Origin of the sequence: Mucilaginibacter agri (assembly GCF_009928685.1) — a bacterium.
In the GTDB taxonomy this organism is placed as follows: Bacteria; Bacteroidota; Bacteroidia; order Sphingobacteriales; family Sphingobacteriaceae; genus Mucilaginibacter; species Mucilaginibacter agri.
Window position 1 is genome coordinate 173,015 of record NZ_WWEO01000038.1, and the last position, 57,671, is coordinate 230,685.

56 protein-coding genes (2 of these 56 running past the window's edge) are annotated in these 57,671 nt (G+C 43.4%); 26 read left to right on the forward strand and 30 right to left on the reverse strand.

Annotated features, from left to right (window positions below; genetic code table 11):
- The 3 genes from GSY63_RS04060 to GSY63_RS04070 form a co-directional block, all read right to left on the reverse strand.
- Positions 1 to 323: the 5' portion of a hypothetical protein gene (locus GSY63_RS04060; protein ID WP_166584547.1), read on the reverse strand. Its footprint begins 166 nt before the window's first position; only the first 323 of its 489 coding nucleotides appear in the window; its start codon is at positions 321 to 323; the stop codon falls past the left edge of the window.
- A gap of 55 nt (positions 324 to 378) precedes the next feature.
- Positions 379 to 1,902, reverse strand: a complete 1,524-nt coding sequence (gene gpmI / locus GSY63_RS04065; protein ID WP_166584548.1) for a 2,3-bisphosphoglycerate-independent phosphoglycerate mutase — start codon at positions 1,900 to 1,902, stop codon at positions 379 to 381.
- A 71-nt stretch (positions 1,903 to 1,973) separates the two neighbouring features.
- Positions 1,974 to 2,405: a DUF1801 domain-containing protein gene (locus GSY63_RS04070; protein WP_166584549.1), complete on the reverse strand. Its 432-nt coding sequence runs from the start codon at positions 2,403 to 2,405 to the stop codon at positions 1,974 to 1,976.
- 152 nt (positions 2,406 to 2,557) lie between these two features.
- Between GSY63_RS04070 and nadC the strand changes: the two genes are divergently transcribed.
- From nadC to GSY63_RS04090, 4 genes are read left to right on the forward strand one after another with little or no spacing between them, the layout of a single operon-like run.
- Positions 2,558 to 3,406: a carboxylating nicotinate-nucleotide diphosphorylase gene (nadC, locus tag GSY63_RS04075; RefSeq protein ID WP_166584550.1), complete on the forward strand. Its 849-nt coding sequence runs from the start codon at positions 2,558 to 2,560 to the stop codon at positions 3,404 to 3,406.
- A gap of 43 nt (positions 3,407 to 3,449) precedes the next feature.
- Complete coding sequence (plsY, locus tag GSY63_RS04080; protein WP_166584551.1) at positions 3,450 to 4,097, forward strand: glycerol-3-phosphate 1-O-acyltransferase PlsY; 648 nt, start codon at positions 3,450 to 3,452, stop codon at positions 4,095 to 4,097.
- A 5-nt stretch (positions 4,098 to 4,102) separates the two neighbouring features.
- Positions 4,103 to 4,903, forward strand: a complete 801-nt coding sequence (locus tag GSY63_RS04085; RefSeq protein ID WP_166584552.1) for a M48 family metallopeptidase — start codon at positions 4,103 to 4,105, stop codon at positions 4,901 to 4,903.
- A complete protein-coding gene (locus tag GSY63_RS04090) occupies positions 4,903 to 5,646 on the forward strand; it encodes a YqjF family protein (RefSeq protein ID WP_166584553.1) in 744 nt (247 codons plus the stop codon). Before GSY63_RS04085 ends, GSY63_RS04090 begins: the two co-directional genes overlap by 1 nt.
- Here the strand turns inward: GSY63_RS04090 and GSY63_RS04095 are convergent.
- From GSY63_RS04095 to GSY63_RS04110, 4 genes are all read right to left on the reverse strand, one after another.
- Complete coding sequence (locus GSY63_RS04095; RefSeq protein WP_317168538.1) at positions 5,600 to 6,883, reverse strand: anthranilate synthase component I family protein; 1,284 nt, start codon at positions 6,881 to 6,883, stop codon at positions 5,600 to 5,602. The two genes, GSY63_RS04090 and GSY63_RS04095, sit on opposite strands and share 47 nt — an antisense overlap.
- Before the next feature lie 161 nt (positions 6,884 to 7,044).
- Complete coding sequence (locus GSY63_RS04100; protein WP_166584554.1) at positions 7,045 to 8,322, reverse strand: adenylosuccinate synthase; 1,278 nt, start codon at positions 8,320 to 8,322, stop codon at positions 7,045 to 7,047.
- Between the two features lie 228 nt (positions 8,323 to 8,550).
- Positions 8,551 to 9,021, reverse strand: a complete 471-nt coding sequence (locus GSY63_RS04105; protein ID WP_166584555.1) for a Fur family transcriptional regulator — start codon at positions 9,019 to 9,021, stop codon at positions 8,551 to 8,553.
- Between the two features lie 141 nt (positions 9,022 to 9,162).
- Complete coding sequence (locus tag GSY63_RS04110; RefSeq protein ID WP_166584556.1) at positions 9,163 to 11,391, reverse strand: RelA/SpoT family protein; 2,229 nt, start codon at positions 11,389 to 11,391, stop codon at positions 9,163 to 9,165.
- Between the two features lie 105 nt (positions 11,392 to 11,496).
- On the opposite strand from GSY63_RS04110, the gene GSY63_RS04115 reads away from it, so the two are divergent.
- Genes GSY63_RS04115 through bshB1 form a run of 3 tightly spaced genes read left to right on the forward strand, consistent with a single transcriptional unit; the run spans position 11,497 to position 13,340 of the window.
- Positions 11,497 to 12,108 carry a DUF4294 domain-containing protein gene (locus GSY63_RS04115; RefSeq protein WP_166584557.1) on the forward strand — a complete coding sequence of 204 codons (612 nt, stop codon included), beginning with the start codon at positions 11,497 to 11,499 and terminating at the stop codon, positions 12,106 to 12,108.
- Positions 12,108 to 12,602, forward strand: coding sequence for a glutathione peroxidase (locus GSY63_RS04120; RefSeq protein WP_166584558.1), 495 nt, complete (start codon positions 12,108 to 12,110; stop codon positions 12,600 to 12,602). Before GSY63_RS04115 ends, GSY63_RS04120 begins: the two co-directional genes overlap by 1 nt.
- 15 nt (positions 12,603 to 12,617) lie before the next feature.
- Entirely contained in the window at positions 12,618 to 13,340 is a 723-nt protein-coding gene (bshB1, locus tag GSY63_RS04125) for a bacillithiol biosynthesis deacetylase BshB1 (protein WP_166584559.1), read from the forward strand.
- A 15-nt stretch (positions 13,341 to 13,355) separates the two neighbouring features.
- On the opposite strand, the gene GSY63_RS04130 is transcribed toward bshB1, so the two are convergent.
- The 5 genes from GSY63_RS04130 to GSY63_RS04150 form a co-directional block, all read right to left on the reverse strand.
- Positions 13,356 to 13,952, reverse strand: a complete 597-nt coding sequence (locus tag GSY63_RS04130; protein WP_166584560.1) for an HD domain-containing protein — start codon at positions 13,950 to 13,952, stop codon at positions 13,356 to 13,358.
- A gap of 168 nt (positions 13,953 to 14,120) precedes the next feature.
- Entirely contained in the window at positions 14,121 to 14,549 is a 429-nt protein-coding gene (locus GSY63_RS04135) for a hypothetical protein (RefSeq protein WP_166584561.1), read from the reverse strand.
- Between the two features lie 182 nt (positions 14,550 to 14,731).
- The gene (lat, locus tag GSY63_RS04140; RefSeq protein WP_166584562.1) at positions 14,732 to 16,069 is read right to left on the reverse strand and encodes an L-lysine 6-transaminase; all 1,338 of its coding nucleotides are present in this window, start codon (positions 16,067 to 16,069) and stop codon (positions 14,732 to 14,734) included.
- A gap of 301 nt (positions 16,070 to 16,370) precedes the next feature.
- Positions 16,371 to 17,258, reverse strand: coding sequence for a 1-aminocyclopropane-1-carboxylate deaminase/D-cysteine desulfhydrase (locus GSY63_RS04145; protein ID WP_166584563.1), 888 nt, complete (start codon positions 17,256 to 17,258; stop codon positions 16,371 to 16,373).
- Between the two features lie 4 nt (positions 17,259 to 17,262).
- Positions 17,263 to 18,336 (reverse strand): DUF6588 family protein, encoded by a 1,074-nt coding sequence (locus GSY63_RS04150; protein ID WP_166584564.1) that lies wholly within the window; start codon positions 18,334 to 18,336, stop codon positions 17,263 to 17,265.
- 142 nt (positions 18,337 to 18,478) lie between these two features.
- On the opposite strand from GSY63_RS04150, the gene GSY63_RS04155 reads away from it, so the two are divergent.
- Positions 18,479 to 19,522: an RluA family pseudouridine synthase gene (locus tag GSY63_RS04155; RefSeq protein WP_166584565.1), complete on the forward strand. Its 1,044-nt coding sequence runs from the start codon at positions 18,479 to 18,481 to the stop codon at positions 19,520 to 19,522.
- Positions 19,523 to 19,543: 21 nt separating this feature from the next.
- Positions 19,544 to 20,377, forward strand: coding sequence for an aminotransferase class IV (locus tag GSY63_RS04160; protein ID WP_166584566.1), 834 nt, complete (start codon positions 19,544 to 19,546; stop codon positions 20,375 to 20,377).
- A 162-nt stretch (positions 20,378 to 20,539) separates the two neighbouring features.
- On the opposite strand, the gene GSY63_RS04165 is transcribed toward GSY63_RS04160, so the two are convergent.
- The 5 genes from GSY63_RS04165 to GSY63_RS04185 all read right to left on the reverse strand — a co-directional run bounded on the left by GSY63_RS04165 (position 20,540) and on the right by GSY63_RS04185 (position 27,287).
- The gene (locus GSY63_RS04165) at positions 20,540 to 21,109 is read right to left on the reverse strand and encodes a MarC family protein (RefSeq protein ID WP_317168539.1); all 570 of its coding nucleotides are present in this window, start codon (positions 21,107 to 21,109) and stop codon (positions 20,540 to 20,542) included.
- A complete protein-coding gene (locus GSY63_RS04170; protein WP_166584568.1) occupies positions 21,106 to 22,284 on the reverse strand; it encodes an MFS transporter in 1,179 nt (392 codons plus the stop codon). Before GSY63_RS04170 ends, GSY63_RS04165 begins: the two co-directional genes overlap by 4 nt.
- A 6-nt stretch (positions 22,285 to 22,290) precedes the next feature.
- Complete coding sequence (locus GSY63_RS04175; RefSeq protein ID WP_166584569.1) at positions 22,291 to 23,082, reverse strand: carbon-nitrogen hydrolase family protein; 792 nt, start codon at positions 23,080 to 23,082, stop codon at positions 22,291 to 22,293.
- A gap of 70 nt (positions 23,083 to 23,152) precedes the next feature.
- Entirely contained in the window at positions 23,153 to 24,685 is a 1,533-nt protein-coding gene (locus GSY63_RS04180) for an amino acid permease (protein WP_166584570.1), read from the reverse strand.
- Between the two features lie 364 nt (positions 24,686 to 25,049).
- Positions 25,050 to 27,287, reverse strand: a complete 2,238-nt coding sequence (locus GSY63_RS04185) for a sodium-translocating pyrophosphatase (protein WP_166584571.1) — start codon at positions 27,285 to 27,287, stop codon at positions 25,050 to 25,052.
- 145 nt (positions 27,288 to 27,432) lie between these two features.
- On the opposite strand from GSY63_RS04185, the gene GSY63_RS04190 reads away from it, so the two are divergent.
- The 3 genes from GSY63_RS04190 to GSY63_RS04200 all read left to right on the forward strand — a co-directional run bounded on the left by GSY63_RS04190 (position 27,433) and on the right by GSY63_RS04200 (position 32,216).
- Positions 27,433 to 28,905, forward strand: coding sequence for an APC family permease (locus GSY63_RS04190; protein WP_166584572.1), 1,473 nt, complete (start codon positions 27,433 to 27,435; stop codon positions 28,903 to 28,905).
- Positions 28,906 to 28,930: 25 nt separating this feature from the next.
- Positions 28,931 to 30,409 carry a D-alanyl-D-alanine carboxypeptidase/D-alanyl-D-alanine endopeptidase gene (gene dacB, locus GSY63_RS04195; RefSeq protein WP_243749151.1) on the forward strand — a complete coding sequence of 493 codons (1,479 nt, stop codon included), beginning with the start codon at positions 28,931 to 28,933 and terminating at the stop codon, positions 30,407 to 30,409.
- A gap of 160 nt (positions 30,410 to 30,569) precedes the next feature.
- Positions 30,570 to 32,216 (forward strand): L,D-transpeptidase family protein, encoded by a 1,647-nt coding sequence (locus tag GSY63_RS04200; RefSeq protein ID WP_166584573.1) that lies wholly within the window; start codon positions 30,570 to 30,572, stop codon positions 32,214 to 32,216.
- A 57-nt stretch (positions 32,217 to 32,273) separates the two neighbouring features.
- On the opposite strand, the gene GSY63_RS04205 is transcribed toward GSY63_RS04200, so the two are convergent.
- Complete coding sequence (locus tag GSY63_RS04205; protein ID WP_166584574.1) at positions 32,274 to 33,209, reverse strand: DUF5996 family protein; 936 nt, start codon at positions 33,207 to 33,209, stop codon at positions 32,274 to 32,276.
- Positions 33,210 to 33,431: 222 nt separating this feature from the next.
- On the opposite strand from GSY63_RS04205, the gene GSY63_RS04210 reads away from it, so the two are divergent.
- The 5 genes from GSY63_RS04210 (at position 33,432) to GSY63_RS04230 (ending at position 40,238) form a co-directional block, all read left to right on the forward strand.
- Positions 33,432 to 34,064, forward strand: coding sequence for a response regulator transcription factor (locus GSY63_RS04210; protein WP_166584575.1), 633 nt, complete (start codon positions 33,432 to 33,434; stop codon positions 34,062 to 34,064).
- A gap of 95 nt (positions 34,065 to 34,159) precedes the next feature.
- Positions 34,160 to 35,254: a DUF4856 domain-containing protein gene (locus GSY63_RS04215; protein WP_166584576.1), complete on the forward strand. Its 1,095-nt coding sequence runs from the start codon at positions 34,160 to 34,162 to the stop codon at positions 35,252 to 35,254.
- 77 nt (positions 35,255 to 35,331) lie between these two features.
- Positions 35,332 to 36,444 (forward strand): imelysin family protein, encoded by a 1,113-nt coding sequence (locus GSY63_RS04220; protein WP_166584577.1) that lies wholly within the window; start codon positions 35,332 to 35,334, stop codon positions 36,442 to 36,444.
- A gap of 12 nt (positions 36,445 to 36,456) precedes the next feature.
- Entirely contained in the window at positions 36,457 to 37,821 is a 1,365-nt protein-coding gene (locus GSY63_RS04225) for an HTTM domain-containing protein (protein ID WP_317168540.1), read from the forward strand.
- Entirely contained in the window at positions 37,821 to 40,238 is a 2,418-nt protein-coding gene (locus tag GSY63_RS04230; RefSeq protein WP_166584579.1) for a TonB-dependent receptor, read from the forward strand. Before GSY63_RS04225 ends, GSY63_RS04230 begins: the two co-directional genes overlap by 1 nt.
- Positions 40,239 to 40,293: 55 nt before the next feature.
- On the opposite strand, the gene GSY63_RS04235 is transcribed toward GSY63_RS04230, so the two are convergent.
- From GSY63_RS04235 to GSY63_RS04265, 7 genes are all read right to left on the reverse strand, one after another.
- The gene (locus tag GSY63_RS04235) at positions 40,294 to 40,728 is read right to left on the reverse strand and encodes a nuclear transport factor 2 family protein (protein ID WP_166584580.1); all 435 of its coding nucleotides are present in this window, start codon (positions 40,726 to 40,728) and stop codon (positions 40,294 to 40,296) included.
- Positions 40,729 to 40,758: 30 nt separating this feature from the next.
- Positions 40,759 to 41,601 (reverse strand): SDR family oxidoreductase, encoded by an 843-nt coding sequence (locus GSY63_RS04240; protein WP_166584581.1) that lies wholly within the window; start codon positions 41,599 to 41,601, stop codon positions 40,759 to 40,761.
- A 144-nt stretch (positions 41,602 to 41,745) separates the two neighbouring features.
- Positions 41,746 to 42,336: a YdeI/OmpD-associated family protein gene (locus tag GSY63_RS04245; protein ID WP_166584582.1), complete on the reverse strand. Its 591-nt coding sequence runs from the start codon at positions 42,334 to 42,336 to the stop codon at positions 41,746 to 41,748.
- A 20-nt stretch (positions 42,337 to 42,356) separates the two neighbouring features.
- Positions 42,357 to 42,905 carry a DUF4256 domain-containing protein gene (locus GSY63_RS04250; protein WP_166584583.1) on the reverse strand — a complete coding sequence of 183 codons (549 nt, stop codon included), beginning with the start codon at positions 42,903 to 42,905 and terminating at the stop codon, positions 42,357 to 42,359.
- Position 42,906: 1 nt separating this feature from the next.
- On the reverse strand, positions 42,907 to 43,296 hold the full coding sequence (locus GSY63_RS04255; RefSeq protein WP_166584584.1) for a DoxX family protein: 390 nt from the start codon (positions 43,294 to 43,296) through the stop codon (positions 42,907 to 42,909).
- Between the two features lie 6 nt (positions 43,297 to 43,302).
- A complete protein-coding gene (locus GSY63_RS04260) occupies positions 43,303 to 43,770 on the reverse strand; it encodes an SRPBCC domain-containing protein (RefSeq protein WP_166584585.1) in 468 nt (155 codons plus the stop codon).
- Complete coding sequence (locus GSY63_RS04265) at positions 43,748 to 44,092, reverse strand: ArsR/SmtB family transcription factor (protein WP_166584586.1); 345 nt, start codon at positions 44,090 to 44,092, stop codon at positions 43,748 to 43,750. The genes GSY63_RS04260 and GSY63_RS04265 overlap by 23 nt, the downstream gene beginning before the upstream one ends.
- A 353-nt stretch (positions 44,093 to 44,445) precedes the next feature.
- Here GSY63_RS04265 and GSY63_RS04270 point away from each other — a divergent pair, with 353 nt between their 5' ends.
- Genes GSY63_RS04270 through prfH form a run of 3 tightly spaced genes read left to right on the forward strand, consistent with a single transcriptional unit; the run spans position 44,446 to position 47,203 of the window.
- Positions 44,446 to 45,177, forward strand: a complete 732-nt coding sequence (locus GSY63_RS04270; RefSeq protein ID WP_166584587.1) for a hypothetical protein — start codon at positions 44,446 to 44,448, stop codon at positions 45,175 to 45,177.
- 5 nt (positions 45,178 to 45,182) lie between these two features.
- Complete coding sequence (locus tag GSY63_RS04275; protein ID WP_166584588.1) at positions 45,183 to 46,583, forward strand: RtcB family protein; 1,401 nt, start codon at positions 45,183 to 45,185, stop codon at positions 46,581 to 46,583.
- Between the two features lie 2 nt (positions 46,584 to 46,585).
- Positions 46,586 to 47,203: a peptide chain release factor H gene (gene prfH, locus GSY63_RS04280; RefSeq protein WP_166584589.1), complete on the forward strand. Its 618-nt coding sequence runs from the start codon at positions 46,586 to 46,588 to the stop codon at positions 47,201 to 47,203.
- A gap of 52 nt (positions 47,204 to 47,255) precedes the next feature.
- Here prfH and GSY63_RS04285 read toward each other — a convergent pair whose 3' ends face one another.
- Together GSY63_RS04285 and GSY63_RS04290 are read right to left on the reverse strand one after the other, a co-directional pair.
- Entirely contained in the window at positions 47,256 to 48,524 is a 1,269-nt protein-coding gene (locus GSY63_RS04285; RefSeq protein ID WP_166584590.1) for a membrane dipeptidase, read from the reverse strand.
- A gap of 10 nt (positions 48,525 to 48,534) precedes the next feature.
- The gene (locus GSY63_RS04290) at positions 48,535 to 49,968 is read right to left on the reverse strand and encodes a metallophosphoesterase family protein (protein ID WP_166584591.1); all 1,434 of its coding nucleotides are present in this window, start codon (positions 49,966 to 49,968) and stop codon (positions 48,535 to 48,537) included.
- Between the two features lie 368 nt (positions 49,969 to 50,336).
- Here GSY63_RS04290 and GSY63_RS24675 point away from each other — a divergent pair, with 368 nt between their 5' ends.
- From GSY63_RS24675 to GSY63_RS04305, 3 genes are read left to right on the forward strand one after another with little or no spacing between them, the layout of a single operon-like run.
- On the forward strand, positions 50,337 to 51,194 hold the full coding sequence (locus GSY63_RS24675; RefSeq protein ID WP_208094453.1) for a hypothetical protein: 858 nt from the start codon (positions 50,337 to 50,339) through the stop codon (positions 51,192 to 51,194).
- A gap of 12 nt (positions 51,195 to 51,206) precedes the next feature.
- Positions 51,207 to 51,620: a hypothetical protein gene (locus GSY63_RS04300; protein WP_166584592.1), complete on the forward strand. Its 414-nt coding sequence runs from the start codon at positions 51,207 to 51,209 to the stop codon at positions 51,618 to 51,620.
- Positions 51,621 to 51,622: 2 nt separating this feature from the next.
- Complete coding sequence (locus GSY63_RS04305; protein WP_166584593.1) at positions 51,623 to 51,835, forward strand: hypothetical protein; 213 nt, start codon at positions 51,623 to 51,625, stop codon at positions 51,833 to 51,835.
- Positions 51,836 to 52,667: 832 nt separating this feature from the next.
- On the opposite strand, the gene GSY63_RS04310 is transcribed toward GSY63_RS04305, so the two are convergent.
- From GSY63_RS04310 to GSY63_RS04320, 3 genes are all read right to left on the reverse strand, one after another.
- The gene (locus GSY63_RS04310) at positions 52,668 to 53,480 is read right to left on the reverse strand and encodes a CPBP family intramembrane glutamic endopeptidase (protein ID WP_166584594.1); all 813 of its coding nucleotides are present in this window, start codon (positions 53,478 to 53,480) and stop codon (positions 52,668 to 52,670) included.
- 96 nt (positions 53,481 to 53,576) lie between these two features.
- Complete coding sequence (locus GSY63_RS04315) at positions 53,577 to 54,281, reverse strand: LytR/AlgR family response regulator transcription factor (protein ID WP_166584595.1); 705 nt, start codon at positions 54,279 to 54,281, stop codon at positions 53,577 to 53,579.
- Positions 54,278 to 55,384: a sensor histidine kinase gene (locus GSY63_RS04320; protein WP_166584596.1), complete on the reverse strand. Its 1,107-nt coding sequence runs from the start codon at positions 55,382 to 55,384 to the stop codon at positions 54,278 to 54,280. Before GSY63_RS04320 ends, GSY63_RS04315 begins: the two co-directional genes overlap by 4 nt.
- Before the next feature lie 195 nt (positions 55,385 to 55,579).
- Here GSY63_RS04320 and GSY63_RS04325 point away from each other — a divergent pair, with 195 nt between their 5' ends.
- The 3 genes in view from GSY63_RS04325 to GSY63_RS04335 are tightly spaced (at most 3 nt apart) and all read left to right on the forward strand, a layout consistent with a single transcriptional unit that may run on beyond the window.
- Positions 55,580 to 56,302 carry an ABC transporter ATP-binding protein gene (locus GSY63_RS04325; RefSeq protein WP_166584597.1) on the forward strand — a complete coding sequence of 241 codons (723 nt, stop codon included), beginning with the start codon at positions 55,580 to 55,582 and terminating at the stop codon, positions 56,300 to 56,302.
- Entirely contained in the window at positions 56,299 to 57,063 is a 765-nt protein-coding gene (locus GSY63_RS04330; RefSeq protein WP_166584598.1) for a hypothetical protein, read from the forward strand. Before GSY63_RS04325 ends, GSY63_RS04330 begins: the two co-directional genes overlap by 4 nt.
- Positions 57,064 to 57,066: 3 nt before the next feature.
- A protein-coding gene (locus GSY63_RS04335) for a hypothetical protein (protein ID WP_166584599.1) crosses the window boundary here: on the forward strand, positions 57,067 to 57,671 show its 5' portion. 76 nt of this gene lie beyond the right edge of the window; the window shows 605 of its 681 coding nt (coding positions 1–605); its start codon is at positions 57,067 to 57,069; the stop codon falls past the right edge of the window.

Consider the following 57,671-nt stretch of genomic DNA (forward strand, 5'->3'; position numbering starts at 1 on the left):
TCGCCGGTTTTAGCTACGGTTAGCTCACGTGTTTTCAGATCGGGGGTAATTGCCTTATAGGTAGTGCTGTCGCCTGCTGTGTTTATCGTGTAACTTTGACGCCATGAAGGTTTATTAATATCTGACGATGCGAACAAACTTAGCTCGTGGCCCCAGTTGGCTATCTTAACGTTTTTGGTTTCGCTCGCGCCGTTATGGTTAACCGTTTTGTTAACCGTTGGGTTGCTACGGTTAAGGCGTGTAGAATCGGCGTTAATGAAACCCTTCAGGTCGAAGTATTTATACTGGCCCGTGGTTTCTTTAACATCGGGCTTACAAGCCACTAAGGCAGTGGATATAAAAAAAGAATAGCAGATGGCTAACCATCTGCTATGTAATTTATACAAGTACATTCCCTGTCATTTCCTCCGGGATATCAACTCCCAGTATGGTGAGTACGGTAGGAGCGATATCACCCAATTTACCGTCTTTCACTTGTTTAACATCATTATCAATTATAATACATGGCACCAGGTTGGTAGTGTGCGCTGTATTTGGCGAGCCATCCTCGTTGATCATGAAATCGGCATTACCATGATCGGCAATGATGATGAATGAATAGCCATTTTTTAAACCGGTTTCAACAACCGCTTTAGTGGTGGCATCAACAGTTTCGGCAGCTTTAACTACAGCTTCAAATACACCAGTATGGCCCACCATGTCGGTATTAGCAAAGTTAAGGCAGATAAAATCGGCCCAACCGCTTTCCAGTTCCGGTAAAATGGCATCGCGGATACCTTCGGCACTCATTTCGGGCTGTAAATCGTAAGTAGCAACCTTTGGTGATGGCACTAAAAGGCGTTTTTCGCCTGTGAACTCTTTTTCGCGGCCTCCCGAGAAAAAGAAAGTTACGTGCGGATATTTCTCAGTTTCGGCAATACGGATTTGGGTTTTACCGGCATCCTGTAAAACTTCGCCTAACGTTTTTACCAGATCGTCTTTTGTGAATACCACATCGACATTTTTAAATGTCTCGTCGTAAGTAGTCATGGTGATGTAACGCAGCTTCAACGGAACCATGTTTTGTTCATGAAACTCTTTTTGCGTTAGCGCAAGGGTAATTTCGCGGCCGCGGTCGGTGCGGAAATTGAAGCACAATACCACGTCGCCATCCTTGATCACTGCAAGCGGCTGGCCGTCTGCGCCTACATTAACAATAGGTTGTACAAATTCATCAGTAACACCATCGGCATACGATTGCTTAATAGCACCTAACAAATCGGTAGTCGCTTTGCCTGTGCCATGTACCATTACGTCGTAAGCCAGTTTAACGCGCTCCCAACGGTTATCGCGGTCCATTGCATAATAGCGGCCAATAGCCGAAGCAATCTTAACTGGCGTATCTTTAATATGGTTTTCCAGATCGGCGATATAGCCTGCACCTGCATTCGGGTCAGTGTCGCGGCCATCTAAAAAGGCATGGATAAATACTTTTTCCAAACCAAATTCGCCGGCTGCATCACACAGTCCTTTTACGTGTTTAATATGCGAGTGTACGCCACCGTCTGATACCAGGCCGATAAAGTGTACATCTTTGTTGTTTTCTTTAGCGTAATCGAAAGCGCTTTTAATTACTGCGTTGGTGGGTAGTTCGTGATCATCAACCGCTTTGTGAATTCGGCCAAGTTCCTGGTAAACCACACGGCCTGCACCCAGGTTCATGTGTCCTACTTCAGAGTTGCCCATTTGTCCGTCGGGCAAACCAACGGCCATGCCAGATGCTTCAAGTTTTGAGTTGGGATAAGTGCTGATCAGATGGTCGAAAAAAGGAGTTTCGGCATTAAATATAGCGTCAGATTTGTCATGACGGCCGTATCCCCAGCCATCCAAAATCAATAGGGCGAGTTTTTTTTGTTGTTCCACAGTGCAAATATAGATTTTATGTTTATTGGTGGGTAGTCATTAGGCTACTATGTTGTTACGTACTATAGAAATTACTTTGTGTTAGTAAACTCAACCCCATAAAGTATCGCTGCTTCGAGTACATTTATGTTTATATCCTTTAGGGTTTTAAATTTGATGCAATAGCCTGTAACACTAGCTTTGCCCAATGTTTTCCCATAGGTCTGGGTTAAATATGTTTTATCGTCGAGTCCAAGAATATAAACAGAGATTCCGGTTGTATTTGCACTCATACCAATTTGATAAAACTCCTTGCTCGTTCCGTTGGCATATTTTATAAAATAGGAACCGTATCCTACGTTAGGGTTAGATACAATCTTACCTTCCTCGTTCTTTCCATCCAGGAACCATAGTTTACATCCAGGTAATGTTTCCAGGATGTGCTTGTGCAAGGTGTTCATGTCACTCCGCTTGGGTTGGGGCTGGCTTTCGATATAAGCCCTGATTTCTTCCTGTATGTCCATAACGCAATATTAAATCAACAATCGTAGACCTTATTATCTCAAAATTCGCTTTATTTCTGGTTATACAATGTAACATTCTCCTAAATCAACTAATTTATCAAACTAAATAATTGTCAATTGTTTTTACTTTTGACGTTTAATACACCACGATTTTGGATAAAGAACTTATAGACCCAATTATAAAAAATGCCCTGTTAGAAGATATTGGCGATGGCGACCATACTTCACTGGCAACTATTTTACCAGGTACTAAGGGTAAAGCCCGTTTAATAGTTAAGGATACAGGTATATTGGCTGGTGTTGAGCTGGCCGAAGAAATATGCCGTATTGTTGATCCTGAACTTAAGATGGATGTGCTGATAAAAGATGGTACTCCTGTTAAACCTGGCGATATAGCCTTTACACTGGAAGGCAGCGTGCATTGCATTTTAAAAGCAGAGCGTGTAGTGTTGAACTGTATGCAACGTATGTCGGGCATTGCAACACGCACCAATCAGATTGTTTCGATGCTTAAAGGTACAGGTACCAAGGTGCTGGATACCCGCAAAACAACTCCTGGAATGCGTTACCTTGAGAAATGGGCGGTAAAAATTGGTGGTGGTGTAAATCACCGTTTTGGTTTGTATGATATGATCCTGATCAAGGATAACCATGTCGACTATTCGGGAGGTATCAGAAATGCTATAACCAACGCCCGGGAGTACCTGAAAACACAGGACAAAGACCTGCAAATAGAGATCGAAGTAAGAAACCTGGAAGAACTGGAAGAGGTTTTGCAGGTCGGCGGAGTTGACCGTATTTTGCTCGATAACTTTAAGCCCGACGTGTTACAGCAAGCCGTGGCTATGAACGAAGGCCGCTATATAACCGAAGCATCTGGCGGCATTACCGCAGATAATATTATGGATTATGCTAACGCTGGTGTTGATTATATATCGATAGGAGCACTTACCCATTCTGTAAACAGTTTAGATCTAAGCCTAAAAGCGATTAAAGAATGATTGAGGTAATTACTAACATATCTTTTAGTAATATTGTGGTAAAATGATTTCTGTTTACTCAATTTCAGCGCTCATTCTGGCTTATTTGTTTGGTTCTATTCCAACTGCTGTTTGGATAGGTCAGGCATTTTATGGCATAGATATAAGGGAGTATGGCAGCGGGAATGCCGGCGCTACCAATACCTTTAGGGTGCTGGGAAAAAAAGCAGGTATACCTGTAATGCTTATTGATATTTTAAAAGGCTGGACGGCTACCAACCTGGCCTATTTTATACCCATTTCTTTGGTTGGGCACCACAATTCTATCGCATTTACCAATTACGAACTCGCCTTAGGTATCACCGCTGTAATGGGCCATTTGTTCCCAATTTTTGCAGGTTTTAGGGGTGGTAAAGGCATTGCCACATTATTTGGAATGGTTTTGGCTGTGCACTTGCAGGCTGCTTTGCTTTGTGTGTTTGTATTTATACTGGTGCTGCTGATAACACGGTATGTTTCCCTTGGTTCAATTTTGGCTGGGTTTATGTATCCGATAGCGGTAATATTTATTTTCCCGGTTTATATTAAATCGGTGGTGATATACGGTATGTGTATGTGCATATTGATATTAGTTACACACCAGAAAAATATCGAACGTTTATTAAAGGGCAAAGAGTCGAAAGTTAATTTGTTTAAGAAGAAAACTGCCTGACATTTATGAGAAGATTCAATTTTTTAGGTGCAATGGCTATCGCCATTGTGCTTTTTTCATGTTCAACCGTACCGTTAACCGGCCGCAAGCAACTTAATGTGGTAAGTGATGCCGAGGTTAACCAATCTGCCGCTACAAGTTATAGCCAGTTATTGAGCGATCCTAAAACCAAAGTGATCAAAGGCACCAGTGATGCCCAGCGTGTACAGCGAGTGGGTAACCAGCTGGCAACTGCCATTCAAAATTATCTGCAGCAAAATGGCTACGCCAATCAATACAATTTTAATTGGCAATTTAACCTCATTCAAAGCAGCGAGGTAAATGCCTGGTGTATGCCCGGGGGTAAAGTAGCTGTTTACAGCGGCATTTTGCCCTATACGCAAGACGATGCCGGTTTGGCTACGGTGTTAGGCCACGAGATAGGTCACGCCATTGCCCGCCACTCTGCGGAGCGTATTTCACAGCAACAGGTTGCACAAGGCGTAGGCTCTGCTATAGGTGTTGCCGCAAACGGATCGAACTCTGCTACCGTTGGAATTATCAATCAATTGTACGGCGTAGGTGGACAGCTGGTACTGTTGAAATACTCCCGCGATCAGGAGTCGGAAGCAGATAGGCTGGGACTAACTTTTATGGCCATGGCGGGATACGATCCTAATAATGCGCTGGCTTTCTGGAAACGTATGGCGGCATCTAACCAGGGAGGCGGTACACCGGAGTTGTTAAGCACTCACCCGGCAGATGCAACACGTATTGCAGCCATCCAGCGCAACATACCAGAGGCCATGAAGTACTATCATAAATAATGGCCAAAAGGCGCTTTCTCACCGCGCAGTGGCGAAACTGGCTAATGCTCAATTATGAAGTTGATCCTGCCATTTTAAAACCACACTTGCCTGCCTTTACCGAACTCGATTTGTGGAATGGTAAAGTCTTGGTGAGTATGGTTGGCTTTATGTTTTTGGATACCCGGGTGATGGGTATAAAATGGCCATTCCATATCAATTTTGAAGAAGTGAACCTGCGTTTCTACGTTCGGTACTTCGACGGGAAAGAATGGAAGCGCGGCGCGGTGTTTATCAGTGAGCTTGTTCCTAAGCATATTATCCCTGTTATTGCCAATAACCTTTATAACGAGCACTATAAAGCGCTACCCATGCGCCATAACATTGTACCTATTGGTAATGACCATACTTATTATGATTACCAATGGAAATTTAAAGGCCGATGGAATAAACTTGGTGCAACGATAAGCAATGTTTTTACAGACATCCAACTAGGAAGTGCCGAAGAGTTTATTTTTGAGCATTATTGGGGCTACAACCGCATGGACGACAGTAAGGCACTCGAGTACGCTGTAGAACATGTATCGTGGCAGGTAGCGGTTGTAAAAGACCCCGTTTTTGAGGGTGATATTGCTGCATTGTATGGTGCCGAGTTCGAGCCTTTCTTAAAGCGCCAGCCTTATTCGGCTTTCTTTGCAAATGGATCTGAAGTGGCTGTTAGGATTGCGGGGAAAATTGAGACTGCCCCAATACCTCCAGTATAGCTTTTACTTTTAGCAAGCACTCTTCGTATTCGAAGACGGCATCTGCTTGGTAGGTAATGGCACTACCAGCCTGAAACGACAGGTATTTCTCCACGGCATTATAGAGAATACTTCTGATCACCACATTGAAATCGAAATCACCGTCGGGACTAAAATAGCCGATAGCACCGGAATATATACCTCGCCTGGTGCGCTCGTATTCCTCCATCAGTTGCATGGCGCGTATCTTAGGAGCGCCTGTCATGCTACCCATCGGGAAAGTGTTTCTGATGGCATCCACAGCCGGGATGTGTGCATCCAATTCACACACCACAGTTGAGATCATCTGATGAACCTGCTTAAAGCTGTAAATGCCAAATAACTCTTCAACCCTAACTGTACCTGCAATTGCGGAGTGCGTTAGGTCATTTCGTACCAAGTCTACAATCATTACATTTTCCTGTTGCTCCTTGGAGTTACTACGAAGATTCTGAATGTTAGCGTTATCATCGGTAGCGTTAGCACCACGCTTTGCAGTCCCCTTAATAGGTTGAGAGATAAGCTTGTTTTCGCGCTTAGCTAAAAACCTTTCGGGCGAAGCGCAAAGGATATATTGTTGATGATACTTAAAAAAGCAGGCAAAAGGGTTAGGAGAAACCCTGTTCAAGTTTTCAAATATATCAACTGGGTTTATTGAAGCAACCTCTGCGTAAAACTCCTGGCAAAAATTGGTAACGTAGATATCACCGCGATTAATATGGGCTTTTACTCGGTTAACAGCGTCGATGTATTCGGCCCTATTGAAACGTGTTTGGATTAGAAGGTCAGATGGGCTTTTGTCAGAGTTTAGTTTGAAAGCGTTAATGGTGTTCCATATATCGTCCGCACCGTCAGCTAGTATTTCCACTTCGTTATTTTTGATAACGATTAAATGTTTGGGCACGAAGAAATAAAGGTCAGGTAAATGCAGATGGTCATCATTAGCCGAATTCACGTCCTCGATTTCATTCTTCAGATCATACCCTAAGAATCCGGTCATCCACTCGTTGTGAGTCGACTTAAAATCGGCGAGGGCCTTAAAGGCATCGCCTGCCTTAGCAGTTACTTCAGCCTTAACATCGACAGCAATTAGTGCGTCGAACTTTGAATAACGGTCTGCGAAATTGTTGGAGTCCAGATAGCATGCCACATCAAAATTTGCCGCCCAATGGAGGACTTTTTGTTTAAATAGCGCAATGTTATCGGAATGGAATATCACAGGGCAAAAATAGTAAAGGCTCCGGGTTGTCGGAGCCTTTAATGCATTATCTTATTAAACTTGTCAATGCGAGGAGCGAAGCAATCTCGTAGCTATGCAAATAGAAGATGCTTGCGACGAGATTGCCACGCTATCGCTCGCAATGACAAAGAGGAAAGTTTTTAGTGCAACACTAAAGTTTGTTTCCTATCCGGACCTACTGAAAGGTACTTAACAGGAACGCCCAATTCAGCCTCTAAAAATTCGATGTAAGAATTTAATTTAGCAGGGATCTCAGACAATTCGGTAATACCGGTTAAGTCTTCGTTCCAGCCATCAATTTCCTTATAAACCGGTTCTGGTTTAATGGTGCAAATATCGTATGGCATGTAATCTATAGTTTCGCCCTGATAATTGTAATGTGTACAAGCATAGATTTTTTCGAAACCACTCAACACGTCAGCTTTGGTCATTACTAGTTCGGTTACGCCGTTAAGCATAATAGCGTATTTCAAAGCCGGAAGATCGATCCAACCTGTACGGCGTGGGCGACCAGTAGTAGCACCAAATTCATGACCGATTTTGCGTAGTTCTTCACCAACTTCGTTATCTAACTCGGTAGGGAAGGGGCCACCGCCAACACGGGTGCAATAAGCTTTGAAGATACCGATCACCTCACCAATTTGGCGAGGAGCTATACCTAAACCGGTACATGCACCGGCAGCAGTAGTATTTGATGAGGTAACAAATGGGTATGAACCGAAGTCGATATCCAGCATGGCACCTTGTGCGCCTTCTGCCAATACTTTTTTACCTTCTTTAATGTAGTTATTAACCAGGTGCTCAGAATCAACTAATGGGAATTGTTTGATTAGCTCAATGGCTTCGAAGAAAGAAGCCTCACGCTCGCTAAAATCTGGCACCTCACCATATAAAGCCTGTAGCATAGAGGTGTGTTTATCAGCCAGTTTCTGGTAACGCTCTTTAAAATCCGGTAAAGTGATATCGCCAATACGTAAACCATTACGACCGGTTTTATCCATATAAGTAGGGCCAATACCTTTTAAGGTAGAACCAATTTTACCTTCGCCCATTTTCTTTTCAGAAGCAGCATCAAGCAACTGGTGTGTTGGGATGATCAAGTGTGCTTTTTTAGCAATCTGCAGGTTCTTTTTAGCCAGTAGGTCGTGGCCTGCGTCTTTCAATTTATCTAATTCCTTTTTCAGGGTGATAGGGTCTATCACTACGCCATTACCAATGAGGTTCATGGTGTTTTCGAAGAAAATGCCCGAAGGTATTGTGTTCAGTACAAATTTTTTACCGTCAAACTCAAGGGTGTGCCCGGCATTTGGTCCGCCTTGGAAGCGGGCAATCAGGTCGTAACCTGCACTTAATACGTCAACAATTTTTCCCTTGCCTTCGTCGCCCCATTGGAGGCCTAATAAAACATCAACAGCCATTACTTATTTAAATAATTCTTCTTTTAATAATCAAAGAACATGTCATTCCGTCCATTAGCCAACAGAGCGGTATCCCACATGCAGGGTTATTATAAATTAAAGAGTTTACGCTTTTGCGAAATGCCAATAAACTGACATGAACTACCCACAGCGCTTTAACAACGCAAAGGTATCATCATCAGCGTATTTATCGCTATAAAATTTCAAATGATTAAGAAACGCGCTCTTCTACGATACCTTTCTGTCGCAGAAACCTTCTTTTAATTTAGTACAGTTTCCGTACAGATTTAACGAGTGGTGTTTGATCTCAAACTTAAGCAACTCGCCCATCATACTTTGTATCTGCTGTATACGTGGGTCGCAAAACTCTACCACCTTACCGCAATCGATGCAAATAATATGATCGTGCTGCTTATAGCCATAAGATTTTTCGAACTGAGCCATATTTTTACCAAACTGATGCTTGGTAACCAAATCGCACGATACCAATAACTCTAGGGTATTATATACCGTTGCGCGGCTTACGCGATACTTTTTGTTTTTCATGTGGATGTATAAAGACTCCACATCAAAGTGATCGCTTCTGGAATAAATTTCTTCTAGTATGGCAAAGCGCTCAGGCGTTTTTCTGAGGCTTTTATTTTCGAGATACGCCTCGAAAATTTTTTTAACCATATCAATGGTTTCCTGCTGAGGCATAGTTAATATTTAGCAGTTCAAAGGTATTAATTATTTTGGTTTGTTTGTAGTGGTTGCTTAAGTTAAGCAGTTGATTTGGTTGGATTAAGTTAAGCAGTTTATAACACAATCAATTTAATCCAACTCGTCAACTAATCAACCTTAAGACGCCTTCTCCACCGTTTGAGCAGAGTCGAAACGGGTTACCGAGGTTATACCTCTTACCGTTTTTAAGCGTTTTATCAGGTTGTCAAGGTGCTCGCGGTCGTTAACGTAAACCATTATTGTACCTTCAAAAATTCCGTTATCGCTATCTACAGTAATAGAACGGATGTTTACCTTAAAGTCGTTTGATATAACAGTGGTTAGCTTATTGATCAAGCCCACATCGTCTATCCCCGTAATACGCAAGCCGGTTAAAAAAGCCAGTTCGTGCTGGTTAGTCCAACGGGCTTTAACCACACGGTACCCATAATTACTCATCAGTTTGGTGGCGTTAGGGCAGTTGGTGCGGTGAATTTTGATACCATCGTTAATGGTAATAAATCCAAACACGTCATCGCCTGGTATTGGGTTGCAGCAATTGGCCAGTTTGTAGTCTATCTTCTGCATGTCCTCGCCAATCAGCAATATGTCGCTGTCTTTGGTTTTGATATTGCGGAGCAGGCTTTGTACCTGGTCATTCTCAATTTTATCCTGAGGCTTATTATCGACAACTTTTTCTGAAGCCTGGTATTCTTTCAAGTCCTTCATGTCTATCAAACCCTTTGCTACATTGTAGAATAGCTCCTGGGTTGATGGTAGCTTGAAGTAATAGCTCAGTTTCTGTATGTTCTCAGAATTGTAAGTGATCTTTAATGATTTCAGCTTACGCTCCAGTATCTCCTTACCGTCTTCGGCAATTTTGCGTTTCTCTTCTTTTAAGGCCGATTTAATTTTGGCTTTAGCCTTAGCTGTAACTACAAAGTTTAACCAGTCTTCCTTAGGGGTTTGCTTGCTCGAGGTGATAATCTCCACCTGGTCGCCGTTTTGCAGCTTATGGCTTAACGGTACCAGCTTGTGATTAACCTTGGCACCGATACAACTTGCACCCACATCAGAGTGGATCTCGAAGGCAAAGTCGAGCGCAGTGGCGTTTAATGGTAGCTGTAGCAGGGCTCCTTTGGGCGTAAAAATGAAGATCTCATCAGAGAAAAGGTTCATTTTAAAATCATCCAAAAAGTCGAGCGCGTTGCTATCCGGGTTGCGCAGCATTTCGCGCACTTTATGTATCCATTGGTCGAGACCGTTGTCTGACGATGATTCTTTGTATTTCCAGTGTGCAGCAAAACCTTTTTCGGCAATCTCGTTCATTCGTTTGGTACGGATTTGCACTTCTACCCACTGGCCACGCGGACCCATTACGGTGGTGTGCAGCGATTCGTAACCGTTTACTTTAGGCGATGATATCCAGTCGCGCAAACGATCGGGGTTAGGGCGATACTCGTCGGTAACAATGGAGTAGGCTTTCCAACACTCCGCTTTTTCGTTTTCGGGCGCACTATCTAAAATAATGCGGATAGCAAACAAGTCGTAAACCTCCTCAAAAGGTATGGCCTTGTTTTTCATCTTATTCCAAATGGAGTGGATAGATTTTGGCCGTCCGAAAACTTCGGCATGTAAGCCTTGTGCTTCTAATGTCTTCTTTATCGGATCAATAAAATCGCGGATAAAGCGCTCGCGCTCCGCCTTCTTTTCGTTGAGCTTATTTTTGATAAACTGGTAGGTTTCGCTTTCCATATATTTCATAGAAAGGTCTTCCAGTTCAGATTTTATGGCATACAAACCCAGGCGGTGGGCGAGTGGGGCATAGAGATAAACCGTTTCGGACGATAGCTTTAATTGCTTATCGCGGGGCATAAACTCCATGGTGCGCATATTGTGCAGACGGTCTGCCAGCTTAATCAATATCACCCTCACATCGTCTGCTAGAGTAAGCAGCATTTTACGGAAGTTTTCGGCCTGTAATGAGCTGTTGGTGTCAAATACACCCGAAATTTTGGTAAGCCCATCGATGATCTTTGCAACCTTTTTACCAAACTCCCGTTCAATATCATCTAAGGTAACATCGGTGTCTTCAACAACATCGTGTAATAAAGCACATACAATGGAGGTAGTACCCAAACCAATTTCTTCGGCAGCTATTTGTGCTACTGCAATAGGGTGGTATATGTATGGCTCGCCCGATTTGCGGCGCATGTTTTTATGGCTTTCTAAGGCCATATCAAAAGCTAAACGAATAAGGCGCTTATCGCCTTTTTGCATAGTAGGCTTACACGCACGCAGCAGGGCCCGGTATCTTTTCAGAATCTCATTCTTCTCCGCTTCCAGGTCAATCACTAATTCTTTCATAATACGGCGTAACTACTAACTAATAAAATAGATAACAAGAAAATTAATTATAGGTTGTAACTTAGAATCACAAAATAAATGCGTTAATTTTGTAATAGTAAATATATGAAATTTTTTACGTTTTTGATGCTGCTGTGTTGTTTTGCGGGCTTTGCCAATGCGCAAACCGACCTGCCGCACCCGAAACTTGGGAAAAATGACACCATAAAAACATATATGACCGTGCTTGACGGGGAGCTGGTACCATGGACAGTTACTCCTGAAGTGAAGATAGTAGACACCCGTATATTTGCCAGCGAGGCAGATCGCCAGGCTTACTACCGTCTTAAATATAATGTAATGAAGGTGTTGCCTTACGCCCGGTTTGCCAGCCAACGGTATGCGCAATTACAGCGCGATTTGGCAACTACCGGCGATAAAGGCAAGCAAAAAGAAATGATCAACGCTTGTGAAACGCAGATCAAAGAACTTTTTAACCGCGAAATAAAGAATCTAACCATTAATCAGGGCGAAGTACTGATTAAACTGGTAAGCCGGGAAACTGGCACTACAAGTTTTGCTATGGCTAAAGATTTAAAGGGCGGTTTCCACGCCTTTATGTTCCAATCAGTGGCCCGTATTTTTGGCCATAATCTCAAGGAATCTTACGACCCAACCACCGAGCGCGATATTGAGACTATTTTGCATGATGCAGGATATACCTCATATTTGTACTAATGGACAACGGTAATATCTACCAATTTAACGTACAACAGTTAAATGGTGAACAAATAAGCCTGAAACGCTACCAAAATAAAGTTTTATTGATCGTAAACACAGCCTCTCAATGCGGGTTTACACCTCAAATGGCCGAATTAGTAGAGCTAAAAAAGTCTTTCTTAGGTAAAGATTTCGAAATTTTAGCTTTTCCTTCTAACGATTTTGGCGGGCAGGAGCCGCTGAATGGCGACGAGATCATCACCTTTTGCGAACGCTTCGACACTAACTTCCCGACGTTTGAAAAAATACGGGTACGCGGACCCTATGCCGATCCGCTTTATAAGTACCTGGCAGATAAAAAGCAGAATGGAAAGGTTGGCGCCGCACCGCGCTGGAATTTTCACAAGTACCTGGTTGACAAGAACGGGCAAGTGGTTGATTTCTTTTATCCTTTTACCAAGCCTGGCTCATCAAAAATAAAGAAGAAGATAGCGCACTTATTGGCGCGTTAATTATTAAAACTATCAATGACTAAATTAGATATATTGGTTTTAGCCGCCCATCCGGACGATGCTGAATTGGGCTGCTCGGGAACTATTGCGAAACACTTGGCATTGGGCTATAAAGTTGGTGTTGTAGACCTTACTCGCGGCGAACTAGGCACCCGCGGCTCTGCAGAGATCCGCGATCAGGAAGCGGCGGCTGCTAGTGAGATATTAGGACTTACTATTCGCGAGAACTTAGGTATACCCGATGGATTTTTTACCAATACTAAAGAATACCAACTGAAAGTTATCGAGGCTATCCGCAAGTACCAGCCTGAAATAGTAATTGGAAACGCGTATCACGACCGCCATCCAGATCATGGTCGTGCGAACCAGTTGATAGAGGACGCATGTTTTTTAGCGGGCTTACGTAAGATAGAAACCAGTGTGAACGGCGAGCCACAGCAAGAGTGGCGACCTAAGCAGGTGCTGCATTTTATACAAGATCGCTACATTAAGCCCGATATATTAATTGATATCTCCGATTATTGGGATATCAAGATAGCGAGCATCTATGCGTATGGATCTCAATTTCATAATCCAAACTGGGAAAATGAACCGCAGACTTACATCTCCACCCCTGAATTTATTCATGTTATTGAAGCGCGTGCCCGCGAGTTTGGTAAAAGTATAGGTGCCAAATATGCCGAAGGTTTTACATCGCGCGACTTATTAGGTGTAGATAATTTGTTTAATCTGAGATAAGAGAGTAGTTGATGGTTAGGTTTTTTTGTGGAGAATACCTTTCTCCACACTTTCCTCAATTAACTGTTTGGCGAATGCCCAAAGCGTTTCGGAACCATTCTTGATCACGCTTTTTTTCTCAACTACTTTTCCATAGTCAACGGAAAATTCTTTCCAGGTGCCACCTCCGTTAGATACGTTCTGTAATAATGGTTCGAGTCTGTCCATTGCGCGGGCAAATTTTGCTTCGGGCGTTTCAGAATCTTCAAACTCTTGCCAGATAGCAATATACTCATTGGCCTGTTCGGTAGGCAACAACCCAAATATTCTTTCTGCTGCCTTTTGTTCGGCTTCGGTGTTAGTATGGGCCACAACTGAATCGTACAAAAAAATATCTCCAGCGTCAATTTCAACTACGTCATGTATCAGCAGCATTTTCACTACTTTCAATACATCTACGGGTTCATTGGCGTGTTCGGCCAATAATAACGCCATAATTGCCAAATGCCAGCTATGCTCGGCATCATTTTCGTGCCGAGGGCTGTTAAACAACCTTGTTTTCCTGAAAATGTATTTGACTTTGTCTATCTCGTGGATGAATTCCACTTGTTTTAGAAGGCGCTCAAATTCCATAATGTTATGGCTAATTAAGTAAATGGTTGATTGAGTTGATTAGTTGGCGGCGTTTAAAACGTTAACCTGAACGTAAGTCGAGTCTTGAAACCACTCACCTGATCAACTCAATCAACTGCTCACTGTCATAAAATAAGAAGGCCCCGATTTCGTCGGGGCCTTCTTGTTTTATGACTTGATATACTCAAAACGGTTATTGTCCTGGTTTCGTTGTCTGATGAGTTTGTGCTCGTTAGATAGTTTCAGCAGGATACCTGATAATTCTGAAGTTTTAAAATCGGTATCAAAGTTTTCTTTACAGTATTCTGCAATAGAGGATATAGAGCGGGCTTCGGCAAAGAAATCGCTGCCTAATAATTGATATAATATTTTAGTGGCACCTGGTTTCTTTTTAGCGGGTGCAAAAGTTGCTTCTTCGCCCGCTTCCGTTCTTTGTGGTTTACGGGTAAAGTGTTCAAAACCTTCGCCATCACTTTCTATTAATGCATCTAACAATTTGTCGATAATGCGTAGCTGTACAGCCTCAGATTGAAATGAATTTACAACTTCTGATATTTCCAGTAGCTGTCTTTTTAATTTGTCAGTGTGTTTGCTCATAGTAAATATTAGTGCCCCCTTGTAAAGTAGTAGAACAGCACTACACCAAATGTATAATGCTTATTTACGTTTATTATAAAATATTATTGCTTATAGTAATAAACGTGAAACGGCAATAATAGTATCTTATGGGCTAAAAAGATTAACTACATTGTGTTAAATTGACACTTGTAGCAAAATTATTACACTTCGCAACCCTTTAGGATGGTTTTCATGGTGTTAATGCCATCATCAATGTGGTTTTTGTCCATAATCAGCGCCGGGCGGAACCTTATGCTTTTTTCACCACACCCTAAAAACATAGTATTATTTTCTAGTCCGGATGTTATGAAATTATTACGGATCTCATTGTTAGGAAAATCGAAGGCGGTAAGCAGTCCTTTGCCCCTAATGTTACTAATAAGCCCATTTTCGAGACTTAACGCCGCTAGCTGCTGTTGTAAATAAGTCCCTGTTTCGGCCGCTTTATTACAAAGATTGTCTTCTGCAATAATATCTAATATTTTAGCCGAACGCACCATGTCCGTAAGATTGCCACCCCAGGTAGAGTTAATGCGCGACGATACCGTGAACACGTTATCCGGATTTTCTTCAACGCGGCGGCCCGCCAGTATACCGCAAACCTGCATCTTTTTACCAAAGGCAATAATATCCGGACGGGCGTTTTCGCCAAAGTGCTCGTGGCACCAGAATTTACCGGTTAAGCCTACGCCGGTTTGCACTTCATCATATATCAGCATGGCTTCATACTCGTCGGCGAGTTTGCGTAATTGTTCTAAAAATTCCTGCCTGATGTGGTTGTCGCCACCCTCCGATTGGATAGGCTCTATAATAATGGCACAGATATCGTCCTTATTGTCGTGAAAAGCTTTTTCTATCTGAGCGATAGATTGTGCTTCGCGTTGATATAAAGCTTCAGGATTAACCTTAAAATCATCGATATCGATAAATGGCGTGCTTACACGTGGCCAATCGAACTTAGCAAACCAGCGTGTTTTAACCGGCTGCGTATTGGTAAGGCTTAAGGTATAGCCTGTGCGGCCATGAAAGGCATGTTCGAAATGGATCACCTTAAACCCTTTCTCAGTTTGATAGCCTTTGGCAAAGTTCTTCTGCACTTTCCAATCCATCGCGGTTTTCAACGCATTTTCGATCGCCAAACCACCACCCGAGATAAAGAAGGCATGGGGCAGGTAATCTGGTATGCCCACACGATCAAAAGTATCCAGAAACTGGGCGTATTGTTCGGTATAGATATCGGAGTTAGATGGGTTGGTAAGCGCAGCTAAAAGCAAGTTCTTTTTAAATGCTTCGTCGTTGATCATTTTAGGGTGATTATAACCCAACGGCACCGATGCAAAACAGGTAAAGAAATCGAGCAACGTACGATCATATTTCGAATCATAAATGTAAACACCTTGGCTTTTCTCCATACCAAAGGTAAGGTCGAAACCATCGGCCAAAATATGTTTACTCAAGGTCGATTGAACATTTTGTGGTGTAATTTGCATTTTTTCCATAGGTAACTGGCTTTATACAAATCTAATAAAAACCCTTAAATAATACTATTTAGGCCTTTTTTGAACTCGTTGGGCGAAAAGTATGTTTAAAATGTTTAAAGTTGGTTTTTATACTGAAGAGAGAATTGGTTCAGGGTGGATAATTAAAATGAGGTGTCGCAACCCGTCATGCCGAACTTGTTTCGGCACCTCACAGGACAGATGACAAATTTGTTTGACGTATACTAATCAGCACACATACTTAGCGAGTGGGGTGCCGAAACAAGTTCGGCATGACGGGTTAGATCTGTATCTTTCGCATTTACAACAAAAACTTCTCCTTCATTCCCAACAATCCAAACAAACCACCGGTATGTATAGCCAAAATACTGCTGCCCGGTTTAAAATGGTTTTTTCGGGCAAGGTCGAATAAAGCATACATCATTTTACCCGTATACACAGGTTCAATGATAATACCCGTATCGATAACAAACGCTTTAATAAAGTCGATTAGCTCGGGAGTGGTTTTTGCGTAACCGCCAAAATGGTATTGGATATGTAATTCGTAAATGGGATTGTGCTTTACATATTGCTTAATTTCATCGGCAATAAATTCGCCACCCTTTAACACCGGTACGGCGTGAAAAAGAGTAGGCAAATGCTGTAAGCCATTTAATATGCCAGCGGCAGTAGTGCCTGTACCGCAGGCGCAAAAGAGATGGTCGTATACTTGCGGTAGCTCGGCTATTAGTTCGCTGCAACCGCGTGCTGCCTCGGCGGACGCCCCACCTTCATTAATAAAATAAGCAAATGAATCGTTGGCAAAATAGGTATTAAACAGTGCCTGCTTATCACGGTAGCTTTCCCTATCAACAAAAATCAAGTGCATGCCATGCAGTTTGCATAAAAACAAGGTGTCATTGCTTACCTCTTCGCCGCGCACAAAGCCTGTGGATTTAAAGCCAAACTTTGCTGCAGCCGCGGCGGTAGCTAATAAATGGTTTGAGTAGGCGCCACCAAAAGTTACCAGATGTGTTTTACCTGCACTATAAGCAGCCTCGAGGGTATATTTAAGCTTTCTCCATTTATTTCCCGAAATCACGGGATGTATCATGTCATCCCGTTTAATGAAAACTTTCAGCTGTTTCTCATCAAGCAAAGGATGTTTTATCTGCTGAACAGGGCTGTAAATCTCGAAATCGAAAATCATGTATTTAAATACCAAAACCTATGCCCGCGTTAACCATTCTATAGCTGTCTAAAATTCCGTACGAGGCGTAAAACCTAAATATAGGTAGTTTAAGTTGAAAGCCGATTTCGGCACTTATTGCATTCACATTACGCTCGTTAATCTTTACCGGATCTTTATAAGTGTTATAAAATTTTTGATTGATAACAGGTACTTCGTTTGACGTTATAGGATAATTACCCACAAAGCTTACATCGGTTTTAGCAGTATTGTACCCAGCAGCAATGTAGGGTGTAAAAAACAGGATTTGTTTAGATACAATCGCTTCAAATAAAAAGCTGTTCATGTGTCCCTCGATTGACTGGTTGCTAAAATCAGTCGACTGTTGTGCATTGGCGGGCTCAGCTCCATCTTCTGGTTGTACGTTGAGTGATTTGCTATAATTAAGCCGATTATAACTGAATGCGAATGCAAGATCGAATGGTATTGGATGGCCTGCCCCTGCGAAATCCTGTATGATGTCATGCTTAATACCAAACCCCAGCATTGATGCCGAACCTATTTTGTCGCTTATTTTAACTTTGGGTATGGCTCTTACGGTAACATCGGTGTTTTGGATAAGCCCAACCGTAAGTTGTAGTTGTGGAGCCGGCACAACCGATGATAGCTGTCCTTTAGGTAAGGTAAACGAACTGACTTTATTGCCATTGTCATCATAAATATTCATCAAAGGGCCATCTATTTTGGTATTTCCGCTAAAAGTGGGAGCTATCACATTGGCGGCATTATCTGGTCGTATATTATTGGAAAGACCGATCTTAGTAACATCAAACGTTTTGTCGGCATCCGGAACAAATACGGCTGTACCTGTAATTCGCAAATCGAAATGTAATAGACCGTTGGTCTTGGCGGTATTGGTCCAACCACTATTCATGCCCATGCCCAAGCCTTTAAAAAAAGGGAGGCCGTAGGCGTCAACTAATTTAGTGGCATCTTGCGGGCCCGATTTAATCAAAATGTTAAATCCTCCCTGGGCTTTAACAGTGGCGGCAGATAGCAATATAAATAGGGCAGTAGCGGATAAAAACTTGTTTTTCATAGTAGTATGGGCAAAAAAATATAACAGCTCGCAGTTAGATACTGTTTAAATTATTAGCAGGTTGCTTAATGCGTGCAAAAGTAATTTTATTACAAAAACTACAATACCCCATACTTATTAAAAAACGATTATTTTTGCAGCAATGATAGAAGAAACAGATTCATACGAACAGGAAGAACAGGATCTGTATGAGCATTTTCGCATCGTAGTAGATAAAGGCCAGTCGCTGCTGCGTGTCGATAAATTTTTAATGTCGCGTGTGGAGAACGCGACCCGCAACCGTATTCAAAACGCGATAGAGCAGGGAAATGTACTGGTTAATCAGAAAGAGATCAAGTCCAGTTATAAGGTAAAGCCTAATGATGTAATATCCGTGGTTTTGCCACATCCACCGCGTGATACCGAGGTTTACCCTGAAAATATTCCGCTGGATATTGTGTATGAAGATGATGATGTGCTGGTAATAAATAAACCTGCCGGTATGGTGGTGCATCCTGGTTATAATAATTATACCGGCACACTGGTTAACGGCTTGGTATATCACTTTCAACAATTGCCACAATTACCGGGTAACGATGGTCGCCCGGGCTTGGTACACCGTATTGATAAGGACACGTCGGGCTTACTGCTAATCAGCAAGAACGAGCGCTCTATGACCTATCTTGCCCGCCAGTTTTTTGATCATAGCATCACCCGTAAATATATTGCACTGGTTTGGGGCGATTTACGAGAAGATGGAACCGTAACAGGTTACATCGGTAGGAGTGTTAACGACAGGCGCGTTATGTCTATATATGATGACCCGGAGAAAGGAAAATGGTCTGTAACGCATTATAAAGTACTCGAACGTTTTAGCTATGTAACTTTGATTGAATGCCAATTGGAAACAGGTCGTACACATCAGATTCGTGCGCACATGAGGCATATAGGTCATCCGTTGTTTAGCGATGCTACTTATGGGGGCGACAAGATATTAAAAGGCACTATGTTTGGTAAGTATAAACAGTTTGTAGAGAATTGCTTTGAGCTAATGCCCCGCCAGGCCTTGCATGCCCAAACTTTAGGATTTAAACATCCGTCGAAAAAAGAATATATTCATTTCGAATCTGCTTTGCCTCAGGACTTTGAATCGGTTTTAACCAAGTGGCGAAAATATATTGGCACTCCAGCAGATCAAAACTCCTAAATATTTGTTCTGCATAAATAAATGAATCCGCTTTTTATCAATTTTAACGGGGAGCTTATCCCTGCCGACAGCAAAGTGCTTACCGTGGCCAATCGTTCTTTCAGATATGGGGATGGCATTTTCGAGAGCATGCGTCTTATAAAGGGGCAATTGCAATTTCCCGATCTTCATGTCGAGCGCCTTACCGGCGGCATGAAAGCCCTTAAAATTGAGGGCTATTCGCAAATGGACGAATGGTTTTTGAAAGAGAAAGCTGCAGATCTGGCAACCCGCAACAAAATTAAGAACGGTCGTTTGCGATTGACTGTTTATCGAGATTCTGGTGGTTTATACACACCGTCAGATAATAAAGCGGCTTATTGCATGGAAATAGAACCCATGGACGATGCGCGTTATGAACTGAATAATCGCGGCCTCATTATGGACGTGTTTACCGAGTTAACCAAGCCATTAAACTACCTGTCCAATTATAAAACCTGCAATTCGCTAACGTATATCATGGCAGGCATCTTTAAAACGCAAAATAAACTCGACGACGCTTTTTTGCTAAATCAAAACGGATTTTTGTGCGAGGCTATCAGTTCTAACATATTTGTGTGGTACAATAACCATTTATATACCCCGGCACTAAGCGAGGGCTGCGTGGGCGGTATTATGCGAAAGGTAGTCATAGATTTGGCCTTAAAACTGGAGATCCCGGTTACCGAAGCGCAAATTAATCCTAATATCCTATACGAGGCAGAAGAGGTTTTCTTAACTAATGCCACCCGTGGCATCCAATGGGTGATGGGGTTTGGCGTTAAGCGCTATTTTAATACGCTTAGTAAAAACCTGATTGACGAGTTGAATAAGTAGGGGCAGTGAGTCTTCCTGATTCAACTTATCTCCGGTGTAAAAAGGTGTCATCTCGACGAAGGAGAGATCTTGTACTGTCGGTATATCAGCTGTATAAGATTTCTCGCACCTCGAAAGAAATAAAATAAAGTCTTGATTCCTGATTCTCGATTCTTGACTCTCTTACAAATGAGTATTGCTTCTGAACAGCTTAATCGCAATAGCCAATAAGATTACGCCAAAAGCTTTACGCAGAATGTTTACGCCGGTTGGGCCGAGCAGTTTTTCGAGCCATTTTACGTTTTTAAGCACGAGGTAAACCACGGTAGTGTTGAGCACAATACCTACCACAATGTTTTGGGTTTCGTACTGAGATTTTAAGGAGAGCAGGGTAGTCATAGTACCTGCACCGGCAACTAACGGGAATGCAATAGGCACGATAGATACGGTAGTAGGCATCTCTTCCTTAAATAGATTGATGCCTAAGATCATTTCCATCGCGATAATAAAGATTACCAAGGAACCGGCAATGGCGAATGAAGCAATATCGAGACCGATCACCTTCAAAATCCCTTCCCCGGCAAACAAGAAACCTACCATCAAAACCAAAGCAGCAAGACTGGCTTTTTCAGATTGTATATGTCCAACACGTTTCCTGAGTTCGATAATAACCGGTATGGTCCCAAGCACATCTATGATGGCAAACAGGATCATAGTTACGGAAATTATTTGCTGGATATTGAAATAGCTCACTCTATTCGGTTTTGTTGTTCTTTAGATTTCAATCTGAAAGTAAGTAAAAAACCCATTAAAATATAAAATGCAGCCAGAAAAAATACCGAATGGATGGAGATAGCGCTGATTAATCCCGCTCCAACGGGTCCAAGTGTTTGGCCTATAGAAGCGTATGATTGGTTAACACCCAATATCTCACCTTGCTTCCGCGGGTCGTTATGATCGGCAATAATGGCATTTAGCATCGGGTTGCGTAAGCCGTTAAACAAACCATAAACAAAAAGGCAGGCTGCAAACAAAACAAATGTTTGTGTAAAGCCGGCCATAAACATGGCACCGAGGCATACCATGGTTGAAAACAGTAAGATAACTGATTTTGACGAAAATATTTTTGTGAACAACGGCACACACATTTGCATTATAATGCCCGTAACTCCAAACCCGGCGTAAAATAAGCCAATTTTGGTGGGATCTATATTCAGCACATCCACGCTAAAGGTCTGGAAGCCGATGATCATGGTAAACTGCGCCATGGTAAGCAAAAAACCGGTAAAAACCGCGGTACCTATTACGGGTTTCTTCATTACCGTTACCAGCGACACGAATGTAAAGCGAGTCTTTTCACTTTCTGCTCGTTTTTCTTTAGTGTAGGTTTCTTTCAATAAAAATACGGTGGCAAGTGTTCCCAACAAGGCAATACCCGCAGCAAAATAGAAAGGAAATTGCATGCCGAATTTGCTTAGTAAACCACCTACCGCCGGCCCGCATACAAAGCCAAAACCAAATGCCGAACTGAGGTAGCCAAACCTTTTAGCCCGGTCTTTAGCCGTTGTCGAGTCGGATATCATGGCTTGCGCTACCGAGATATTTCCGCCGGTAATACCATCTAGTATTCGGGCTATAAACAGCATAGCTAAACTATGTGCCGTAGCGAATAAAATAAATGAAAGACAGGTGCCTGCCAGGCTGATAGCCAATACTGGTTTGCGGCCCCATTTATCAGATATGGCGCCCAGTAATGGCGTTGCAAAAAATTGGGCAATAGAAAAAGAGGCAGTTAAAAACCCAATGGTTTGCTGAGTAACACCAAAGGTTTTGCCATACGAGTAAATCAGCGGTACGATGATGCCAAACCCAAGCGAGTTGATAATGCATACAACAATAAGTACCCACAGATTTTTATCGCCTTTCATTAGAAATTATTGCTGATAAAGTTGTGGTTTTAATCTGTTTGCTAAGTATCCTGTAGCTAATTCGGGGTTTATTTCGGCTACTAATACGCCAACTTCGCCGTAGGGCTGATGTGCGATGTACTTGCCATCGGGGGCGATTAAAGTAGTGGCCGACTCCGGAAAATCTGTTGCGCAGTTTACGCTGGCAAAATAGATCGTATTCTCAATCGAACGCATCATCATGGCTTTTTCGTAGTAAGGGTTATCAGGATGTCCCCATACAACGGGTTTGGTGCCTTGCTTATTGCTGCCTGCAAAATGTGGATGGAAAACTATTTTGGCACCCCGGCGTGCCAGTAATCTCACCGTCTCCGGATATCTGAAACCTTCGTGGCAAATTACAATGCCAAATTTTACGCCTTTTACTTCAAATATATGCCGCTCGGTGCCTGGTATCCATCGTTCGTCTTCTGAAGGGTCGAGCTGGTTCTTAGTTTGATAACCCATTACTTCACCTTCTTCCGAAATTACAAAGGCAACGTTGAAAATACCATCCGGCAGTTCCCAATCCATCGGGATAATAATTGCTATATGGTGTTGTTTCGCAATCTCACAGGCTCTTTCCAAAGCTGCTTGCAATTTTGCTTGTGAATGGCTTTCCACCTCAAACTCTTCGGCTGGGTAGCCGGGTATGTATGATTCGGGAAAGCATATGATCGCTGCTCCTTTACCGGCCGCTTCTTCGGCTAATTTGTTTACCCAATATAGGCCGTCGGCAATTGATTTTGGAAATGGGGGAGATGTTAAAGCGATTTTCATAATTGTAAGGCAATATCAACAAAAAAGGCCCTGCTTTCGCAGGACCTTTCAATATTAATAAAAATATGTATTATTCAACATATTTTGGATTTGGCGGATCGTTAGGGATCTCATTGATGCCATGGCGTACTTTTGAGTTTTTAATACTGTAAGTAAAATAAACGATAAAGCCGATGATGAGCCATACAATTAAACGCGCCCAGTTTTCCCAGCCTTCGCTCGCAATCATAAACAAACAAACTATTGCACCTAATGGACAAACGATGTAGTATAAAGGCGTTTTAAAAGGGCGGTTAATGTTAGGGTCTGTTTTACGCAAAATAAAGATACCTACGCATACCAGTACGAATGCAAACAGGGTACCGATGCTCACCATGTCGCCCACGATGCTATCTGGCACAAAGCCCGCGAATATAGATACAAACACGAAAAATAACCATTGTGATTTGTACGGCGTGCGGAATTTTGGGTGCAATTTAGAAAATACGCCCGGTACCAAACCATCAGTACTCATGGTGTAAAATACGCGGGTTTGGCCCATTAACATCACCAGGATTACCGACGAGAAACCTGCCAGGATTGCCACTGTTACCAGTTTAGCTAACCACTCGTAACCCGGCATGTGATTGCGGATTGCATAAGAAACTGAGGCTTCGCTGCCTTGGGTTAAAAACTCTTTGTAAGAAGCTATACCAGTTAATACGTGTGAGAATAAGATGTATAATGCAGTACAAATAACCAAAGAAATTAAGATACCCATTGGCATATCTTTCTGTGGGTTTTTAGCTTCCTGCGCAGCAGTTGACACCGCATCGAAACCGATGAAAGCAAAGAATACGATACTTGCACCACGTAATACCCCAAACCAACCGTGGTTGCCCGAGTCGGCATAGTTGTGCATTACACCGGTATTTAATTTAATGCTTCCCGCATCAGCAGGGATCATGTATGGTGTATGGTTTGCAGGGTTAATAAACTGCCAGCCAAAACCAATGATCAGTAGTACGATCGCTACTTTTACTAATACGATAATGTTATTCACAGCTGCAGATTCTGCAGTACCGCGTATTAGCAATAAGGTCAGTAAAAAGATAATGAAGATAGCAGGCAAGTTAACCAGGCCGTGAACGCCCGCGTCTGATACCTGGAACGGAGAGTGGCTCCATTCATAAGGTATGGAGAGCCCAAAAAACGTTTGGAGCAGATCATTGAGGTATTGCGACCAGCCGATAGCAACAGTGGCGGCGCCTAACGCGTATTCGAGAACTAAATCCCAGCCGATGATCCATGCAATAAACTCGCCCATGGTGGCGTATGAATAGGTGTAGGCACTACCTGCAATTGGGATCATACTTGCAAACTCTGCATAGCATAAACCCGCCAAGGCGCAACCTACAGCGGCTATGATGAATGAAATAGTAACCGCAGGTCCTGCGTTGCCACCTGCAGCCGCTGCCGTACGTACAAATAAGCCAGCACCTATAATGGCGCCTATACCCAACGCAATTAGAGCCGTTGGACCAAGCGTACGCTTTAAGGTCTTCTCAGACTCGGCAGATGCTGCCAGTAACGACTGAATGGACTTCTTAATAAATAAACTCATTGTTTTTGATCAGTTGTAAGGATTTAATCATGTTTAGCAGCACCAAACGTACTTAATTTTCTCCAAAAAAGGAAAAGCGTGCTTGTAACAATCAACAATAAGAAAACAATTGCACTGAAAATATGTATTGTTGTGTTTTTGAGCAGTTAATGTATTTGCAAAGTGTTGTTTTGACACAAATTTGTAATCAAAAACTACCAAAAAGTATGGTTAAGTGAAATTGACAGTCTATCGCTTATTCTTATTGGTGATTTTTTGCCGAAAGACTATAAAACTGGTAGGATAATGTTAATCGAAATTTGATTTGACTTGAGAAGGTTTATAACGATAAAATAGAAAAGGGAGGCAATACCTCCCTTTTCCTTTATGCTTTCTTCTGCGTTTTATCTACATGTACAATCATGGATTGTATTTTGATCTCTTTCTGGATATGCTTATTAGTATTTACCTCTTTATGTAAATGAGGCGCAATAACTAAGGAAACAATAGACATGAGTTTGATCAGGATATTCATCGAGGGACCTGAGGTATCTTTAAATGGATCGCCAACGGTATCGCCTGTAACTGACGCTTTGTGTGGTTCTGATTTTTTGTAGAAGGTTTCGCCATTGATAACTACACCTTTCTCGAATGATTTTTTGGCGTTATCCCATGCACCACCGGCATTACTTTGAAACATACCCATCAACACGCCCGATACGGTTACACCAGCCAACAAACCGCCCAATACTTCGGGACCAAATGCAAAACCGATAATGATAGGTGTTATCAATGCGATTGCTCCCGGGGCTATCATTTCACGGATGGATGCCTGAGTCGAAATTGCCACGCATTTTTCGTACTCTGGTTTAGCCTTATATTCCATTATACCTGGTATTTCCCTAAACTGGCGGCGAACCTCTTCAACCATAGCCATAGCTGCACGGCCTACCGCGGCAATAGCCAATGCCGAAAATATGAATGGGATCATGCCACCCACAAATAATCCGGCAAGTACATCCGCTTTATAAATATCTATATGATCTATTCCGGCAACACCCACAAAGGCTGCAAATAAGGCCAGTGATGTTAATGCTGCGGAAGCAATAGCAAAACCTTTACCTGTAGCAGCAGTAGTATTACCCACAGCATCGAGGTTGTCGGTACGGTGGCGTACTTCTTCGGGCAGCTGGTTCATTTCGGCAATACCACCAGCATTATCGGCAATTGGTCCGAATGCGTCGATAGCTAACTGCATGGCAGTAGTTGCCATCATCCCGGCAGCTGCAATAGCTACGCCATACAAACCTGCAAAGTGATACGATCCGAAAATACCGGCAGCCAGTACAATGATTGGCAACACAGTCGACTCCATCCCCACGGCTAAACCGGCAATAATATTGGTAGCATGGCCGGTAGACGATTGCCTGATAATGGTCATCACCGGGCGTTTGCCCATGGCTGTATAATATTCCGTAATTATCGACATCAGCGTGCCCACAATTAATCCAACCACTATCGAAAGGAATACTCCGGTTTTTGTAAACACCAACGACCCCGCCTTAATATTTCCACTCATATCCAGGTCGCGGGTGAGGTACAAATTGCCCTCGGGGAGCAACCATTTCACGGCAAAAAATGTAGCGATTGCTGTTAACACAATAGCCATCCAGTTGCCTACATTCAAGGCGTTTTGCACACTGTCTGTTTCTTTGGTAATGCGAACAAAGGAGGCGCTGATGATCGAAAATATTAAACCGATACCAGCAATCAGCATCGGTAAAAGTACCGGAGCAATTCCACCAAAATTATCGTGCGAAACAATCTCCCTGCCCAATACCATAGTGGCTAGCATCGTCGCAACGTACGAGCCGAACAAATCGGCCCCCATGCCGGCTACGTCGCCCACGTTATCGCCTACGTTATCGGCAATGGTGGCCGGGTTGCGTACATCGTCTTCAGGTATACCGGCTTCAACCTTGCCCACCAGGTCGGCGCCAACATCGGCAGCTTTGGTGTAGATACCACCGCCTACACGCGCAAATAACGCAATAGACTCGGCACCCAATGAGAAGCCAGCTAAAACCTCAAGGGCTTTCTGCATTTCTTCGCCGTTAACGTTACCGTGTACGTTTTTAACATAAATAGTGTAGAAAACAATAAATAAAGAACCAATACCTAAAACAGCTAAACCGGCAACACCAAGGCCCATCACGGTGCCGCCTGTAAAAGATACTTTAAGCGCTTTGGCCAAACTTGTTTTTGCAGCCTGCGTGGTACGTACATTGGCTTTAGTAGCAATGCGCATCCCCAGAAAGCCTGCAAACGCAGATAGTAACGCCCCGATAATAAAAGACACGGCAATCACCGGGCTGGAGGTAGATACCGTAGTGCCCGAGTACGCTAATAAAATAACGGCAATAATGGCAAAGTAGCCCATCACTTTCCATTCTGCCCGCAGAAATGCCATAGCACCATCTGCAATGTAGCCAGCGAGTTGTTTCATGCCCTCATCGCCGGCGTCTTGTTTGGTAACCCAAGCGGCCTTACCTATCATGGCGGCAATGCCGATGAGCCCGAATACCGGGATCAGGTAAATTAAGTAAGAGTTTAGAAAATCCATAAAGTCAGTTTGTTATAATTGGTATAAAACGAATGTTCGTAAAATTTTTGGGACTTGCAAGTATTTGAAGCTGAATTTATAGCGCGTTTTACGGCATCTAAATTTTTTTAAATAGCTTAGGGCTCCAAATCACAAAAAACTATTGATGGAACACACCCCCGAGAAAAAAGAAATGAAACACGAACTGGGCTTGCTTGACGGCACTATGCTGGTAGCAGGTTCTATGATAGGTTCGGGTATCTTTATTGTTAGCGCAGATATTACCAGGCATGTTGGCTCTGCAGGCTGGCTTATTGTTATCTGGTTACTCACCGGTTTCATGACACTAACCGCAGCCGTAAGTTATGGCGAATTAAGCGCCATGTTCCCCAAAGCTGGCGGACAATATGTATACTTAAAAGAGGCTTACAATAAACTAATTGCATTTTTATACGGTTGGAGTTTCTTTGCAGTAATACAAACCGGCACCATTGCTGCGGTAGGGGTGGCATTTTCTAAATTTACTGCATATATAATGCCTCCAAGCTTGAGTTATTTGGTTAGTGAGGATTATGTTGTGACTCATCTCCTGATCGGTAGTTATGACTTTAAAATCACTTCAGCGCAGATCGTATCTATATTACTAATTATCCTGCTTACTTATATCAATACCCGCGGAGTTAAAACAGGTAAGATCATCCAAACCACCTTTACCTTAACTAAGCTGGCCAGTTTATTCGGGTTGATCATCTTTGGCTTTATTATGTTCAAGGGTGATGTATGGCATGCCAACTGGACTAACGCCTGGAACATTCATTCGCTTGATACAAAGGGAACAGTGGTAGGCTTAGGCTTAACTTCCGCACTTGGTGCTATTGCTGCATCAATGGTGGGCTCAATTTTCAGCAGTGATGCCTGGAACAGCGTAACCTTTATTGCCGGTGAAATGAAGAACCCGCAACGTAACGTGGGCTTAAGCCTGTTTTTAGGTACGCTCATTGTAACGCTGATCTATGTATCGGCAAACGTAATGTATACAGCTGTATTGCCAATGCATGAAATTGCTTCGGCCGAGAAAGACCGTGTGGCAGTTGCGGCTTCGCACGTGATATTTGGCAATGTGGGTACGGTTGTAATTGCATTGATGATCATGGTATCAACCTTTGGTTGCAACAACGGCTTGATTCTGGCTGGTGCACGTGTTTATTACACCATGGCTAAAGACGGCTTATTTTTTAAACGTACAGGTACATTGAACCAAAATGCAGTACCAGAGTTCGGTCTATGGATTCAATGTTTGGTAGCCTCTTTACTTTGCCTGAGCGGTAGGTATGGCGATCTGCTGGATATGATCTCATTTGTGGTGGTAATTTTTTACGTGTTAACCATTATCGGTATCTACATCCTCCGCATAAAACGCCCGGATGCACCGCGCCCATATAAGGCATTCGGCTATCCAATTTTACCTGCCATTTATGTGGTAATGGGAATAGCTTTTTGTATTCTGCTTGTTATTTATAAAAGAGATTATACCTGGCCCGGTCTTATTATTGTACTGATAGGTATCCCGATTTATTATATTTCGCAAAGGAACGTAAAGAATGATGGTGGGGAAGAAGTTTATGAAAGTGCGGTTTAAGGAAGGTTTAAAGAACACGCCCCTAATGAAAGACACTGCAGATTGCAGCAGCATTGCTTTCCTCTCTCGAGAGTGGAGAGGTAGACTAAAACCCATGGCACTAACATTTAATAAGGGGTGTATTATTCTAATGATGTGCCTGCTATTTGTAAACAACCTTTACGCCCAAACCCTCAATCAAAATTTGCAAACTGCTTTTAATAAGCTTCAGCAGGATGGGCAAAGTACTTATGCATCTATATCTTTAACGATACTTGATGCAAAAACCGGCGAGGTAGTATTTACCATTAATCCTAACATGGGGTTGGCTACAGCATCAACATTAAAAACTATAACAACCGTTACGGCCATGAATGTGCTTGGTCCGGATTATCGTTTTAAAACTAAGTTAAGCCGTGGCCAGGGGACACTCGGTGCTGATGGAACCTGGAATGGCGACATTGTGATTGAAGGTAGCGACGACCCAACCCTAGGTAGTTGGCGTTGGGAGGAAACCAAAGAAAGTGTAGTGCTTCGCGAGTTTGTAGAAGGCGTGAAAAAAGCTGGAATTAAAAAGATCAATGGTTCTATCATTGCAGCCGGAATTAATCACCCGCCGTCGGGTTGGATCTGGCAGGACATGGGTAATTATTACGGGGCTTTTCCAGCTAATTTGTGCTGGCGCGAAAATCAGTATGATGTTTTATTAAAGCCCACACAGCCCAGCAAGCCAGTAACCCTGGTTGGTACGGTACCGGCTATGCCTTATCTGCAGTTTGTAAACCAGCTAGTAACCGGAGCTGCCGGTACGGGTGATAACGCCTATGCCACGTTGCCTGTTAACAGTAATAAAGTTTTTTTGCAAGGCACTTATGCTATAGATCAGGACAAGCACAAGATCGCCGCTGCATTGCCCGATCCTGCTTACGAGGCAGCCCGCAGATTGAAAGATACATTGCAGAGTTTAGGTATTACGGTAACTGGCAAAGCCGAATCTGAAACTATGCAAACCACTGCTGGTGATAGTCGGGATATTTTGAGTAGTAACGTGCTGGCAACCCATTATTCGCCACCGCTTAGAAAGATCATATACTGGCTCAATCAAAAGAGTATTAATCTTTATGCAGAGCAATTATTAATGGCGATGGCCGACTCGCTGAAAACTACAGATTATCCATCGGTTACCCGTAATTTTTGGAAAGGGCGAGGCATCGATACTAATTCGCTGAATATTTTTGACGGTAGCGGTTTATCCCCGGGCAACCGCGTTACCACCGTGACCATGGCTCGTATTCTACAGTCGGCAAGGAAAGAAAGTTGGTTTGGCGACTTCTTCGACAGCTTGCCGATATACAACAATATGCACATGAAGAGCGGGTATATTAACAATGTTCTTGCTTACGCGGGCTATCAAACTTACAAAGGTCGCGAACTGTGTTTTTCTATTATCGTCAACAATTTCAGTGGTAAAACCTCCAGTATCAGGCAAAAAATGTTTGCTGTTTTAGACGAGTTAAAGTGGTAAAATTGAGTAGAGCAATGCTATTTTTATAGCCTTCTGGAATAAATGGCCAAAATGTTATTGCATCATCCTAAAATTATGTTTGTGCAACTTACGTTAGGCTAAAAAGAGGTACATTGGGTTGTTGACAAATAGATCATTCGTCTTAAACTTTAATAGAGATATGAGGCTAAAACAATTCCATCACCTACTGCTATTACTGGTTATTTTGGTTGGTAGTACCTTAACGGGCTGTAGCCAGCAACCCAAGCCGAAACCGCATGCTGCCCCAAAAGATTCCCTTGCGAAAGAGTGGGACAAAACCATTCGGGGTAACTTCAGCGAGCAAACCAAAACGCACTTCGACAGTACCGAAATTGCTTCTTTCGTTAAAGCCTATCCAGAGTTAAAGGGTTATACCACTGAGGTTACAGGATTTTATAAGAAAAGAAATTTTGCCTACGCCTGGTTTGATGGCGGTAAACTGATTGAGCAGGCCTCTAACCTTGTTAACCGTGTTGGTAATCTCGAAAATAGTGGCATCTACAAAAAGTTGCCTTATCAAACCACGCTCGATTCATTAATGAATAATCTGAGCACCAACAAAAAACAAACCGATACTCAGCTCGAGTTGATGCTCACCTACCAGTATTTCGCTTTTTCGCAATTGGCGTGGCGGGGGATGGATGAGTCGGCGAGTAAATCAGCCAAATGGTACCTGCCCCGCAAAAAGGTTGACTATAACCAGTTTTTGGATAGTTTGCTTAAAGCACCCGCCAGCGATGCGGGCATAGATGCCCCGGTATACCGCCAATACCAACTATTGAAGAGTTACCTAAGCAAATACCGCAACCTGGAAACCCACGAGGCCTGGAAACCTATTGTTGCAGCAAAAATTTATAAAGTAGGCGATTCGTCGGCAGTAATTTCAGCCATTAAAAGACGGTTGTTTTTGCTTGGAGATTTTAAAGGTGACACCACAAACAAGGCATTCACTACTGAGTTGCAGGCAGCGGTAAAAAGCTACCAGGACAGGCAGGGAATTAATGTTAATGGTTTGTTGAACACAGCCACTATTACCGAATTGAATTTGCCGTTAAGCAAACGGATAAAAAAGATAGTGGTAAATATGGAACGCAGTCGCTGGCTGCCGGTTAGCTTAAATTCTGATTATCTGGCGGTTAATATTCCGGAATACAAATTACATGTTTACCATGCTGACAGCCTTTTGTGGAGTTGCAACGTGGTGGTTGGGCAAACCGTGCATCAAACCACGGTGTTTTACGGCGAAGTGAAATATGTAGTGTTTAGTCCGTATTGGAATGTACCTCCCGGAATTTTAAAGGCCGAAATTATCCCCGGCATGAAGCGTAACAAAAATTATCTCGCCCAGCATAATATGGAGCTAACCGGCTATGAAGGTGGCTTGCCTGTAGTTCGGCAGAAACCCGGTCCGGCTAACTCACTTGGCTTGGTTAAGTTTTTGTTTCCTAATAGCTACAATATTTATTTGCACGATACACCTGCTAAATCACTTTTTGGCGAAACATCTAGGGCATTTAGTCATGGTTGTATTAGGGTAGGAGAGCCCGTAAAGCTTGCTAATTTTCTGCTGAAAGATTATCCGCAGTGGACATCGGACAAAATTAACAAGGCAATGCATCAGGGGCGCGAGCAATATGTTACCCTTACTAAGGGAAAGGTGCCTGTTTACATTGCCTATTTTACCTCGTTTGTAGATCGCGACGGAAGGCTGAACTTCCGAAAGGATATTTATAATCTGGACGACCGTTTGGCTTCGATGATCATGTCGGGCGAAGGAAAATATTAAGATTGATATCATATACGTAGGGCCTGTGGTTAATATTCACAGGCCCTACCTATAATGCTATTTCTCGAAACTTGTTAAGTTGCAAACTAACTGTTTGTCCCAGTTACCTGTTGTTGCGGCTGCATCGTAAGTTGTTCTCAAAAAGCTCAGCAGTATCTCTTCGGGTTTGGGCGATTGTTGAACTACATCATAATTTAGAAAGAACTCGCCCATTTCTTCGCTGTAAAAAGCTTCGGTAGGTTTAACGGGTTGCTTACCATAGTCGGCCGGGGTAGGATAGCAATACGAGTAAAATGCTGGAAAAGGGTAGCTCTCGCCACCGCCCCAAAAACCAGCACTCGATACCTCGTGCGAATAAGCCTCACGCATAACTCGTGCCGGCATATTAGGCATACTACCCTGATGCGGCGGGGCAGTACGGCCCGAGAATCGGGTTACAGCTAGGTCAAAGGCTCCCCAAAATAAGTGAACAGGGCTGCATTTGCCAGTAAAACCAGCCCTAAAGCGCGTAAACACAGCATCTATCCTTACCAAGGCTTGCCAATAATTATGCATCTGCGCGGCGTCATAACTTTTGTGAATCTCATCCTCGGCAAAGGGAATCGCTTCGGCTAGCTCATTGGGTTTGCCGTAGATGTCTACCTCTATGCCCATATCTGTAAGCAATGCAAACAATTCGTGGTAAAAACTAGCCACTGTTTTGGGTTCGAGCACCATTTGCTTTGTACCACCATTGCTGGCAGAAATTATTAGCTGATGGTCTACAAAATCAAAGTCGATTTGAAAGCTGCCATCCTCGTAAGGGATGCTACCGGTTGTTAATCCCCGAGATGAAACATATAAGGTTACATGCCAGGCATGGTTTATCCAAGGGGTATTCACCAACCGTATCTTACCCACAATCTGCGTCCATAATTGAACGGTTAGCAAGGTGTCTTTTAAATCGGGGTAGTTAAGCTGCGGCCATGCGGTCGGTATTTTGTCTTTAATCATGGTGTTATCTATAACTAACTAAGTGAAGCGTAGGTATTCAAATAGTTGAACCTGTATCTTAAACACGGGCTCACGCATACTTGTTTTAGCACAACTACGGTATGATATTTTCAATAACTGACTAATATGTCTGTTATATCAAATTTATATTTAAAAATATGGTTTATGTGGGCAACCCTTCTTAATATTGCAGCGTATTTAGAATTAGACTAAATCGTATATATGAATATTGTTATTGTTGACGGCCAGGTTATTACCCGGGTTGGGCTACGTGAGCTATTTACCGAAATTCCAGATATCAGGGTAGTTGTAAGCACAGATGATTATCGGCAAGCTGATGCCATAATCAAAGAACTGAAACCTCAACTATTGGTAATTGATCCTTTTTTTACGCCAGATTTTTCCCTGGAGGACCTCCTTGTTTTGAAGAGTACCCATACTAAACTAAAAGTTATGGTTATTTCGGCGAACAGGCAACCCGTTAATGTTATTAAGCTAATGGGTATGGGCATCAAAAATCACCTCTCGAAAGATGCCTCAAAAGAAGAAATTCTTACCGCCATACAACATATCCATCGGGACGAAAAGTTTCTTTGCAGCCGTACAGATCAAATGCTTTCAGGCACCATACAGATTGATGCTAAGGCTGCCGCAAGCGAACTTTCACAACGTGAAAAAGAAATTATTCATCTTATTGCCGAAGGAAGGTCGGATAAAGCGATTGCCGAAGAATTGTATCTGAGTTTCCACACCATCCGTACCCACCGGAAAAATATAGCCAGAAAACTAGGCTTCAGTTTAAAGAATGCTGCCGAATTGGTATTGCTGATTAACTACATGAACGACGTTATTTAGAATCGTTTTAAATATACCGCATATGAGGTATTGTCGACTATTTAGACTAAATCTAATTTCGCTGTTGAGAAAATACTATTACTTCAACACGAATCATGAAAAAAAACTTTACGGTTTTAGGCCTTTTATCAGTCGCGCTTTTAGTTACGGCGAGCTGTAAAAAATCAAACAACGACGATAATACCGTTCCGGTATATGATGTACCCACTACCTACAATTTTGCAAACGCCAATTTTGCCGACGCCACAACACGCCTAGGCATGCTTGTAGAAATACAAAACGTAGAAAAAGTAGCAACCACTGGTGTAGTGGATGGCGCTAAAGCTAAAAACATGTTTAGCAATACCAGCGCGCCTTTTGTAACTGCAGCCTACAATACTTCGGGCATTCAGGTGAAAGATCAAACTGGCACCTTATTCCAAACAGACGTTGCCAGATTTATTGACACGCTGGTAGCCGTTAGCCAAACCGGTAAAGTAGCCAGCAGAGGTGTTGCAGGTGTGGGTACAAGCTCTGCCAATGCAGCCACCAAATATGCCTTAACCGCAAATGGTATAAACTACGCCCAGGTGTTTAACAAAACAGTTATGGGTGGGTTAATCACTTATCAAATTGTTAACACAATGGCTGCTGCTAATGCGGGCACCACTGATAATACGACTGTCACTAATAATAGTACGGCATTGGAGCACGCCTGGGATTTGGCATTTGGTTATTGGGGCGTGGCAATTGATTTCCCCACTAACAAAACCAACCCCAAACCGGTATTCTGGGGCAGCTATAGCACCCAGGTTGACTCTGGTTACCATGCCAACAAGATCCTGATGGATGCATTTTTGAAAGGGCGTGCGGCTATTAGTCACAAGGATACCAAAACCATCCAGGAGCAATCAACCATTATTTTGCAGGCGATGGAACGTTTAACCGGTGCTGCTGCTTTGCAGGAAGTAAAAGAGGTTAAAGAATCTATTAACGACAATATTGCCAGAAACAGCCGCCTGTCTGAATGTTACGGATTTATTTATTCGTTAAAATACAATCCGAAGAAAACAATCACCGACGCTCAGATCGATGCATTGCTAGCCTTGTTCCCTAAGAATTTTTACGATCTGACTTTAGATCAGCTGAATGCTATCCGCGATGCAGTTGCCAAGCAATACAATTTCGACAGTGTGAAAGACATTCTGTAATTGAGGATTTAATACCTATTTCAAACATCAAGACCAGCCGCATTATACACGGCTGGTTTTCCTATAAAATAAATACCATGCGAAAAATTACAATAGCGGCCTTATCATTTGCATCAGTTTTAACATTAATGCAAGCATGCTCAAAATCGAGCGGCGGCGATGATGGCAAACAAACCAACACACAGTTTGATCGTAAGGGATTGCTTACTAACATGAGCACCAATATTATTTTGCCTGCATACACATCTTTCCAGGCATCTGCATCTGCCCTTAACGACGCTGTTGTAGCTTTCAATGCGAGTCCTGATGCGGCCAAATTAACGGCAGCGCAAACTGCTTTTGTTGCGGCATATAAACAATGGCAATCTACTTCCGAGTATGATTTCGGTCCGGCTAATCAGGCTAACTTCAGGGTAAATATCAATACCTACCCGGCTGATATTACCCAGATCAATACTAACATAATCTCAAATACTTATAACCCGGCATTGCTGGCCAATCTGGCTGCAAAAGGTTTGCCTGCTATAGATTACCTACTATTTGGTGTGGGTACAGACAATGCTTCGATATTAGCGCAGTACACTGCCGATGCTAAGGCTGCAAACCGGAAAACGTATCTCGCGGCCTTGGCGCTCGAGATTAAAACTTCGGCCACAAGTGTTCTTTCAACATGGAACAGTAGTTATAAAGCTACTTTCCTGGCTGCTGATGGTACCGATGTGGGTAGCTCACTAGGTCAGCTGGTTAACCAATTGGTATACGACTATGAGATATTGAAAAACTACGAGGTGGGTGTACCGGCCGGTACACAGTCAATGGGCACTACTTATCCGCAAAAAGTACAGGCTTATTACTCTAAAATTTCACTACAGCTGGCATTACTGCACATACAGGCTATGCAGAACCTTTACATGGGTAAAGATGGCTTGGGTCTCGATGATTACCTGATTAATGTAAACGCAAAATACTCCGATGGCCGACTGTTAAATGATGTGATCAAAGCTCAATTTGCAACAGCTACTGCCAAACTTCAGGCGTTGACAGACCCATTGGCCGACAACATCCGTACTAATCCCGGTGCTGTTACCGCCGCCTATACCGAGCTGCAAAAGTTAACCGTATTGCTTAAAACGGACATGACTTCTTCGTTGGGCATCCTCATCACCTTTGGAGATAACGATGGTGATTAATTGCACTTGGAAGTGATTAGTAAAACATTTAAAAACTGGTTTTTTGAGCCAATCCATATTGCCCCGCTTGCTGTTCTTAGAATAGCATTCGGGGTTATTATGTTCATAAGCACTATCCGCTTTATGCTGCGCGGATGGGTGGAGGCTTTTTACGTTAAGCCACGGTTTCATTTTACTTTTTATGGTTTCGATTGGGTGAAACCTTTGGGCGAAATAGGGATGTACGCATTGTTTATGCTGATGGTGGTGTGCACTTTGCTTATCGCTGCCGGCTTGCTATACCGACTGGCTGCAGCGCTATTCTTCCTGAGTTTTACTTATGTTGAACTGATAGACAAAACAACGTACCTCAATCATTATTACCTGGTAAGCATTATTGCTTTTCTGCTGATACTGGTACCGGCCAATCGGTATTTCGCTGTTGATGCCTGGCTAAAGCCACAATTGAAGGTGGTACACGTACCCGCATGGTGCGTAAATATCTTCAGGCTGCAACTGGTAATGGTTTACTTTTTTGCAGGGCTATCAAAAATTAATTACGACTGGCTGATTGCCGCCATGCCGCTGCGCATCTGGTTACCCGCCAGTAGCCAATTATGGTTGATAGGCGGATTGCTTACTCAACTCTGGGTTGCTTATCTATTCAGTTGGTTTGGAATGATATTCGATCTGCTGATTGGGTTCTTTTTGTTGAGTAACCGATACCGCAAATGGGCTTACCTGTTCGTATTAGTGTTTCACATCGTTAGCGGTTGGTTCTTTAAGATCGGGATGTTCCCTTATATCATGATCTTCGTTACACTGGTTTTCTTTTCTGCCGAAACACAACTGCGTATTATCGCATGGATCAGATTACTGCTATTCATCAAAAGTGATAGCAAAGAAGCCGGCCGTACTTACAAGCCTTCCATAATACCTTCCAAATTAATATTTACGGTGCTTATCATTCACTTCGTACTCCAACTGATTTTGCCATTCCGGTTTGTTTTTTACCCCGGTAAGCTGTATTGGACAGAAGAGGGCTACCGATTTTCGTGGCGGGTTATGCTTATGGAGAAAGGTGGTACTGCTTTCTTCCATGTGAAGGATCCCACAACCGGCCGAAGCAACGAGATCATCAATTCGCAATACTTAACCCAATTTCAGGAAACCATGATGGCTACGCAGCCCGATATGATATTGCAGTATGCGCATTTCCTGGCCAATGAATACAAGCAACACGGTATTAAAGATCCGATAGTTACGGCCGAAAGTTATGTAACGCTTAACGGCAGCGGTAGTCGCCTGTATATTGATACAACTGTAAACCTCACAAGGGAAAGGGAAACCCTCTTCGGCCATAGAAAATGGATCCGTCCATTTATAGACAAAAACTAATGAAAATATATTCTACACTAATACTGCTTATACTCGCATCTTTTAAACTCGCTGCCCAGAATGCTAATCTGAGCGGCCACATTGTTAACTCAAAAGGCAGCGCAATTGCGGGTGCATCGGTATCGCTTAAAAACGCAGGTTACCAAACAGCCTGCGATTCGATGGGGAATTTTATACTTAAAAATATCAAAGCCGGAAAGTATACGGTTGAAGTTACCGCTGTAGGTTTTCAGGCGGTAAGCCGTTTGATAGAAATTAATGGCGATAAGGCGATTGATATTACCTTGCAAGAAACCGTTCGTGTATTGAACGATGTGAACGTGATAGGAGAGAAGGAAAAAACTACAGGAATTACACGTCTCAAAGCGGTAGAAGGAACCAATATAAACGCTGGTAAAAAGAGCGAAGTTATTGTACTGGATGACGAAACTGCTAACAAAGCAACCAATAATACCCGCCAGATCTATAACAAAATAGCCGGCCTTAACATATGGGAAAGCGATGGTGCCGGCTTGCAATTAGGTATTGGTGGCAGAGGCTTAAACCCTAATCGGGTTACCAATTTCAACACCCGCCAAAATGGTTATGATATTAGCGCCGATGCTTTAGGCTATCCCGAAAGTTATTACACGCCGCCAGCCGAGCTGGTAGATCGCATTGAGATTTTGCGCGGTGCATCATCATTACAATATGGTACACAGTTTGGCGGTTTGATCAATTTTAAACTTCGCGACGGTGTCAGCGATAAGCCCATTGAGGTTACCTCGCGCGAAACAGCCGGTTCCTGGGGATTTTTTAATACAACAAACAGCATTGGCGGTACAGTAGGTAAAGTGCAGTACTACTCGTTTTTTCAGCACAAACAAGGTGATGGATGGCGACCCAACAGCGATTTTAACGCTAATACAGGATACGCTGCTTTAAGTTATAAGCCTAGCAATAAGCTTGCGCTTACCTTCCAATATACCTACATGGATTATCTGGCCCACCAGCCGGGTGGTTTAACCGATGCAGAATTTGCCGAAGACCCGCACCAGTCTATCCGCGCACGTAACTGGTTTAAGGTAAACTGGAATTTAGGAGCGTTTATTCTAGACTACCAGATCTCAGACAACCTTAAATTTAACTCCCGCTTTTTTGGTCTCGATGCCCACCGCTACGCAGTAGGCAACCTGGACTACATCAACCGCGCCGACAACGGTGGCGATCGTAACTTGTTTAAAGATCAATACAACAACTATGGAAACGAGAGCCGGTTGCTGTATACCTATAAAATCAATCATACCAAACAGAACTTATTGGTGGGATTAAGATACTACCATGGCCATACAGATCGCGAACAAGGCTTGGGCAGTAACGGTAGCGATGCCAATTTCCGATATGGTACTTCGGCTACAGATGTAAACGCCTATACGCATTACCTCTTCCCGAGTGATAACCTGGCCTTGTTTGCGGAAAACATCTTTAGGATAACACCTAAATTTAGCATTATACCCGGTGTGCGTTTCGAGAATATTACCACTAAGGCTAATGGGTCTTATGTTACTACCAACACAGATATGGCCGGAAACGTAATCTTCAGGCAGGAATCGCAGGATGTGAAGAACAGCAACCGTCATTTTCTTATCGGCGGTTTGGGCTTTAGCTATTTCCAAAGCGAGGCCATGCAATGGTATGCTAATATTTCCCAAAACTATCGGGCAATTAACTTCAATGATCTTAACTCGAGTGTAAAAGGCCTAAGGGTTGATCCAAATTTGCAGGACGAAACAGGGTACTCTGCTGATATCGGCGTTCGTGGTAATGTATCGCAGGTGTTTAATTATGATATCAGTGTATTCGCCATTCACTATAACAACCGTATAGGTAGTATAGATACAGCCGATGCAAGCTTTAACGATTTTCGCTACCGTACTAACATCGCGGCGTCCCGCAACATAGGTTTAGAGTCATTCGCCGAGTTAGAACTATTGCATTTTGTTAATCCAGGTACGCACAACCAACTATTTGTATTTGGGAACCTCGCGCTCATCAACGCCCGTTATACCAGCAGTAAAGAAACAGCGTTTAATAATAAGAAGGTTGAAATGGCGCCCGATGTAATCTTTAAAACCGGGCTCACATATAAATACAAGAAGCTATCCGCAAGTTACCAAATGGCTTATACCAGTTCGCAGTATACCGATGCTACCAACTCCACGTTTACGGCCAACGCCATTAACGGATTGGTACCTGCGTATACGGTGATGGATATTTCAGCTAAATACAATATCAGTAGGATATTCTCCCTGGAAGGATCAGTAAATAACCTCGCAGACAAGCGGTATTTTACCCGAAGGGCGGAGAGTTATCCCGGACCAGGTATTATCCCGGCAGATGCCCGCGGTTACTTTCTGACATTACAAGTTAAATTATAACGATACAACCAATCCCATCAGTATACTGATGGGATTGGTTGTATAAATGATCAAATTAATTACTTAATAAGCCGGCATGAAGTGCCAGCATTTTCCATGGGGTATGTTCGTTGAGTCTGATAAATACTTCCAGATAGGAGAGGTGGATATTCCTTTTGTTTCCATTAACAGTAATCCTAAACCTGCCTTTACCCGCAACCGTGGCGGTATTGCTTACCACTGTAGCAGTGCTCTCCTCTACTTCGATGCTGTTATGAACAACATTGCCGCTTCGTAGTACGGCCAGGTATTGCTCTTTAGTTTGTTTATCGCCCGAACTTGTAAAGGCGGTGAATTTTACGTCGAGCAGATTTGCCAATGAATCAATTCTATTATCGACTTCCCAGTTAAATACTTTCTTAGATAATTCAAGAACACCGGCTTCAGCGGGCGTTTGGCCCAACCCATTGAGGGTAGGTATAATAAATGCTATTAAAAAAATGGCTTTCATGATCAGAAGCTAATGTTATACTGCTATGGTTCAGTTAGTTTGTTTTGGGGCGAGGTCGCCGTACCAGTAAGCTGCCGTTACACCGCCATCCATCAGGAAGTCGCTACCTGTAATAAATGCACCGTCTGATCCCATTAGCAAAGCTCCGATAGTTCCTACTTCATCTGGTGTACCGGCTCTGCCTGCGGCAGATACTTCCATCATCCGTCGGTAACCATCGCCGCGCGGACCTTTTAATTCGTCATTGGCAAGTGGTGTAATAATAATTCCCGGACTGATAGTGTTAACCCTTGCTCCGCGTTTCCCCCACCGCACAGCCTCGGCCATTACACGCAACGAATTACCCCGTTTTGAAAGTTGGTAGGCATGAAGTGAATCCTTAACCTGGTTGGCCTGAAGGAAGGATAGGTTAAGTATTTCTTCGGTTGGTGTGGTTGCCAATGCCGCGTTTTGTTCAACGCTAAGTGGTGGTAAACGATGGCCTGATTGTGAAGCGATGACAATTCCAGCACCTCCGGGAGCAATGACGTTGCCGAATTCTTCCAGTACAAGGGCAGTTCCATAAAGATCAACTTTGAGAATGACTTCTGGTGTGGCTTGCGATGGCGAAACACCAGCGGCATGTATAACCCCAATAACATTGCCTAGTGATGTCGCTATTTCAACAAGTGCATGTACGGAATTGCGAGATGTAACGTCTACCGTAGTTGTGGTTACGGCAAAACCGGCATCAGATAAGGTTTTGGCGGCGGTTTCGGCATTTTCCAGCCGTATATCTGCCAGCAGTACATGCTTGCCAGCGCTAACCCGGCGTACAATGGCCTGGCCGATGGACCCTGCGCCGATAACAACGTTTACATTTTTTGCAATCATAATGTTAGGATTTATAACATCACAAATGTGTGGCCTATTTTTTACTTATCTGTTATACCGATTACTGGATTATCTACCATTATTACTTATCGGCGGCTAGGTGCTAGGTATTGGTTAACCTTCCAAGAATAATCTGATAGATTATTAATCGTCCAAGCCTTTTCCATTAAGAATTTGCGGTATTGCTTTTTCAACTCTCGCCTCGCGGGTTTTGGCTTGTTTAGCCGCAGAGAAATAAAGATAATATCCGCGTTGGCGTCCTGGTGTTAGGGCTTCAAATGCAGTTTTTAAGGCTGGGAGTTCATCTAGTTTAGTTTGAAATTCTTCGGCAACGGCAAATTCTTTAGTTTTTTTAAGAGGGACTTTTAGGCCCGCTTTTTCAATCTCAATGGCTTCATAGATGTATGCTTTCAGGGTAGCCTTTAAGTCTACAATTTCCTTGACATTAATAAACCGGGCCTGGCGCGCTGCTTGTACATTCTCCGTTTGCTGGATAAGGATCCCGTTGGCATCGTTCAATAAAGCACCTTTGAAAAACAGAAAGGCACAATACTCTTTAAAAGCATGTATTAAAACAATATTGCTGCCTTGTAGAGTGTAGCAAGGGCATCCCCATTTCAACTCTTCGGTAAGTTGGCAATCTAATGCAATAGTTCTTAACTCTTCCAGTTCTTGTTGCCACGTTTTGGCTTTATCGAAAAAGAAATCAACCTTAGGATTTTTATTCTCTATCATAGCTAATATCTTATTAAAATTTAAACCTTTAACGAGCCACGAAAACCGCGCACTGCATAATAAGATTGCGCCCCGTTATGATACAAAAAAACGGTGCCATAGCGAAAATCGCAAAATAACGCACCGCCAAGTTTTCTGATATCAGCGGGTGTTTTTACCCAGCTCGAAGTCTTGGTGTCAAATTTCCCAAGCTTCTGCAAATTACGATATTCTGCTTCACTGAGTATTTCAATACCCATAGCTGCGGCCATATCCAGCGCATTATTTGCAGGTTTAAATTCTTTTCTGGCCTCCAGCGCTTCGCGATCATAGCATGCATTTCTCCGGTCTCTTGGTGTCTCTGCCGAACAGTCGTAAAACATGTACTCGCCATTCTCCAGCCCAACTACATCAGGTTCCCCACCGGTACGTTCCATTTCGTTAAGCGACCAAAGTTTTTCTGCATTGGTATCCAGCTTGGCTTGTACATCATTCCAATTGAGACCTTCGTGGCGGCTCATGTTCTTCTCAAACCGTTTTTTCAATATAGCAAGCAACTCTTCGCGCTCTTCTGATGATAATGTCTTCATATTATATTGCCGATAAAGTCTTTCTTTCCGCGGGTCTGAAATACCAGGATACTACAGTTAGAACCAATAATAACAAAGCTGGTGCTATTTCACCGAAAGAATCGCTCATTGCCACGTGCGAAAATATAGCGCCCGACATGGCAAAGAAAAAGCCTGCATAAGCCCACTCTTTTATTAAAGGTAATTTAGGAATTAGCACTACTACAGCACCTAAAAATTTCCAAATACTTAATATGGTTAAAAAATAAATGGGGTAGCCCAAATGTACAACGCTGTTTACACCTCCTGCACCTTCCTTGGCTTTCAATAATTGTACTGCGCCGGTTGATATCATTCCTAATGCAAGCCAGAGTGTGGCAATCCAATAGATAATTTTATTCCGTTTTGTCATGATGCGTTATTTTAATTTACTTACAATTTCCTGCAAGCGGTTATGCGCCATGTTAATTCCCTGAGCAAATGGCAATTTCAGCATCTGGTCGCGCAACTCGCCCGATTCATAAATAGAATGGATTGTTAGCCTGCTGGTGCTGTCGGTAAGTCGCTCAAACTTCAACAATTCAAGCTGTACGCCAAACGGTGCATTCTCCATCTCAAATGTGCGTGTGATCTTTTGATTCGGGATAAACTCGTGGATAGCCCCGTTAGCCTTAAATACTACATTGCCTTTGCCATCACTTGTTTCAAATTGCCAACTGCCATGTTTCTTATTTTCAAGTTTCAGCACTTTGGTGCCCATCCACTGTGCAACAATTTCGGGGTCTTCATAGGCTTTAAAAAGTAATTCCAATGGCAAGTCAAAGTCACGTGTTATCACCAGGTCCTGCTGGCCGTTTTCGGCTTTAATCTTTGTTTTCAGTTCCATGTTGTTGGTTTTTATAGGCTTTCATTATGGTTTCCAATTTGTTAAACCTGTCGTCCCACATCTGGCGGAACGGCTCAATAAAGTCGGCTACCTCTCTCATTTTTTTTGCGTTAATGTGATAGAAAATCTCCCTGCCATTTTGCTCTTGCTTAAGCAATTCGCACTCGGTTAGTATTTGCAGATGCTTTGAAACAGTGGGCCTCGCCGTGTCAAAATTTGAAGCTATTGCGCCTGCGGTTAACGATTGGGAGGCTACCAACAGGAGTATGGCTCTCCGGGTTGGGTCTGCTATGGCTTGAAATACATCTCGTCGTAAATTCATTATGTAGCTATTTGACTACAAATATATATGTAGTTATTTAACTACGCAAATTTATTTGCGAATTTGTTAACCCATCCCTATCTTCGTCCTAATTCCTGATTTATCAACCTTTTAAATATCAAGGAATCATGACAGAGCAAATCTACATATCGCCCCTTTCGCTCATTGCCTAATTAGGCAGGCAAATCCTGTATTTTAATATTTAAGTTAAATGGTCGCTTTAGGGCGATACTTGACTTTTTATGCCTGCCACAAATTATCGGTCTTTCAAAGCGATCTAAAAAGGGTATATCCTTACTCAAGGACGAACCAAGATCTACAAATAATTAGACAAGCAATTAAATGGAAGTCCGATGGACGAACATACATGGCCGTGCCGTATTAAATCGGTGCGCCGAAAAAAGCGGCTGGTAAAAACCGATCGGGATAAGCAACTGATACAACTCGATAAACGACGTAATGAACTTTGGGAGCAGCGGAAAAAATCACCTCCAATAGCTCTTGAGCAGCCTTATCAACGTGGATGGAAAAGATTTTTTGTGTTGCGTGAAGATGTGAAGTGTGGCCCCCATGCCGAGTTTTACGAAGCATTATTGGCGAAGATAAATACCACCCATTATCATCACGACAAATCGTTTAAACACAAGAAGCGTAGGAAATGGAGATATGGGCATGTGGTAAAAAAGCAAATACTCCATGAGTTTGATCTTTATCACTGGAACAATAATAAAGCCGGGTTATCCGAACAAGAGAAGGAATGCTTTACCCGAGTGGAGACTTATAGCATTAAAACCAAGCGTTTGGAAGTAAAGTATGTAATTACTGAACCCTGGCGCTATGTGTTAAAGATTCAACCTCACATGGTAACGCACAAAAAACAGGTAAGTAGCGAGTTAGAGCAAGAACTGGCGTGGATCGATAATTATATCAGCCAACATTACCTTTCGCCGCGTATCCATTTGTTAACGCATGGCAAAAATTATCGCTCGCGCGATCGGTTTGCCGAGCAGTCAAAATACATTAACAAAATTAAAAACATACCCAGGTATAGCCAAAAAGAAGTTTACCTGGCATTAGAATTATAACCCACATGGGCAATTTAAAAACAAAAGATTTAAGTAAAATAGGTTATCATAATGATCAGCTTCGAAGCTTGGTTATTGGTATTGCCTCTAGGAATTTTAAGCATCACAGCAAGCAACAATTGCTGGATTTGCTGGCGAACATTAAAGATAATCCTGAGGCATTTCTGGATAACGAATTAACGTGTAAAATAGCCGAAAAGGTTATTGGTAAAGTTGAAGCACCGCTATTTAAAACATACCAACTAAGGGATGAGCCGGTACGATGCAAAATTTATGGAGGTAAGGGTATAGAGATACCTGCCAAAAAGCAAATGGAGTTGGCTAACCTGTTACCGGTTAGCCTGCAAGGGGCGTTAATGCCAGATGCGCATATGGGTTTTGGGCTGCCAATTGGCGGTGTATTGGCTACAGATAATGCTGTAATTCCTTATGCGGTTGGTATGGATATTGGTTGTCGGATGGCGCTTTCCATCATTGATGAAAGTGAGGGGTTTCTGAAACGTTTTGAATATCAGGTTAAACAGGCTTTAAGAAAGCACACCCATTTTGGTATGGAAGGTGGCCTCGACATTCGGCAGGAACATGAGGTGCTGGATAGCGCCATCTTTAATGAAATTCCCTTTCTAAAACCTTTGCGCGGAAAAGCTGTGAGGCAATTGGGTACGTCGGGCAACGGCAATCACTTTGTAGAGTTTGGTGAGATAGAACTCCTGGCCGGCAACTCCCTGAATCTACCTGCAAAAAAGTACGTGGCATTACTTACGCACTCGGGCAGCCGGGGTTTAGGTTCTGCTATAGCAAGGCATTATACTCAACTAGCGATGAATACCTGTAAACTACCACGGCATGCACAGCAGCTGGCGCGGTTAGACATGCATAGCGAAGCGGGACAAGAGTACTGGTTAACTATGACCCTGGCGGGTGATTATGCAAAGGCCTGCCACGAACGCATACATGCCAATTTGTTGAAAGCTCTGGGTTTGAAGGTACTACATGTTGTAGAGAATCATCACAATTTTGCGTGGAAAGATCAGCTAGCTGATGGCCGGGAAGTGATCATCCACCGTAAAGGAGCAACACCAGCGCATGAAGGCGAATTAGGTATTATCCCAGGCAGTATGACGGCGCCTGCCTATTTGGTATCGGGAAAAGGTGTTGGCGATGCCTTATACTCGGCGTCGCACGGTGCAGGCAGGGCTATGAGTAGACAGAAAGCCAAGGATAGCATGACGGTATCGGCTATGAAAAAGATGCTGACTAAGGCAGGCGTTACCTTAATTGGCGGCACGGTCGAAGAAAATCCGATGGCCTACAAGGATATCGAAACTGTTATTACTGCACAGCAAGATCTGGTTGATACTCACGGCAAGTTTTATCCGCGAATTGTTAGAATGAATAAGGAATAGTGATGAAAAAGATGATAATACAAATTACATCGGGCAAAGGCCCGGCAGAATGCTGCCGGGTTGTTGCCAATGTACAAGGCCTTATGATTAAGCAGGCAAAGCTGCAGGGAATTAAAGTGGAAGTATTGGAAAATATTTCTGGAGACTTGAAAGACACATTGCTGTCAGCTACCATAGCGTTTACAGGTGATAGCCTGGATGTATTTTTAAAAGAGTGGATAGGTACAGTACAGTGGATAGCGCAGAGCCCTTATCGCAAATATCATAAGCGTAAAAATTGGTTTGTTGGTGTTGCCGCCTTTGAGCAGAAAGAACTGATACAATGGAATGCTAACGACGTGAAGCTGGAGACCTGTCGTTCATCTGGCCCTGGTGGGCAAAATGTAAACAAGGTAGAGACGGCCGTTAGAGGTACGCACTTACCGTCGGGCATACAAGTAATGGCAATGGATACACGTTCGCAGTTGGAAAACAAAAAGCTATGCCTTGCAAGGCTGGAAGCCAAAATAATGATTTGGCAAGCCGGGCAATTGACCGAGCAACAGCAATGCCAGTGGCAAGAACATAACACACTGACAAGAGGTAATCCCGTTAAAACAATCAAGGCTGATCTGGTCTAAAGCTATAAAGGCTCATCAAACATTGATGAGCCTTTATCTTGAAGTCTTATTCTTATGCCTTACCCCATCCGGCCTTAAGTACCCGCATATAATTAGCCCAGCCTATCTTATCAATATCATCGCTGGTAATGCCGGGTATGTTGGCAATGGCATTGAAAAGATCCTTCATCATGCGGTCACCGCCCAGGTCTTCGGGTACGGTGGTAAATCCGTCTAGATCAGAGCCAATGGCGATGTGGTCATATGTACCGGCTTTTCCGTTGCTATCGGGCACGTCCCGGATAAATAGGATCGTCTCAATCACAGCTCCCATTGATGGGGCATGGTCGTCGTGTCCGGTTAACCAATAATCCATAAATATCACTCCCAGCACCCCGTTACAGTCTTTAATCCGTTTGATATCACTACTGTCGGGCAGGTAGGCTGCAAATTTAGGGGGCATATCCGGGCAATGTCGTAACGCAACTTCGCGCACTCCGGTATGGGCAAACAATAATGGCCGTTTAGCTTCGCCTCTCAGATCATTACGATCATAAACCATTTGCTTGGCACCCGGGTGGCAATGTACAAGGTCGATCAATATGCCCCACTCGAGCATGTTGTCTATCATTTTAATTGCCGTGTCGCCATTGTAGCCAAGAGGGTAGGTGTTAATGGTTTCTGGATCATAACCCAAACTGCCGGCCAGCTTAGGTGGTATGCCACCCGAAGACGAAACCAGGATATTCTCGAAAAAATGGCCGAGCGTTATTTGGCAAACGCCCATGTCAAAGACCTGCTTTAAATTACTCTCAAGTTCGTCATCGGTGATGGGCACGTTGCCCAATGAATGGGTTCCTTCAATGCTGTGTAGAAAAACTGTATTGCCATCACCGGTAAGCCGAAGCAGGTCGGCATAAGAATGCGCTACGGCCGCCTTCTTTCCGATATGATCCGCTGCATAGGCTACATCGTTTTCAAATAGGTTGATGTATCTTACCAACTGGGCAAAAGAGGCGGAGGGGGAGGACTTGTCCTCGATAATTAGAGGTAGGCGTGGGCAAATAAAACGTAGCACTTCCAGTCCAAGGCGAAGCAGCAGGCTGTGCATACGTTCAGTTTCTAATTCGGCCTCGGGCAGGTAATATACCGAGACTGCTCCACCTACATTGCCGGCCTGCATCTGAGCTATGTTTACAAAGCATCGCTCGCTAAAATCATAACCCCGGGGGATGTCTTCGTCATAAACATGATATCTGGGGAATAGCCAGGTTTTAAGTGCAGGGTGGCAGTGGATGTCAAACACTTGTTGCTCTACTGCTTTTAGGGGGTCGCGTTCCATAACTAGTTGTTTAAAAAGTGGTGGATTGCTGCCAGGCAACAGTACATTTTGCTCCCGTGTTGCTATTGGCTACTTCGTAAACGGCTTCCGTTATTTTGCCTGTTTCGAGTGTGAAAAGGGCGAAGCCGTTGAGCACACGTTTGGCATGGCGTGGGTCGTTGCCGCCCATAGGGGTGGTTACAAAATAATCAGCTATCGGGTTGCCCACCAAGCCACGGGCTTCGCCTGCCGGGATACCAGCGTGGCCCATGCAACGTAACCCTATGGCTGGGTTACCAAATTGAGCAAACACATTGCTTTGCTGTACTGCGGCGGCATTATAAACTATGCCATTATGAAGGTGCCCGTAATACCAAAATTCAGGCATCCGATTTCCTAAAACCTCAAACACGTCTTGTGCGAGGCTGCCGCCATGCTTGCGCACATTTAAGCTTGCACCATCATAATTAATGGTGTTGTGGTGAGTCATCACTATAATCTTCTTCCCTGCATTCTCAGGTTTGGTAACTACTTCCTTAATAAATGCCAGCTGGTCGTCTCCGGTTACGGTACCCGATTTAAACAGCGTCGAATCGTCGAAGTAAGCGCTATCAAGACCGAGCAATAGCCAATCTGAATAGGTAATGGCAAACCAGCTAGTCTGTTGCTGCGCACTTAAAGCCGGGTTGGTAAGGGCTACATCAAAATAGCCGTTTCCGCCGTCGTACATCTCGTGGTTGCTGTTGAGCGTAAACGAGGCCTTAGAACCGGCGACAAGCATGCCCGAAAAGTTAGCGGTTTCCTGATCACTGGAACCCCAGTAGTAAACATCACCCAAATGAATCACAATATCGGGGTTCAGTGAGGTTATACCAGCATTCACCAGTTCTGCCGGGCACATGGCTGCGGTGCTGTCTTGCCATTTGCCAGTACCCCAATCACCAAATACGGCGATAGTAAGCGGATCTGTATCCGGTACATCGAACACAGCTGGTGTAGTGCCGTATGGGTGAGTCTTAGTCGAAAAAAGTGGGATATGACTTTTGGTACGCAAATAATGCAGGGCAGCAATTAAATAGTCGGGATCAAGTGTGGCGTATTTGGTTGTATTAATCAGCGTTCCGTCCGAAGTTACAAATCCGGTTTCCAGATTCGGCAACCATATTTGGTACTGTTCCGGCGTAATTATACTGTCGGGCATCCCAAACTGTTTCAGCAGATCTTTAACCGGTTGTAGCGGAGGCGGCATTTGATAATTCAACAGGTAAAGGATAAGCCCGTATTCTTCGTCACCAGGTTGGTGATCGGGCACCTCGTTACCGGTTATAACGCCTACAAGCTTTTGTTCGCTTTGTTGTAAAAAAGCCCAGTCCGATTGGAAGATATCCCACGAAAGCAGGTTATCAGCCGCTTTCTGATGGCTATCCCGAACAAAATTGACAATGCTTTTTAAATTAAGGCCCATAATAAAGTGATTAAGGAAATTTATCGTTCAGGGAAATTGGTTAAACTAAGTTACTGACAATCTAATTGTTTAACTAAAAAGAAATTATTGTATAGCGGTGGCGGATTCTGTGTTAAGTTGAGGCCGGGAATTAGAAAAGCTTATGTGGGAATTATCCAGGGCTAAATAAAGTTTTAGGTATATTTAATATTGTGAAGAAATGTGAATAGATGTGTATTTTTTCGTGAAAGTATATTTTGGTTGCAAAACCGGTGATAGTATTACCTTTAAGTTGTTTTGCTATTATCTATAAGTTTGTATTTATTACTTATAGTTTAAATTGATGAAACATTAGCTTCTTGATATTGTTACACTAAAAAGATCCTTTCATGAAAAAGCTATTCAAACTGGCGGTAATTTTCAGCCTGAATATTGCTACCGTAGCTGCATTGGCGCAAACACCGCAGACTCACACAAAAAAAGACGGTACGGTTGATAAACGATACAAGTCGACATCAACAACTGCTACTACAACAAAAGCCCAGACGGCAACTCCCAGCACTTCAACATCAACCCATACCAAGGCTGATGGCACACCCGACAAACGTTACAAATCGACCTCCACTACCACAACAACTACCCCTGTTAAAGCAGACGGTACGCCGGATAAAAGGTACAAGTCTACCACAACCGCTACAACCACTCAGGCAGCATCAGATGCACATTTAAAGGCTGATGGTACACCAGATAAACGGTACAAGTCAACCAGTACTACCGCAGTTACAACTAAGGCCGCACCCGATGCTCATCTGAAAGCAGATGGCACGCCAGACAAAAGATATAAATCCACTTCTACTGCCGCCACTACCACTCAGGCAGCATCCGATGTCCATTTGAAGGCAGACGGAACGCCTGATAAGAGATATAAATCTACAACTACAGCTGCTACGACGACTACTCCAGCCGCGTCAGGAACCCACATGAAGGCAGATGGTACGCCGGATATGAGGTATAAGCAAAGCAAAACAACAACAACTACTACAGTTGCCGCGCCCGCAATGCCAACCGCAGCCCCTACTAAAACAAGCGTTGCGAAGTCTGCCCCGGCACCTGCCAGCACTTCAACTGCACAACATTTAAATAAAGATGGTACGCCGGACATGAGATATAAAGAGAACAGAACTCAGGGCGTAAACAAAGACGGTACCCCAGACAAACGATACAAGGAGAACCAGCCAAAACCGTAAAAAACCAAAGTTATGTTTGACGAGATATTAAACATCGTAAAAAGCCATCTGGGCGGTAACCCAGAAGTGGCTGACGCACTTCCCCAAGATCAGGCAGGAGCCGTTCATGATGAGATTGCGACTCACATTCAAGATGGTATTAAAAATCAGGCGGCTGAAGAAGGAGGGATAGGTGGCTTGCTGTCGTCGTTAAAGGATAGTTTAACATCTGGCAGCCCAGTTACCGGTGCTATTGAAGGAGGGTTAGCTGCAACTCTCGCGAGTAAGTTTGGCCTGTCGCCGGCCATCACTGGTGCCATTGCCGGAGCCTTGCCAGGTATTTTGCAAAAATTTACCAACAAGGTAAACGACCCCGATGACGAAAGTATCACTCCGCAAAGTCTGGAAAGTTCTTTAGCCGACAAATTTAAAACCGATAACAAGTGAATATGAAAAGATTAATGTCCTTGCTGATGCTGGCTATGTTTAGCTTCGGCACAGTTACGTTTAACAGCGCCTTAGCTCAAAAAACGCAACAACACATGACTAAATCAGGTAAACCTGATAAACGTTATAACGAGAACAAGAATTTGAAAAAAGACGGAACGCCCGACATGCGGTATAATACAAGTAAGAAAGCGGCCGCCAAAAAGAAACCTTAAAAACATCCTAGTCGTTAAGCCTCGAAGTACCTGGAAGGTCATGAATTAAAAAAAGCTCATTCCCACAGTTGTGGAGATGAGCTTTTAGCGGAATGGACGGGACCGTGACCATCTCGATAATGCGTTATATTACAAGCATTTATAATCTTGAAAACCTATTAGTCACCGCGAAGGTCACGGGCTAACTATGAGGAGTTTTGATATCTTTTAAAGAACTTTTGTTAAATCAAATATACGAATTTGACCCGAACTTCCGGTCATTAAATTTATTTATATTTTATGATTTATACTTCTTACAAAAATGCTAATGATGAAGATGACGCACATCATTTTGCAGATCATAATATGTAATTACATAAATCTTTATTGCTGCAATTCTTTAATTATGTAATTATAGAAATCTATAAATATTAATGATGTCATTTTCGGGATTGTTAATCAGGTTCTCGCTTTTAATCGATTTTCTTTCACGTTTATCAAAGTCTTTAAATGATCCGTATACTTTTCAAGCCATCTTTCCTGAGTTTGCATTTCCTTTTTAGAAAACAAACGCTCAATTCTGAATAGTATAATCGTTCAAATCCTGATAGTATAAATAAGCTGTCCAAATCATTTAAAGTAAAATAGTGCTTAACTGCCGAAGATTTTTAGCATGTTCCCCAATTCATATTCGGACATCGGCATCAAATTCCGGAGTCCGCAGATCTCTTATGACTAGGAAGATGTTTACCTGGCCAAAAACGTGCTCTCACTTAACTTTATAGCCAGTTTAAAGGAATAGAAAAAGGGCAATAGGCTTATGAGTATTATCAATCTGAACCAATCGCAAAGGTCAAATGACCGCTTTGTCATTTTGCAAGCTTCTTTGGGGCATCTTACTGATCCACCAATAAAGCAATAAGGAAATAACGAAATACGGCAATAATATGCGCAGTATATTTTCGGGTCTTCCCGAAGAGACCAGCGTCAGTATAGCGCCTTTAGGTTCAGCAGCCGAACGTGGGATCATTGACTGGACGATGTTCCATCCAAAATGCAACCCGATAGACAAACACAGCTTCCCGGTCTTGATATAGCATAAGCCATAGAGCAGCGAGCCTACGCCGGTGGTCAACCATAATAATAGGAACTGAGACGCAGTAATCGGCTGGTCCAGTTTGAGGTGCATGACGGCGAAAGGCAAGGTCACCCCGAGCTGCGCTATTAAGGGACCGTATGATTTGAGCAAACGCTGGAAAGGATAACCCCGGTAGGTGAACTCCTGCGCATAAGCCGAAAAGAGATGGGCCGAGAACAGAATGAGTAGGTAAACGGGATCAATGTGCGCGTTTAGTATCCATTTACCATCTGTTACCCACAAACTCAACGCAGCACAGGCTCCTAATGCGATCATGCCTACCATTGTACCCATAAGCAGTTGCCGCCAGTCTTTTCGAGAGGTCGGCAACGACCCCAGATCCGAAAGATTATAGCCCTCCAGGCGTACCAACACATAGCTTAGAAAAAGTGCCACCCCGAAGAAGTAAAAGATACTATCAATGGCCGGTAGCTTGGTAGCGAGGATGGCTGCAGCGAAAATGATCAGGAAGTAAGCACCTACCTTTAGCCAGGCAGGGATATTACGAACAGTGATATTAGTATTCATATGTTTTTTTGCCGAAATTAGCCCAACTGGTACATGCGGAAAAAAATATTCGACAGGCAACGGTAAAAGGACAACGAAAGATGATGTTCCGGCAATTTAGATTTTCAGCGCCGCCAGTAATTTATCCCTGTAGTTGGCACCTACCGGAAGTTCGATTTCAGCAAGTTCGACCATGTTACCCTTAACAGCGAGAATCTTCGATAAATTCACGATGTAAGAACGATGAATACGCTGGAACTGTGTTTCAGGCAACAGGTTCTCCAATAATTTTAGGTGCATACTGGCAAAAATCCGGCGGTCCTCCAAGTAGATAGAGCTGTAGTCCTTTTCGGCCTGTATGTATCGGACATGGTGGTGATCGACCCGGATGTACTTGCTATCCTGCTTGATAAAAAGGTGGTCAGTAGATAATGGTTTCGATGAATTATCCTCCAAACTGGTAGTGAGACGATCTGATGCTTTTTGGACAGCCTGATAGAACCGGTCGAAGGTAATGGGTTTAAGGAGGTAATCCACCACATTGAGTTCAAAGCCTTCGATCGCATATTGTTGGTAAGCTGTGGTCAGCACGACCAAGGGGGGCCGTCGTAGTGAACGTAGAAAATCGGTTCCGGTGATGACTGGCATCTGGATATCCAGGAAGATCAGATCGATAGGGTACCGATGTAATGCCTCATAGGCTTCGGATGCATTTATGCAACTCTTGACCAGTTTTAAGTTTGGGGTCATACCAATATGGTTGTTAAGGATGTCACGCGCGATCGGTTCATCATCGACTACAAGGCATAGTAATTTATTCATAATTGCAAGATGATATTGGCCGTGTAATTTTCATCGGTTCGGTCCACGGAATAAGTGTGCTTCCCCGGATAATGAAGGCCAAGTCGTTTATTTAGGTTTTGAAGACCGATACCTGAACGTTCTTGTAGCAAACGGTCTTCGTCGATACGATTTTTGACGATCAGGTGCAACGTAGAATCGTCGCTGGTGATCTTGATGCGGATGATTGAGCCTTCGATATCCGGGCTGTATTTAAAGGCATTTTCAACCAGCGGCATAAATAATAGTACAGGCAATGCTTTCTGCGGATCACGGATATCCACGTGTAGCAGGACGCGGGCATAGTTGAGCCGGATTCGTTCCAAATCGATGTAGTCCTTCAGTAAGCGCAATTCTTTGTCTAGGGTCGAGCGGTCGCCATCAGGAGGATTAAGCGTATAACGCATTAAACCGGCCAGCCGTGCAACAGTATCGGCAGCCTTGGCATTTTCTTTATTGAGGATCAGTCCATAGATATTGTTTAGCGAATTGAACAGAAAATGAGGGTTCACCTGCGAGCTCAGAAAATTGAATTCGAGCTCGATATTTTCCTTGGCCAGGCGGAGTGCTGCCAGTTGTTGCCGGAAAGCCATCAGCGCGATATGAATGGCCAGGGGTACACTTAACGAGAATACAAGCCCGATCAATTGTCCCATAGTAGCAAGTTTGGCGAACAGACGGTTAAATATGTTACTTTGCAGGAATCTGTAGTAATTAATATTGCCTTCCTTTAACGCGAGCATACAGCTATCACAGTGCAGAATCAGGACCTGTTCTGTGTAAATGCTGATCAGTGCATTGACGATTACAAGCGCGACAAAACCGGCAAGCGCAAGCATGTACCTTTTTTTGCTGGCCATTGGCAACAATACGTACACAAGCGGGTAATAAACGATCGCCAAGCTCAGGGTATTGCAAAGAGTTAGCAGCCAGATTGACTGGTCCGGAAAGCGTTGATAGCTGTTGAACGAGATGACCGTAGTATACCAGCCGACCAGTAATTCACCTGTCCAGAATAGCAGATGTCCTGATACACGGTACCGAGGGTCGGTGTGCAGTTTGCCGATAAGCGTATTAAAGGTCATAAGCGAAATTGCATATAATCATATTTAAAACCTACGTTTTTCAACCAACGTAGCTTTTTTGCCGACGAAACGGCTTGGACGAACAATAAAAATCTTATTGTCACAGAGGCCGTATTCGGATACATTTATCTGGTACTGGTCGATCTTTTTTTTTAACATGGTCCGGGCAGATTTCTTTTGGTCAAAAAATAAAATATGATCAAGATCAGAGAACTGCATTATCATTACAATAAACATCAGAACCTGTTCGGCGGCCTTGACCTGGACCTTGATGCCGGGAAGGTCTATGGGTTATTGGGTAAAAATGGTGCCGGAAAATCCACCTTGATGCGCACCATTACCGGCTTGTTATTTCCAACGACAGGTTACTGTACAGTTGATGGTCTGCATCCCGGCCGGCGCGAGCAGCGATTCCTGGAACGATTGTTCTTTATTCCGGAAGAGTGCTATGTCCCGGCGCTGAATATCCATCGCTTCATTGAAATATACGCACCATTTTACCCGACTTTCAGCGAACCGGATTTGCGCAGCTATCTTGTAGAGTTTGGGATCAGCGCTGACCGTTCGTTAAACCAATTGTCTTTCGGGCAACGAAAGAAAGCTTTTATCGCCTTTGGCCTGGCTACTAAAACTCCGCTTCTGGTAATGGATGAACCGACTAACGGCCTTGATATCCCATCCAAGGTGCAGTTCCGGGAACTCATGCGTCACGCAGCGACACCTGATCAGCTGGTTTTGCTGTCTACCCATCAGGTCCGGGATTTGGATGAATTGATCGACGCCGTGTTGATCATGGATGACAGTCGTATCCTGTTAAAGGAAGACAAGTCGTTGTTGGTTGAACAGGATCCCCGTTCGAATGATCTCGAGTTCTTGTTCAATACGACGCTTAATAACTCTAAATACAAGATACGATGAAAGCATTCGATCATTTTACCCTATTGTTCAAACGTCAGTGGTCCGAACACTGGCGGGCTTACCTGATCGGGGCCGCCGCGATTGTCGCGATCCTGGTCTTCCTGTTCATACTGGTCTGGCATTGGCGGACCAGTTTCAACGGCGATACCTTGCATGGAATATTTTTGATTTTACTTTTCGGTGCCGGCAGCATTTTTATGTCAACGATGCTCCGGGATCTTGGGGATAAGCAAAAAGGCATCTGGTTCCTGATTTTGCCAGCTTCTGCATTGACAAAGATCAGCATCGCGTTCCTTTATGGTATCGTGATATACCTCGTCGCCTATGCGTGCCTGTTCTATGTCAGTTTATCGGTCTTTGTAGGACTGGTCGTACCGGCCGGGGAGAGCTGGGGTACGTTCGGTTTTTTCCAGAACGGCTTTTACCAGCTGATATTCACATTTATCACCTTCCAGTCTATGATACTTTTAGGGAGCGTTTACTTCAATAAAAGCCAGTTGCTCAAAACTCTATTACTAATCATTATCGGGCTCTTCCTGACCTTTAACGGCAATGTGCTGGCACTTAAATGGCTAACCGGTCAACAAAATATTGATTCAGGTATCCCGCTTGGAGGTTTTCAGTTCGCCTATATGGGCGAAAATATACACGTTGACCCGCCAGCTACCGTCAATACGGCCTGTTCGATATTATGGTGGGTCGTGGTGCCTCTCATGTTTTGGGTAATCACCTGGTACCGTTTGAAAGAAAAAGAACTATAAGCTATGAGAACAAGCAATAAATTAATAGTAGGCTTAGGGGCCATACTGGTTGTAGCCACAATTACTGTGGACCTGATGCTGAAAAGCATTTATAATCGGATCGATCTTCTCGATCCCTTGAAAAATTATGATGCGATCCCCGCTACTGAATTTCGCGTTTTACGTTTCATAGGTGGAAATGCTTATGCCGTCTCAATACAACCCGCACCATCAACAGGCATAAAAGTGATGCGATCCAGAAAAGGCTTCCTACGGACCGAACATCACGGTGATACACTGTTCGTTCGTTTCTCGGTGATGAGTAACGGTCAAATGAGAGACCCGGAACAGGTCCCGTTGGGACTGATCATCTCTACACCACATCTTGACGCGGTCTTTGCCACCGGTGGCGATCTGATTCTACGCGGCTGGAAGAACGGGAACTTGAAGTTAGATCTCTTTGGTAATGGATCGGCAGACCTTTCCGGATTGCAGTTGACGGTCTTGACGATCTTAGCACATGAGAACGCTCTTGTCAGGTTACGAAGAACGAATAGCGCGGATTCTTTAGTTGTCAGATCGGAGCAGAAGGCACAAGTGATATTAGAAGATATCAGAGCTAAAAAGAT

What these genes read in the sequence shown, in the direction of transcription:
- GSY63_RS04230 (WP_166584579.1), top strand. Translation starts at nt 37,821, where the DNA reads ATGAAAATATATTCTACACTAATACTGCTTATACTCGCATCTTTTAAA.
- GSY63_RS04220 (WP_166584577.1), top strand. Translation starts at nt 35,332, where the DNA reads ATGCGAAAAATTACAATAGCGGCCTTATCATTTGCATCAGTTTTAACA.
- GSY63_RS04145 (WP_166584563.1), bottom strand. Translation starts at nt 17,258, where the DNA reads ATGATTTTCGATTTCGAGATTTACAGCCCTGTTCAGCAGATAAAACAT.
- GSY63_RS04240 (WP_166584581.1), bottom strand. Translation starts at nt 41,601, where the DNA reads ATGATTGCAAAAAATGTAAACGTTGTTATCGGCGCAGGGTCCATCGGC.
- GSY63_RS04180 (WP_166584570.1), bottom strand. Translation starts at nt 24,685, where the DNA reads ATGAGTTTATTTATTAAGAAGTCCATTCAGTCGTTACTGGCAGCATCT.
- GSY63_RS04310 (WP_166584594.1), bottom strand. Translation starts at nt 53,480, where the DNA reads ATGAATACTAATATCACTGTTCGTAATATCCCTGCCTGGCTAAAGGTA.
- GSY63_RS04245 (WP_166584582.1), bottom strand. Translation starts at nt 42,336, where the DNA reads ATGATAGAGAATAAAAATCCTAAGGTTGATTTCTTTTTCGATAAAGCC.
- GSY63_RS04215 (WP_166584576.1), top strand. Translation starts at nt 34,160, where the DNA reads ATGAAAAAAAACTTTACGGTTTTAGGCCTTTTATCAGTCGCGCTTTTA.
- GSY63_RS04275 (WP_166584588.1), top strand. Translation starts at nt 45,183, where the DNA reads ATGGGCAATTTAAAAACAAAAGATTTAAGTAAAATAGGTTATCATAAT.
- bshB1 (WP_166584559.1), top strand. Translation starts at nt 12,618, where the DNA reads ATGACTAAATTAGATATATTGGTTTTAGCCGCCCATCCGGACGATGCT.
- GSY63_RS04070 (WP_166584549.1), bottom strand. Translation starts at nt 2,405, where the DNA reads ATGGACATACAGGAAGAAATCAGGGCTTATATCGAAAGCCAGCCCCAA.
- dacB (WP_243749151.1), top strand. Translation starts at nt 28,931, where the DNA reads ATGAAAGACACTGCAGATTGCAGCAGCATTGCTTTCCTCTCTCGAGAG.
- GSY63_RS04255 (WP_166584584.1), bottom strand. Translation starts at nt 43,296, where the DNA reads ATGACAAAACGGAATAAAATTATCTATTGGATTGCCACACTCTGGCTT.
- lat (WP_166584562.1), bottom strand. Translation starts at nt 16,069, where the DNA reads ATGGAAAAAATGCAAATTACACCACAAAATGTTCAATCGACCTTGAGT.
- GSY63_RS04115 (WP_166584557.1), top strand. Translation starts at nt 11,497, where the DNA reads ATGAAATTTTTTACGTTTTTGATGCTGCTGTGTTGTTTTGCGGGCTTT.
- GSY63_RS04130 (WP_166584560.1), bottom strand. Translation starts at nt 13,952, where the DNA reads ATGGAATTTGAGCGCCTTCTAAAACAAGTGGAATTCATCCACGAGATA.
- GSY63_RS04300 (WP_166584592.1), top strand. Translation starts at nt 51,207, where the DNA reads ATGTTTGACGAGATATTAAACATCGTAAAAAGCCATCTGGGCGGTAAC.
- GSY63_RS04100 (WP_166584554.1), bottom strand. Translation starts at nt 8,322, where the DNA reads ATGGCTGTTGATGTTTTATTAGGCCTCCAATGGGGCGACGAAGGCAAG.
- GSY63_RS04320 (WP_166584596.1), bottom strand. Translation starts at nt 55,384, where the DNA reads ATGACCTTTAATACGCTTATCGGCAAACTGCACACCGACCCTCGGTAC.
- GSY63_RS04325 (WP_166584597.1), top strand. Translation starts at nt 55,580, where the DNA reads ATGATCAAGATCAGAGAACTGCATTATCATTACAATAAACATCAGAAC.
- GSY63_RS24675 (WP_208094453.1), top strand. Translation starts at nt 50,337, where the DNA reads ATGAAAAAGCTATTCAAACTGGCGGTAATTTTCAGCCTGAATATTGCT.
- GSY63_RS04235 (WP_166584580.1), bottom strand. Translation starts at nt 40,728, where the DNA reads ATGAAAGCCATTTTTTTAATAGCATTTATTATACCTACCCTCAATGGG.
- GSY63_RS04250 (WP_166584583.1), bottom strand. Translation starts at nt 42,905, where the DNA reads ATGAAGACATTATCATCAGAAGAGCGCGAAGAGTTGCTTGCTATATTG.
- GSY63_RS04315 (WP_166584595.1), bottom strand. Translation starts at nt 54,281, where the DNA reads ATGAATAAATTACTATGCCTTGTAGTCGATGATGAACCGATCGCGCGT.
- GSY63_RS04160 (WP_166584566.1), top strand. Translation starts at nt 19,544, where the DNA reads ATGAATCCGCTTTTTATCAATTTTAACGGGGAGCTTATCCCTGCCGAC.
- GSY63_RS04090 (WP_166584553.1), top strand. Translation starts at nt 4,903, where the DNA reads ATGGCCAAAAGGCGCTTTCTCACCGCGCAGTGGCGAAACTGGCTAATG.
- GSY63_RS04175 (WP_166584569.1), bottom strand. Translation starts at nt 23,082, where the DNA reads ATGAAAATCGCTTTAACATCTCCCCCATTTCCAAAATCAATTGCCGAC.
- GSY63_RS04105 (WP_166584555.1), bottom strand. Translation starts at nt 9,021, where the DNA reads ATGCCTCAGCAGGAAACCATTGATATGGTTAAAAAAATTTTCGAGGCG.
- GSY63_RS04185 (WP_166584571.1), bottom strand. Translation starts at nt 27,287, where the DNA reads ATGGATTTTCTAAACTCTTACTTAATTTACCTGATCCCGGTATTCGGG.
- GSY63_RS04330 (WP_166584598.1), top strand. Translation starts at nt 56,299, where the DNA reads ATGAAAGCATTCGATCATTTTACCCTATTGTTCAAACGTCAGTGGTCC.
- GSY63_RS04270 (WP_166584587.1), top strand. Translation starts at nt 44,446, where the DNA reads ATGGACGAACATACATGGCCGTGCCGTATTAAATCGGTGCGCCGAAAA.
- prfH (WP_166584589.1), top strand. Translation starts at nt 46,586, where the DNA reads ATGAAAAAGATGATAATACAAATTACATCGGGCAAAGGCCCGGCAGAA.
- GSY63_RS04170 (WP_166584568.1), bottom strand. Translation starts at nt 22,284, where the DNA reads ATGAAAGGCGATAAAAATCTGTGGGTACTTATTGTTGTATGCATTATC.
- GSY63_RS04290 (WP_166584591.1), bottom strand. Translation starts at nt 49,968, where the DNA reads ATGGGCCTTAATTTAAAAAGCATTGTCAATTTTGTTCGGGATAGCCAT.
- GSY63_RS04205 (WP_166584574.1), bottom strand. Translation starts at nt 33,209, where the DNA reads ATGATTAAAGACAAAATACCGACCGCATGGCCGCAGCTTAACTACCCC.
- GSY63_RS04120 (WP_166584558.1), top strand. Translation starts at nt 12,108, where the DNA reads ATGGACAACGGTAATATCTACCAATTTAACGTACAACAGTTAAATGGT.
- GSY63_RS04110 (WP_166584556.1), bottom strand. Translation starts at nt 11,391, where the DNA reads ATGAAAGAATTAGTGATTGACCTGGAAGCGGAGAAGAATGAGATTCTG.
- GSY63_RS04085 (WP_166584552.1), top strand. Translation starts at nt 4,103, where the DNA reads ATGAGAAGATTCAATTTTTTAGGTGCAATGGCTATCGCCATTGTGCTT.
- GSY63_RS04265 (WP_166584586.1), bottom strand. Translation starts at nt 44,092, where the DNA reads ATGAATTTACGACGAGATGTATTTCAAGCCATAGCAGACCCAACCCGG.
- GSY63_RS04155 (WP_166584565.1), top strand. Translation starts at nt 18,479, where the DNA reads ATGATAGAAGAAACAGATTCATACGAACAGGAAGAACAGGATCTGTAT.
- GSY63_RS04150 (WP_166584564.1), bottom strand. Translation starts at nt 18,336, where the DNA reads ATGAAAAACAAGTTTTTATCCGCTACTGCCCTATTTATATTGCTATCT.
- GSY63_RS04210 (WP_166584575.1), top strand. Translation starts at nt 33,432, where the DNA reads ATGAATATTGTTATTGTTGACGGCCAGGTTATTACCCGGGTTGGGCTA.
- GSY63_RS04200 (WP_166584573.1), top strand. Translation starts at nt 30,570, where the DNA reads ATGAGGCTAAAACAATTCCATCACCTACTGCTATTACTGGTTATTTTG.
- GSY63_RS04190 (WP_166584572.1), top strand. Translation starts at nt 27,433, where the DNA reads ATGGAACACACCCCCGAGAAAAAAGAAATGAAACACGAACTGGGCTTG.
- plsY (WP_166584551.1), top strand. Translation starts at nt 3,450, where the DNA reads ATGATTTCTGTTTACTCAATTTCAGCGCTCATTCTGGCTTATTTGTTT.
- GSY63_RS04305 (WP_166584593.1), top strand. Translation starts at nt 51,623, where the DNA reads ATGAAAAGATTAATGTCCTTGCTGATGCTGGCTATGTTTAGCTTCGGC.
- GSY63_RS04260 (WP_166584585.1), bottom strand. Translation starts at nt 43,770, where the DNA reads ATGGAACTGAAAACAAAGATTAAAGCCGAAAACGGCCAGCAGGACCTG.
- GSY63_RS04135 (WP_166584561.1), bottom strand. Translation starts at nt 14,549, where the DNA reads ATGAGCAAACACACTGACAAATTAAAAAGACAGCTACTGGAAATATCA.
- GSY63_RS04285 (WP_166584590.1), bottom strand. Translation starts at nt 48,524, where the DNA reads ATGGAACGCGACCCCCTAAAAGCAGTAGAGCAACAAGTGTTTGACATC.